A 57,671-nucleotide genomic window follows, 5' to 3' on the forward strand; every position below is an offset into this window, starting at 1 on the left:
TTCACTAGTCTGATGGACATCGTAAAGCCTTCTAAAACTGTTAATGTTTAATGAACCGCCGTATGCCGAACGGCACGTACGGTGGTGTGAGAGGACAGTAAGGGAAATAATCTCTTACTTCCTACTCTATAAAATGCAGGCTTGTTAGTTATAGTTCGCTTGCCTGTATTAATAACGGTAATGCTCGGGTTTGAAAGGCCCGGCTTTGGGTATACCCAGGTAAGAAGCCTGTTCATCAGTGAGCTCATCCAGTTCAACACCTATTTTTTTCAGGTGCAGGCGGGCTACTTTTTCATCGAGGTGTTTAGGCAGAACGTATACTTTGTTCTCGTAGCTTTTACTGTTTGTCCACAGTTCTAATTGGGCCAGTGTTTGGTTGGTAAATGAATTACTCATTACAAAACTGGGGTGGCCTGTAGCGCATCCGAGGTTCACCAGGCGGCCTTCCGCCAGCAGGATGATCTCTTTACCGTCGATATTATACAGGTCTACCTGAGGTTTAATGGTGTCTTTGGTATTTCCGTAGTTGTTGTTCAACCAGGCTACATCAATTTCTATATCAAAGTGCCCGATGTTACAAACAATAGCTTTATCCTTCATGGCACGGAAGTGCTTTTCAGTGATGAGGTCGCGGCAGCCCGAAGCGGTAACAATGATATCGGCTTCCTTCACGGCGTCGATCATCTTTTTAACTTCAAAGCCGTCCATAGCAGCCTGTAAAGCGCAGATGGGGTCAACTTCGGTAACAATTACGCGGCAGCCTGAACCAGCCAGGGAAGCTGCAGAACCTTTACCTACGTCGCCATAACCGCCAACCACGGCTACTTTACCAGCCAGCATTACGTCGGTAGCGCGGCGGATAGCATCAACCAGGCTTTCTTTACAACCGTATTTATTGTCGAATTTTGATTTGGTAACCGAGTCGTTTACGTTGATGGCAGGAATGGGTAAGGTACCCTTGGCCATTCTTTCGTACAGGCGGTGAACACCCGTAGTGGTCTCTTCGCTCAACCCGCGGATATGTTGCACCAGCTCAGGGTATTTATCCAGTACGATGTTGGTAAGGTCGCCACCATCATCGAGGATCATGTTCAGCGGGCGGTCGGCGCCACCAAAGAACAAGGTTTGTTCAATGCACCAGTCGGCTTCTTCCAGCGTCTGGCCTTTCCAGGCGTAAACGCCAATACCGGCAGCAGCGATTGCAGCGGCAGCCTGATCCTGGGTAGAAAAGATATTGCAGGAGCTCCATTTAACCTCGGCGCCTAAAGCCACCAGGGTTTCAATAAGCACCGCTGTTTGAATGGTCATATGCAGGCAACCGGCAATGCGGGCGCCTTTTAATGGCTGTGACGGACCATATTCAGCACGTAACGCCATCAAACCGGGCATTTCAGCTTCTGCAAGGCGTATCTCCTTACGACCCCATTCAGCAAGGCTGATATCTTTAACCTTATAGGGAAGTGAAAAATCAATGTTTTTGGTGATAGTAGACATATCGTTTTAAATGTTTATTTCGGTCGCAAAGCTACAATTTAAGTGCGAAACTCGCTGAATTAAAGATAGGGGGCGTTTAAGAAAAAAGCTTCCCGGCGGGGAAGCTTTTGGCTTTGTATCTTATTGAATCAGATCATTTTCTTGGTGAGATCGGCCACGGTCTTCTTTTCCAGGATCCGCAGGTTGGCGTCCCGTACCAGTACCATCATGTCGTGCAGGCCGCACTGCTTTTCATCGCAGTTCTTGCAGCGTTCATAAAAGTACAGGCTTACGCAGGGCAACATGGCAATAGGGCCGTCTATCAAACGCACGATCTTGGCCAGGGGAATGTCCTTGGGCGATGTTTTGAAGAAATAGCCTCCGCCTTTGCCCTTTTTACTGTCAAGGATGCCGGCTTTTTTCAGTTCCAGCAATATGTTTTCCAGAAATTTCAGGGGGATCCGCTTCTTCTTGGATATTTCAGCAATAAGGATGGGTTCATTTTCTTTCTTATCAGCCATATACATCAAGGCCTTAAAGGCATACTGAGCTTTCTTGGATAGCATGTATTTTCAGTTTAAAACACGAAAAGTACCCCGCCTTGGATCGCAGGGCTATAAGGCCGTAAGATAAAATAATTTATTTATCATCCGCTATCTTAAATGGATCGATAGCATGCAGCACGTGGAAGGCGGCACGCAGAACACCAAAAGGCGGAAGGCCGACAGCCAGATGCGGAACGCCCGGCAACTGATAACAGGGAATTTGGCGTTAAGCATCAAGCGTTCAGCCCGGGCGTTAGGCGTTGGGCCTTTAGCGTTTAGCATTTTACCGGATAGCCACCAGCTTGTTTACATAGGCATACTTTATAAGCCCGATAACGCTGTTGGTCTTTGTCTTGCGGAATATGTTCTTACGGTGCGTTTCAACCGTACGTTCGCTGATAAACAGCCTTTCAGCGATCTGTTTATTACTGAATTCCTGCTCGATAAGGCGGATGACCTCAAGCTCCCGGCCGGTAAGATGGATGGTTTCGGCAGGTACTTTTCTGAGGCGGACAGTAGGATTAGGCATTTCCTGTAGAGTTTTATCGTTAGTGTAAATTTGCTCAATCATGTTTTCCAATGCTTTGGTTATTGTATGTTTATCTGTGCTTTTTAATACATAGCCGGCAATAGTGCCTTCTTCGATCATTGCATTAACAACATTGTTTTGCCCCTTTTCGAACAGGGCAACCATTTTTACCCGGGGAAACAATTCTTTTACCCGGTTGGCCAGCTCATGGCCATTCCTGTAAAGCATAATAATGTCTGCAAACAAAATATCAACCGGCGTGCAAGCCATCTGCCGAAGCAGTTCCTGGGGATTCGTAGTAATGATAACGGCTTTGAAATATTCATGTTTGTGTAACAGCGACAGCAATCCATCGATTACCGTCTGGTGATCTTCTGCAATAGCCATGCGGATCTTTTTTCGTTTCATGTTTGGCAGGTTAAACAATCAGCCGATAAATAGTTTGACTTCTATGGCTTGAACCAACGCGCAAACTTTACTACCCCAGGCCAGTATTATATCTATCAAATCTTCTGCCACTGCTTGTTACAGATGACCCGGAACAGGAAATCGTTCCGGCTGCCGGAAGGGGTTTTCCGGCATTAATGCCATAAAACGCAGAAAAAGGAGTAAAAGAGGCTCGAACAGATGGGATACAGGGTGGGCCAGATGACGATCTTCCAAATCCGATTTGTAAGGATGAAGGAAAGGAATAAGTGTAACAAGGATGATCCGGTTTGAAACAGTTCATGTAGCAGTAGTTTGGTAAATCTTACTAAAATTTACTGAATTAACCGACAGTAACCTAAGGTTGCCATAAAAATTGAGTAATATCAAATCATTGATAAGTAAGGGCGGCTCGTACGCTAACTGATGCAGGAAACAATTCCACCAGGTTTTTATTTGTTTTTTGCATCGAAGACCGCCTGTTCACGATTTTTCTTAGGCTGATCAATGGCTTTCGCAGCCTAAAAAGAATTAACCCCGCCAGGGCGGGGTTATGCGGGTTATATTTTCTTTTTATTTATTTGTTACAGTCCGAGTACATCGCTCATACTGTAAATACCTTTCTTACCGGGCAGGAATTCGGCAGCCAGTACAGCTCCGGTAGCAAAACCTTTGCGGTTATGGGCGGTATGTTTTATTTCAATGTCATCGATCTCCGAAGAATAAGTGATGATATGGGTACCGGGCGCCGGATCAATACGCTCACTGATGATCTGCAGTTCTTCCCGGTTCCTGCTTACCTCGTTCACCCATTTTTTCTTCTGCTTTATGGAATGCAAAATGCCTTCTGCCAGCGTGATGGCCGTACCACTCGGCGCGTCTTTCTTCTGGGTGTGATGGATCTCTGTAACCGACACATCGTATTCGGTATGAGGGGCCATCAGTTCGGCCAGCTTTTTATTGATCGCAAAGAAAATGTTCACGCCTACACTGAAATTGCTCGCATACAAAAGCGCGCCATTCTTTTTGTTGCAATAAACGGTTGCTTCTTCAAAACGCTGCAGCCAGCCGGTAGAACCGCTCACCACAGGAACGCCTGCATCGAGGCATTTGATCACATTGTCGAACGCTACTTCCGGACCCGTAAATTCAATGGCTACATCGGCCTTTTGAATATTCTCTATGGTATTCTCTTCGATATTCTCAATGCCTACCTTCAAAACTATTTCGTGGCCACGCTCCAGGGCAATTTCTTCAATGGCATGACCCATTTTTCCGTATCCGATTAAAGCAATTTTCATCTTTTTAAGTTATTAAGTTCATTAGTTATTGAGTTATTGGTTCATAAGTTCCTGTATGCCGTTACTTAATAACTCAATAACTGAATAACTAAAAAGAGCTAAGGTATTATTTTGAGGGCTTATCGTCAAATGTAAACACCAAACTGAGGCCAATGGCCCGGTTCCCTAATACAGCGGGTTTTACCTGCATGCTGAGGTTTTCATTTACATTGAATCCTTTCAGGTGGGCGTCTACCGTGGCGTCCACTACATTCAGGCCCCAGAAGAGCAGGGTGAACAGAATGGAGTAGTCCATATTCTTACGGAAGTCATTGCGGTAATTCAACAGGGAGTTTATCTGCTTTTGCCTTACCAATGTACTCAGGGAGGAATGTACACTTGCCAGGCTGTCGGGATAACCAGTGCTGGCAGGATCCATTTCCGCTACTGCAAGCGCATAACGGGTTCGGTTATACCAGGTGCGGTTATCAAAAAAAGTATAAATGGGAATGCCTATAGCGGCATATACGATGGGTACTTTCCAGTATTTTCTATTGTAGATCTGGCCAAGTCCGGGGAAAACAGCAGAATAGATAGCAGCCTTGCGGGGTATGTAGGTTCGGTTACCCGCGGAATCGCGCCACAGCCCTTTTTTTACCTTCGAGCTGGCAACCACTTTGCCACTGGTATCAGTTACAATGAGGCTGTCTTTTTGCTGCGACCATGCCAGCGCGGGTACTGTAAGGATAATTGCAATAACAAATACAAATTGTTTCATGCAGGCGAACTTAAGCCGAGACACCGATCTGATCTAAAATCTTATTCAGCTCCTGAATTGAGTAATACTCGATCGAAATACTTCCGTGCCCGTTTTTGTTATGATTTAACTTGACCTTGGTGCTAAAATGCGTTGCTAAGTTATCTTCAATTTTCTTATAGGCCGGGGGCAGGGTGGGTTTTACCGATTCTTTAACACCGGCTTCACCACCGCTTTTATACATTTTGCGAACCAGGTCTTCTGTTTGCCGAACCGAAAGGCTGCGGCTTCTGATCTCATTATAAATGAATAATTGCTTATCTACAGTATCTACATTGATCAATGCGCGGGCATGGCCCATGCTGATCTCATTCTTCCGCACGGCTACCTGAATATCAGGGGGCAGTTTCAGCAACCTGATGTAGTTGGCCACCGTACTTCTTTCTTTACCCATCCGTTCGGCCACCTGCTCCTGTGTATAGTTCAGCTCTTCCATCATGCGTTTATAGCTGAGCGCAATTTCAACGGCGTTCAGGTCTTCGCGTTGCAGGTTTTCGAGCAGGGCCAGCTCCAGCAGTTCCTGGTCATTGGCCTGGCGGATATAAGCAGGTACGTCTTTCAGGCCGGCTATTTTGGAAGCTCGCCAGCGGCGTTCACCCGAAATAAGCCGGTACTTACCGGCGGTTAGTGTAGAAACCGTGATCGGCTGCACAATGTCGTGCAGCTTTATAGAATCGGCCAGTTCCTGCAAAGCCTGTTCGTCAAAATCATGACGGGGCTGGCGGGGATTGGGCTCAATTTGATCGATGGGAATACGTGAAATGGAAACAACTGTTTCGGCAACGTCTTTTTTAAGGTTGCCGGCTGCATTTTTCAGGTCAGAATCTATATTCTGCAACAGGGAACGGATTCCCTTACCCAGCGCGTCTTTATTTTGTTTGGGGTTGGTCATTGATTGTATATGGTTTATTGTTTTGGATCTTGTCAAGCCCGCCCTGGCGGGACCTACACCACCGCATTATTCTAATATCCGCTCTTCCTGCTTGATTTTTGTCATATCGTTCTTTTGCAGGATCTCTTTGGCCAGGTTCAGATAGTTGACAGCCCCTTTACTTTGACCATCATACAAAATCACCGGTTTACCAGCGCTGGGCGCCTCGCTGATGCGGGCATTGCGGTGGATAATTGTATCAAACACCATTTCGTCAAAATGTTTGCGCACCTCATTTACCACCTGGTTACACAGGCGCAAACGGCCGTCGTACATAGTCATCAGGATGCCTTCGATGACCAGGTCTGGATTTAAACGGCTTTGCACAATCTTAATTGTGTTCAATAATTTGCCAAGACCTTCCAATGCAAAAAACTCTGCCTGTACCGGCACCATTACCGAATCGGCTGCCGTAAGGGCATTCACCGTTATCAAACCCAGTGATGGTGAACAGTCGATGATAATAAAATCGTACTGCTCTTTCACTGGTTCCAGTATGCTTTTTAATACACTTTCCCGGTTGGGATAGTTGATCATTTCAATTTCAGCACCTACGAGGTCAATGTGCGATGGAATGATGTCGAGGTTGGGGATCTCTGATTTCAGGATCACATCCCGCCCCGGCGTACTGTTTACCATGCAGTCATACAGGCTTGTTTGAATATTGTGCAGATCAAAACCCACCCCGCTGGTACTATTCGCCTGCGGATCGGCATCTACCAATAATGTTCTGAATTCCAGAACGGCCAGACTGGCCGCCAGGTTGATGGCGGAAGTTGTTTTTCCGACTCCCCCTTTTTGATTGGCTACTCCAATTACTCGGCTCATAGTGATTAGTTACATTCCTGCCTGCTTTGCCTTCGCGTTGCACGATCAGCCTGGCAGGTCGTTGGATCTTTTTTAATTGTTCACTTATATCGGCTCCTATGCCTTCCTAAAAACACGAAACATCAACATATGGAATTCGTCTTTTCCGGCAGTTAAACCGTAGAAAGGGCAAATTTCGGTGACAATATACTTATTTACCGCATTTATTACCCTTCATAAACCCGATAGTGAATAAAATTGTATTAACTCAACAATAAAAAGCATCCCCCAAAAAAAGGAGGATGCCCCAATTGGACCGCAAAATTATTACATTAGGCTTATTATCAGCATTTAATGTTTTAATATTTTAAAACCCGCTGTTTCGGCCCTTTTTTACCCGAAAGATCCCCGGAAATTTGCGGCCGGTTAATTAGTTAATATCCTAATGTATTGCCCTTATTTCATAGTAACCGTTTCGCCAATTTTCGGCAAATGCAACACACAGCTGGTATCGGCAAAAGCCTTCCTGGCTTTATCATGATCGATCTTAATAAAGCCAAAGGTGTCGTAATGCACACCGATGATCTGCTGGCATTTGATCATGGCGGCGCAGCGCACCGCATCTTCCACATCCATGGTGAAATTGGAACCGATAGGCAATACCGCGAAATTCAGTTCAGCCCAGGTAGGTATCAGCTGCATATCGAGCGTGAGCGCTGTATCACCACTGTAATAGAAATTGCCTTCTTCAGAGCTTATAATAAAACCCAATGGATTTCCGCCATAGGAGCCATCAGGTAAACCCGATGAATGATGGGCCACCACAACCTTGAGGGTAAAAGCGTCAAAATTCCATTTACCGCCGGTGTTCATGGGATGTACATGGGTAATACCCTGTTTGCCCAACCATTCGTAAATTTCCCAGCTGCAGATCACTTTGGCGCCTGTACGTTTGGCAATGGATACCAGGTCGGCCGTATGATCGGCATGGCCATGCGATACCAGTATATAATCGGCTTCTACCGTATCGGCATTCACTACTTTATTGGCCAGTTCGTTGGGCGTAATAAATGGATCGAATAACAGTTTTGTACCTTTGATCTCAACCGAAAAGCAGGAATGACCATAATAAGTGAAATTCATGTAGTATTTTTTTAAGTTCCAGGTATTAAGTTTAAAGTTCACAGTTCCAATACCGTACAAACTTACAAACTAACAGAAAACCAAAAATTATGAACCTGTAAACTTTGAACTATAAACTTTGAACTGAGAACTTTGAATTGTGAAACGTAGGTGTGAACTGTGAACTGTTTTCAACGTTATTATTCTTACAATGAGTGAAATTTATACCATCGTTTCCGGCACTAACAGGCCGGGAAGCAATACTGAAAAAGTAGCGAGGCATTACCAGGAAGTTTTAAAATCGAAGCAGATTACGCCGCATTTTGTTACGCTGGAAGGGTGGAAGTATGTTGACAGAACCCCTGAGTATACCCAATTGGAGCAGGACATCCTCATTCCCACCAGTAAATTCATCTTTGTTTCCCCTGAATATAATGGCAGCATACCCGGGGTATTGAAACTGATGTTCGATATCTCCGACTATAAAAAAGTATGGTGGGGTAAGAAGGCCCTGCTTACCGGCGTGGCCACCGGCCGGGGCGGCAATTTGCGCGGCCTGGAGCATTTAACAAGTATTTTACATTACCTCCGCGTGGTGGTACATCCCAATAAACTGCCTATCTCCCTGGTCGATAAGATGATGCATGGCTCCGGCGACATTCACGACACCGGTACCTTACGCGCTATTGAAATGCAGGTTTCGGAGTTTATACAATTTTAATGAATGTGGTTCGTCTACCTGATTTAAATGCAATCTATGATTTTGCGATTTTGGGATTTGAGATTTCACTTCAGTTCAGTCTGCTAACAAATCTCAAAATCTCGAAATCCGTAAATCAGCAATAACCAATAAGAACGGATAAGCTTCCGGTAACGGTAGTGCCTCCTAAAGAAACGAACACATTCAATTTACAGACAAACATGCGTAACTCAGGTTTTTTCTTTTTTATCCTTGGATTAATGGCCCTGCTCGATTTTTACATTTTCCAGGCCCTGCAGGTGGTGCTGCCTGCTTCTTCCAAAGCCCGGCTGGCCATTATTATCGGGTATTGGGTGATCTCCATTTCGGCACTGGTGACCTTCTTTTTAATACCGTATATAAATTTTGACAGCTGGCCGCGCTGGCTGGTAACCTATGGCCGCGCAGTCATTATTGGCCTCTTTATTTCGAAAGTGGTGGCAGCCCTGTTTTTTGGGGTAGACGATCTGCGCCGGGGAGCTACCTGGGTCGTCAGCAAAATAGTAAAACAACCTTCCGGCAATCCTGCCCGGGGCGGGGAGGGAATTTCCCGTTCCGTTTTCCTTAGCTGGCTTGGACTGGCCGTTGGCGGTACTGTCTTCGGTACCCTGGTATATGGGTTTGGCAATAAATACCGCTACCAGGTGAACCGCCTGAAAATGAGCTTTAAGAACCTGCCGGAAGCGTTCCGGGGAATGCGCATTGTGCACATTTCCGATATCCATTCGGGCAGCTTTATGGATAAAGAAGCTGTTGAAAAAGGGGTTAAAAAGATCCTCAAAGAAAAGCCCGACATAATCCTGTTTACCGGCGACCTGGTGAACGACCGGGCCAGCGAAATGGCAGAGTACCTGGAGGTGTTCAGTAAGCTCAATGCGCCACTGGGCGTGTATTCAACACTGGGTAACCACGACTATGGCGATTATGTAAAATGGGAAAGCCATGCAGCGAAAACGCAGAACCTGGAACAATTGAAGCAGGTGCATAAACAAATGGGCTGGCGCCTGCTGATGAACGAGCATGTGGTGCTGGAAAAAGGGGCCGACCGCATTGCCCTGCTGGGTATCGAGAACTGGAGCGCCAAAGGCAATTTTGGCCGCTATGGTAAAATGGAAGAGGCTTATCCAGGTTCGGAGCAATATCCCTTCAAGATCCTCCTCAGCCACGATCCCAGTCATTGGGATGCAGAGGTGCGTACCAAATATTCCGATATCGACCTAACCCTCTCGGGCCATACCCATGGTATGCAGTTCGGCGTGGAACTGCCCGGCTTCCGCTGGAGCCCCGTGCAGTATATGTATAAACAGTGGGCTGGCTTGTACGAATCGGGCGATCAGAAATTATATGTGAACCGCGGCTACGGTTTTATTGGTTACCCGGGCAGGGTTGGCATACTGCCTGAGATCACGGTAATAGAGCTTAGTTAGGTTTTTATCTGGCTGAAAACCGGTGCACATTCTGTACAACTATGAATGATTATGAATGATTTGCACCTCCATTTATTGAACAACCAGGATCAGATTGCACGCAAACAATACCAGTTTGTTTCAAAACGGGAGCAGTTTGTTGAACAACAGGAACAGTTTGTTGAACGATCGGGCCAGATCATTGAAAAGTAGGCACAATTCGTTAAACAACTTGTAAAGATCATTGAAAAAAAAGAAGACTTTGTTGCATAAACTGATATTGATTGCCTGCAAACCGATACTGTTTGCGCGCAAACTGATATTGTTTGTTTAACAAACAGAAGCATTTTTTGAACGAATTGAACAGACTTTTGAACAAACAACCAGGATTTTTTAAAGATCGAACCGCATATTTCAATTCTAGGCGCTGATTGTTGCATTCCCGGAACAGATCCTTCAACGATCAGTGCTGTTTTTTCAACACAAAAATTCCACAATCAAGGTGTACAATCAGGGCCTTTGGCGGATCTGCATAAAAAAAGGAGCATCTCAAACAGAGACGCTCCTTTTACGTAAAAGCAGGTTTCGAAGGGCTTCAGAAGTAATACGAACAGTTGATAGCTTGAATCAGGCCTTACACCAGGTTAACGGGTACAAGTACGGATGTATGCACAGGTTACGGATCAGAATTAGTTACTGGTCAGGTAAGGGTGTAAGTCCAAGGGGTGCACCATTCAGGGCTTTTGGGTTCAGCGTTTAGTTTCGGTTTTGGTAAAAAGAAGACCGGCTAAAATCTATTTGCTACTAAGTTTTGGGTCGTTATACATGAAAAGTCATTTACGTGCAATGGGCCAGCGTAAACCATTTTAGCCAGTCTCCCTGTTCAGCATTACAAATCAGGCCTTAACCAGGAACTCATTAGGGTTATTTACTATGCCAGTGGCATTTCTACGGTAAAGGGACAAGGACGCTCTACGGTGTTAGGGATTAGGGGAAAAACTATATAAAATAAAATGATCGCTACTTATTTTACAGTTGGTCTCAGGGGTTTTCCTCGTATTGACCACACAAAAATACGTTGTGAAAACCCCCTTGGCCGGGCAGTTTCGGTGAATCGGGTAAATGTGTAGCCGAATGCCTGAAATCGTCCGGTAAGCGTTTTTTAAAACACCCGGGCGTTCAGCAGCTGGTTTACTTCCTGTATCAGCAGCTGTTTATAATCATTCAGTTTGTCGAATTCGGTGGAGAGCACTGTGGGGGAACTGTTCTTTTTGGCCAGCTTTTCCAGCTTTTCGAGCTGCTGAAAAAAGGGCGTGTTCTTGCCGAGGATGGAAACAGTGGATTGAATATGATGGGAGAGGGTGGCCACCTGCCGCGCATCTCTCTGATCGATAGCGTTTTTAAGGGCCTCCATTTCGCCGGGGAATTGTTTCAGGAACTGTTTGATGATGGTCTTTAAAAAGTCGGTGTTACCCATCACCATATCCTGTAAAAAGTTCAGATCGATATAATGCAGTTCGTTCTTCAACATTTCAATATTTGTATTGCGGTCATCAGCCAGGTATTTGGTCAGCAGCGAGTACAATTCTTTTTCATGGATTGGTTTTGAAATGTAATCGTTCATGCCATAACTCAAACATTTTTCGCGTTCACCTGCCAGCGCATGGGCCGTCATGGCAATAATGGGAATGTCGCTTTTCAGGTCTTTACGTATAGCCTGGGCAGTGGCATAACCATCCATCAGGGGCATTTGTATATCCAGCAACACCAGGTGAAAGGTGGCGCGCTGTAACCATTCTATAGCCTTGGTGCCATTATCGGCCAGCTCGTAATTCACTTTCCAGCTTTGAAAAGTGAACTTTATCAGCAGCTGGTTCATGGCATTGTCTTCCACCACCAGTACCCGGGCATCGGGGAAAGCGCCGGCGCTGATCTCTGTTCTTTCTGCTACTGTGGCCGGAATGGCTTCTCCCATCGTCACCAGGGAATATCCGATGTCAAATATAAATTCTGTGCCTTTGCCGGGTTCACTCAGAACCCTGATCTGCCCGCCCTGGATCTGTACCAGGTTTTTAACGATAGAAAGGCCCAGCCCGGTTCCGCCATATTTGCGGGTAGTGTCCGTTTCACCTTGTTGAAAGCGCTCAAAAATGGTCTCCACTTTACTCGCAGGAATACCAATGCCACTGTCCTTAACCGAAAAGCGCAACTGCACCTGATCGTCGTTTTGGGCGAGGCTGGTGATATTGATGGAAATGCCGCCTTTTTGCGTGAACTTGATCGCATTGCTGATGAGATTTACCATTATCTGGGTAAGCCGTACGGCATCGCCATTGAGGGTATCCGGGATATTCTCCTGGATGTATATTGAGAACGACAGGTTCTTTTCACGGGCTTTGTGATAGAACATGGTTTCTATGGAACTGCAAAGGCCGCGGAGGCTGAACGGATTTTTTTCGATCCGCAGCATACCGGCTTCTATTTTGGAAATGTCCAGGATGTCGTTGATGATGGCCAGCAGATTTTCGCTGGCAGATTGTATGAGGTTAACGAATTGCTGTTGTTCTTCCGTTAACCGGCTTTTCTGTAAGAGGTTGGTGAAGCCAATGACCGAGTTGATAGGGGTTCGTATTTCATGGCTCATGTTGGCCAGGAACTGTTCCTTAACATTGGCCGATTCAATGGCCTGCTGCCTGGCCTCTGTTTCGTTGTCATGCGCCTGTTTCAGTTTTTTGATCAGCTGATGCTGGCGCATGATATGCCTGATGATGAGCAAACTTAAGATCACTATGCCCGATAAGCCGAGTATGGTGAGCAGCCGGCTAATGGCCAGTACGATAACGGTACGTTTTCTGTTCTGTACGATACCGGCCTGCAGTTGTTCGTACAATTCTTTTTCCAGCTGCATCGACAGATCGGTAATGCTGTCGCGCAGGATAATGCCTGCTTTGCTCGAGATCCTTTTTTCTGCTTCTGACTTGCCGAAACGCGTATAAACATCGATGATCTCATTATTGATCTGGATCCTTTTTTCGATGAGGGAGGCCAGGCGGGTAAAGGAAGCCTGGTTGTACTGGTTCATGGAGGCTTGCTGTAAACCGGCCAGTTCCTGTTTTAAGAGATAAAGCGTGTCTTCAACGCCTGCAATAAAATTGCTGTCGCCGGTAATTACAAAGCCCCTTACCAGACTTTCGGTAAGAATAACATTCTTAACAATGTTCTGGAGCTTGTTATGTAAATGAAATGATTCGATGGCTTCGCGGCTGGCTGAGCGGGATTTACTAATGATCCGCTCGGTGTTGAATTGAAGAATAATGCCTGCTGCAATAAAAGCCACCGAAAACGCAATGCTATAAAATATCAGCCTGTTAGGTTTGATTTGTCGCTTCATGGTAACTGATGCTACCTCACATTACCTAACCTTAACCTGGGAACGGATAATCAATTGGCAATCGACAATTTGCATGGGCAGGCTTGCTGAAAGCCGGGTTTTTCGCATGATAAAACCTGTGCTTTTGCCGCTTGCTTATTGTCTGCTGCCTGTTGTTTACAGAGCTCTGCAATTTAATTATATTCTTACAATAACTTGATTTTCTGAATAAGTTTACTGCGATAACTTTCGGCTACGGGTATGGGGGTATTGGTAATGTTAACGGCGCCATCTTCAATGGAGTCGATCTTATCAAGGGAAATGATATAACTGCGATGAACACGCATCAACCGGCCTGAATTGATCTTTTCTTCCACGGCTTTAAGCGTAGAATGTACGATATGCCATTGGGTTTTGGTACGGATCTTAACATAATCACCCATGGCTTCTATCCATAATATTTCTTCGAGCTTTAATTTTTTAAGAATATTATTATCCCTGATGAACAGATAATCGTCGGCCGCCGAGGTTACCTCAGAATCGCTACGCATCATGATGTCCCTTACTTTATCAAGGGCCTGCATCAGGCGGGGCAGGTTAACAGGTTTTATCAGGTAATCCACCACATTCAGGTCGAATGCTTCAGCCGCATACTGCTTTTTGGAGGTGGTGAGGATGGCCAGGGTATGTTTGGGCAATATTTTCAACAATTCAAGGCCCGTCATTCCGGGCATTTCTATATCTAAAAATACTAAATCAGGTGGATTGGCCGTAATATTGCGGTGTGCCTCTATAGCGTCTTTGCACTCGCCGCTGACCTGTAACCTCCCGGTTTGCAGTGCCAGCTGGTGTAAGGTAAGCCTCGACAAGTCGTTATCGTCCACGATCAAACAGGTTATCATAGTGTAATGGTCGTAATAGTTAAGGTAATATAAGTTAGCAAAAAATTAGTAATGATTAAACCGGCAGGCATTTTTTTTATCTCATCAGTATTCCGTGCACTATGCACCGGTTATGCCGTTTCCCGGTTAATTAGCAAACGTATGAAGAAATTGCTCGTTCTGATTATTTTCACGGTTGCTATGCAGCCTACTTTTTCCCAGAACGGGGGAAAAATCGATTCTTTATTTGCTGCAGGCGATACCACCGCCATACTGGATTCCTTATTAAAAGACTTTGATACTTACCTCGATAGCCTGGCGGGCCGTAAAAGCTTTTTTATGGTGAACACGGCTGTAGGAACCGGTTTTTTCAGCTTTAACGACAAGAATACGGTTACCGTAAATACCGAAAAGAAACTGATCTTTTCACCATCGGTCGGTTATTTTCACCGGTCGGGCCTGGGTATCGCTGCCTCCGGTTATGCCCTGCTGAATAAGGGAATGCAGTTTTACCAGTATTCTGTAAGCCCGTCCTTTGATTATATCAAAAAACGCTTTTCGGCGGGCATCGCATATACCCGCTACTTTACCAAGGATTCGCTCGACTTTTATACCACTCCCATACAGAACGAACTGTTTGCTTATTTTTCTTATAAGAAATGGTGGCTGCGGCCAACAATCAGTGTAAGCTATGGCTGGGGCAGTAAGGAAGAATACGACAAACGGGAGGCCTCCCGCCTGGCCCGTTTGCTGCAGCGCAGGAACCGTTATTATGTGATCGTAAAAAGCGTGGAATCAGTGAGCGATCTTTCGGCTACTTTTTCACTGCGCAAGGATATCGACTGGTACAACATATTAGGCAAATCTGACAATATAACGTTAACGCCTATTGCCATGTTGAATGCGGGTACACAAACCTATGGGTTCAACACTTCTTATTCCTATAACTTTTCACCGGTGCGCACCAACTCCCTGCCCAGCAATAACGATATTTCGGATAATACGCAATTTGCGTTTCAATCTGCCTGTCTTGCGCTCAGGGGCAGTTATCTCAATGGCCGGTTCCTGCTGCAATCGCAGGTATTGTTCGATTATTATTTACAAGATCTCGATGCGGGTTCAAAGCTCAATACTGTTTATAGCATAACTGCGGGATTAAGTTTCTGATCATTGATTTTTAGGCATTTCTTCACGCAGCTGTTAAGGGAAATTAACAGCCATGGTTGAACCTTGGCATATAAGTTGAAATTCTATAGGTGAACCATAAAAAACAAAATATGAAACTCAAATCCCTGGCGTTATTAACAATTGCTTCTACGCTCACTTCACTTTCATTTGCTCAAGGATTTCATATAGGCGCCAAAGCCGGTGCTAATATTTTTAAAATTGACGGTACTTCAATGAAAGATGAATTCAAATTCGGTTACAACCTGGGGGCTTTTGCCGAGTTGAATTTTTCTGAAAAATGGGGTATCCAACCTGAACTTATGTGGAATCAAACCAACTTCAGAACGGCTAATAACTTTAATGATATTTATCCTGGTGGCAAAAGTGATATAGAGGGTAAACTGAATTATTTAAGCATTCCGGTGCTTTTAAGTTTTAGCCCTGCCAAACTCATTTCTTTTCAGGCAGGTCCTCAGTTCGGAATTCTTTTGAATAAAGATGAAAGTGTGTTTGAGAATGGAAGAGAGGCCTTTAAAAGAGGTGATTTCTCGATGCTGGGCGGCGTACAGTTAAATCTCGGTGCTTTGAAATTGGGCGGCCGTTACGTAGTTGGCCTTGCAAACATCAATGATATTGATGACCGGGAAAAATGGAAGAACCAGGGCTTCCAGGTCTATCTCGGTACAAGAATTTTATAGACATCACTTTCCTATATAAAAAAGCTCTGTGGTTACCTACAGAGCTTTTTTATGTTGAAACCGTATACTTACTAAAATTATGCATCCGTCTTCATCTTCTTCCAGGCATTGATCAGCCCATTGGTAGAAGAGTCGTGATTATTTACAGGTTGGTCATTCTGCAGTTCGGGCAGAATATTATTCGCAAGCTGTTTACCCAGCTCTACGCCCCACTGGTCAAAACTGAAGATATTCCAGATAACGCCCTGTACAAAGATCTTGTGCTCATATAAAGCAATGAGCTGTCCCAGGGTATAGGGCGTGATCTTTTTCACCAGGAAAGAATTGGTGGGGCGGTTGCCGGTAAATACTTTAAAAGGCAGCAGCGCTTTTATCTCTTCAGGCGTTTTACCTGCTTTTATGAGCTCAGCTTCTGCTTCTACTTCCGTTTTGCCATTCATCAGCGCTTCTGTTTGCGCAAAGAAGTTCGATAACAGTTTGGCATGATGATCTCCAATAGGATTATGGCTGATAGCCGGCGCAATGAAATCGCAGGGGATCAGTAAGGTGCCCTGGTGGATCAACTGATAAAATGCATGCTGGCCATTGGTGCCGGGTTCGCCCCAGATGACCGGGCCGGTGTTATAACGTACTTCTTTACCTCTGCGATCAACACTCTTACCATTGCTTTCCATATTGCCCTGTTGAAAATAGGCGGCAAAACGATGCAGGTATTGATCGTATGGCAAAATGGCTTCTGTTTGGCTGTCGAAAAAATTGGTGTACCAAATGCCGATCAGCGCCATGACCACCGGGATATTCCTTTCGAAAGGGGCAGTGCGGAAATGATGGTCGGTAGCGTGCGCGCCTTTCAACAGCGATTCGAAATTGTCGAAACCTACCGTCAATGCAATGGATAAACCAATGGCGCTCCATAATGAGTAGCGGCCACCCACCCAATCCCAGAACTCGAACATATTGGCTTTATCGATGCCAAATTTCACCACCTCTTTTTCGTTCGTGCTTAATGCCACGAAATGTTTGGCTATATAGCTGTCATCGCCAGCTGCATCGAGAAACCATTGTCTGGCCGTATGGGCATTGGTCATGGTTTCCTGGGTGGTGAAAGTTTTTGATGCAATGAGAAAAAGAGTTTCCTGTGGATTGACCTTACGCAGGGTCTCAACAATATGGGTAGCATCGATATTCGATACAAAGAAAACCTGGATGTCTCTTTTCCAGTACGGTTTCAATGCTTCGGTGACCATATATGGTCCAAGATCGCTGCCACCAATGCCGATATTCACAATGTATTTGATCTTATGTCCGGTGTAGCCGGTCCACTCACCACTGTGAATGCGTTCGCAGAAATGTTTCATCTGCTGCAATACCTGCTGCACCTGGGGTACTACGTCCCTGCCTTGTGCATATATTGGTTCATTGCTCATATGGCGCAGGGCAGTATGCAGTACCGATCTGCCTTCTGTTTCATTGATGGCCTGGCCGCTGAACATGGCTTCAATGGCCTCGGATAATTTACATTCATTGGCCAGGTCGGTCAGTAATGAAAGCGTTTTGGCGGTGATGCGGTTTTTGGAATAGTCGAATAATATATCTTCAAATTGAATGGAAAAATTCCTGAACCTCTCAGGATCATCGGCAAATAATTCGCGCAAATGTGTTTCGGAGATCTTCTTATAATGGCGTTCGAGTTTTTCCCATGCTTCGGTTTGATGAGGCTTGATCTTTGGTAGCATACTTCTTGAATTAGATTCAAAATTAAAGGATTCTTAGTACTAAGTTTTAAGTTCCTGGCCGGGAGGGGCGGGTTGCCAGGTGCCGGTTACCGGTTGCCAGTTGCCGGTTGCTAGTTACTGGTTACCAGTTGCCGGTTGCCGGTTACCAGTTGCCCGTTGCCGGTTGCCGGTTACCAGTTACTGGTTCACAAGCGTAGCTTAACCGACGCTGTATTTCATTGTCACATTATCACATTATCAAATTATCAAATTATCACATTGCGCATTGCGCATTGTCTAACGAGACCACACTTATTTCTTATCACTTTACTAGTATAACGTTAGCCACCTTCCGCTGCCCTTCATGGTCCCATTTCTTGTTGTCAGAGGGATAGTTCACCACGCCGTTCCCGGGCTGTTGGCTGATCCACAGGGTAGTGGAGCCGCCGCCATCGAGGTTAACGCCATCTTTTGCTGCTAACCATTTTATGATATTGGTCAATTCGGGAAGCGACATGCCAGCTGATTGTTCATGGCGGCCATCGACCGTAATGAACAATACCCTTTTTTTGCTCATACAGGCAATGGCTGAACGGGGGTGCCGGCGGTGGTTGAATTCGCCGGTGTCAAGCGCCTGGCGCTCGCCCTGCCATAATAATAAGGGGCCTGTGAGCATCACATCGGCCGCTTTTATTTTTGATTCCCAATCGGCCGAGCTATCCCATTTGGCAATGTGCAGTTTTCCCTTTTTAATGACCAGGGCCGAATGCTGATGCCTTGCGCGGGTATTGTTTGCCCATAATCTGTTTTGGCTGATCACCGAGTCATGTACTCTTACATAATCAACCGAGCCGCCGTTCTTGATATCGAAAAAATTACCATTGATAGCGGCAAGAGCGCCCGCTGCCTGGCCAAATTCACTCACCGGTTTAAGCGCCTTTGCTTCACAGGCAATGGCGATGGCCCTTTTCTTTTTCAGGTTGATATCAATGATATTGATGTTTTGATTGGCATTGAAGAGGTCCTTGTTGTTGAAATGATAATGTTTCCAGGTAATGCCGGGAGCGATCTTTTGGGTTTCCCATTTTGCAGAGACAAATACAAGAGAGTCATTCTGAGAAAATACAACTAAGGAGTTTATTAAGAGAAAAGCCGCTATCAGGGATTGTTTCATAGTTTGAAGTGCATTGTTGTAGTTCTAAGTTCCAAGTTCACACTTTATGGTTCACAGTTCAAAGTCATCAGATCTGTAAATTGAGGATCGTATCGATCACATAATCCACCATGCCGGCTGTAATGTCAAGATGCAGCACCATTCTTACATGCGTGGGTGAGATGGGGATCACCAGGATATTTTTTTCTTTGAATGCGGCAGCCACCTGTGCTGCATGATAGGGCGGCTGGATCTCGAATATGATGATATTCGTTTCAACCGGTAAGATGCCGGCAGTAAATGTTGTTTTGATTAGATTCGAAGCAATTTCCCGCGCATTCTCATGGTCCTGTTCCAACCTGATGATATTATTCTTCAGCGCATATACGCCACAGGCGGCCATAAAACCAGCCTGGCGCATGCCGCCGCCAAAAACTTTACGAACCCGCCGCGCCCTTTTAATAAAGGCCTGGCTGCCGAGGAGGATGCTTCCGATAGGGCAACCCAATCCTTTATTTAAACAAACCGAAATACTATGAAATAATTCACCGTATTGTTTGGGGGTTTCGTTACGCGCTACGATGGCATTGAACAGGCGGGCGCCATCGAGGTGCAGTGATAAATGATTGTTATCGCATACCGTGCGGATGTTTTGTATTTCCTGCAGGTCATAACAGCTGCCGCCACCCCTGTTCGAGGTGTTTTCCAGGCAAACCAGCGATGTATGGGCTTTGTGCACATCATCGGGATTAATCGCCGCTGCTACCTGTTCGGCAGTAATACGTCCCCGGTTGCCGGGTAAGAGCCGCGATTGCACACCCGAATTAAAGGCCATACCACCGCCTTCATATTGATACACATGCGCGCTTTGATCACAGATCACTTCATCGCCGGGTTGGGTATGTACCTTAATTGCGATCTGGTTGCTCATGGTTCCGGTGGGGCAATACAAAGCAGCTTCCATTCCGAATAATTCTGCTGCCATGCTCTCCAGCAAATTTACGGTCGGGTCTTCCCCAAATACATCATCACCTGTATGAGCCCTTAACATGGCATCCAGCATTTCTGATGTGGGCTGGGTTACTGTATCGGATCTAAGATCAACTCTCATGGAAATTCAATATTGAGTTATAAATGTAAATAGCAAAAATCAATTGGCAATGAAGAATCAAAAAAGTCGAAGGGATCAAGGATTTAAATGAGTCAAATGAGTCAAAGCAGTTGATCTTAATTTTTTTAACATGACATTAAACCTGCGCTACCGGCAGCCTTCAAAAAACCGCACTTTACAATAATCAATCAATTTTTTACACTTAAAAGTATCATCATGAAATGTAAGATTTCAGCTGCTATTGCTATGCTCTTCCTGATCACTTTATCCGTTGTTTCCTGTAAAAAGGATAACAGCTCACAAGTACCCGTGAGCGATGAAGAAGCAAAAACCATGAGTATGGAAGACGCTGCTGCCGAAAGTGAATATGATGATATCACTGAATTCGGACTGGCAGCCGGCGCCGACCTCGAAGCAGGCGCCGTTGATAATGGCCGCCTGGCAACAGATGGCAGCAATGCCCGTATCCGCATCGATCTGTTCGTTAACCTGCAATTGAAACTCGGCTCCTGTGTTTCTATTACTGCTACACCTAATGACACCACATTCCCTAAAACAGTTACAATAGACTATGGCGATGGATGCCTTTGCCGCGACGGCAAGATCAGAAAAGGAAAAGTAGTTTTGTCATTTTCTGCCCCATTGCGCAAAGCCGGCGCTGTAATTACCATCAGCCTGCAGGATTACTTTGTAAACAAGGCGCATATTGAAGGGGTGAAGACCATTACCAATCTCAGTGCCAATGGCGCTGTTAAGTATTCGGTTAAAATTGAAGGCGGTAAAATAAGCTGGCCAAACGGACGCGGCTTTACGTATAATGGCACTAAAACCGTTTCATTGGCAGCAGGTGCGGCCACCCCGGCCTGTTTCGATGATGTATATTCGATCGAAGCCAATACCCGGATCAAATATGCCAATGGTATTACCGTAACCAAGAATACAGAATCGCCGCTCATTAAACCAGTAGCCTGTTTTTGGATCACCCAGGGTGTTTTAAAGATTACCATCAACGATCGCGTGCTGCATGTTGATTTCGGCACAGGCGGCTCCTGTGATAACAAAGCGTTATTGACCTGGGCCAGCGGTGAGGTGGAGATCAAATTATAAGGCAAACGCAAAACACAAAGACCAATAAACCGGTAACCGGTAACTGGCAACCGGTAACCGGCAACCGGCAACTGGTAACCGGTAACCGGTAACTGGCAACCGGTAACCGGTAACTGGTAACCGGTAACCGGTAACTGGTAACCGGTAACCGGCAACCGGTAGCAGAAGCCACAAAAAACAAAAAGTCCCGCTTCATAACGGGACTTTTTTATAATCAGGTAAAGATCTATTACGCAGGTTTGGGAGCATCGAAATCAAAATGCGGTTGCTGCGCAGCCTGGAAAGCAGCCTGATCACCATAGGGTCCGAGGTACTTGGCATCACCAAAGGCGAGCATGGGGAAGAACACAATACCCAGGAGGATAAGACCCACAGTATATCCTTCAGATTTTCCAAAGCTCTTGGATAACATATTGTAAGTCCAGATGATGAAAACGTAGTTCACGAAGGGGATCAGGAACAAAAGGATCCACCATACGGGTTTGCCCACGATCTTTAATAAAACTACCATGTTGTAAATAGGAATGATCGCGGCCCAGCCTGGTTGACCAGCCTTTGTAAAGATGGTCCACATACTGGCAATAATGAGAACCGCCACAGCGAGAATAAAGAGCACGAGAACTGTCATAGCTTAGTTGGTTTTTAATTAGGAATATTAAGGGATAAAAATGTAAATAATTTTTAGTATTTGCAAGTCTTACACCGTAATTCCTTGCGTTGCTGTAAACGTAAATATGCGGCCGGCATTGTGTAGGATCATAATGAAGCTGTATGATTTTTACTATTATAACAGCTCTTGCAGCTTCCAAAATTGTCAGGCCGACAATTCGTTAGGGCGTTAACCGGTGTGATTAGCACGGGGTTGTGTATTTGGGGAATCTGTATAATTACCAGACCCCGCGGGGCCTGTGATAGTTCCGGAAAAAGATTTCCACCGCCCGGGTTTCCTGGAATTTTACCCAAACACAGGGTCGCAGAATGTCTTCAATGTTCAGCATTAGCGTTTATACCTGCCTGCCGTTGGCTGATTGAGCGTTCTATAGAAGCTTATACGACTTCCATCCAGGTATGATCGGCCAGCAGCTTAACCATGGCCACAAATCTCTTATAAGGGCCGGCGCCGCCGCCCCATTCCTTCGGGCTCACCATCGACAGCAAATGACTGCCATCCCCTTTTTCATATACATAATAGGTATGGCCGATAACAGGGGTAAAATTCAGTTTAGCGCCATAAATAAGCAGGGAAAGGTCTTTGCGTTTTTGTATCTCCTGCGCCTGTAATGCCAGCAACTCGATCTGCTTGCGGATCTGTTCCAGCTGCATATTGGTTTGTTCCTCCATGGCCGTAAGCGCCTTGTGCCTGATCACACCTTCTTCTGTTGGCTTTATAACAGCTCCCGCTACCGAAGCGGAGTAGGGCAGTACGCTGAGTTGTTTATGATAGAATTCAACATTCGTATAGGATTGTAACTGCGGGGTGATGCCTTTTTGGGTGATCTTCAAATAGCCATTCGGCATTATTTCATGCAGGATATGCAGTACCTCTTCATGGTTGCGGTAAAACACCGTTTCAAAACTGATCCCGTCGATAAATGTCGCTTTTAGCGTTTCTGCCACCTCGGGGTTGTCGAACATGTGCTCCCGGCCGTCAGGCACAATGGTATACCGGCTTTCGAAAGCCTGGTTCTCGAGGGTTACCCAGTTCATGGAAATGCAAAGCAGCCGGTCATTGTCAAGGGCCTCTATTTTATAAATGCCCGACTTCGGCCGGTCGCCAAATTCATAAGTACCTTTTTCGGGAAACAACTGCCAGCTTGCTAAAAAATTATATGCCTGTACCATAATAGATCTAAACGGTTATCATCGGCTAAGCCGGCCACAAAATTCCGTCTTTTTGTTCTTTTTACTCATGATAATATTCCACTGGCCGGCTAATAAAAAAGCCCCGACAATAACGTCAGGGCCTTTCAATACATTTTATTCTGGATTAGATGGCATCAAAAACCACCAGTAATGCAAATATTACACCAGGGATCCAGAAGAGCAGTGTAAGGATAATGCTGATCCAGAACCGCGAAGTGATCTCTTCTTCTTTCAGGTATACAGCCAGTGGCGGTAACAGGATCGCCAGGATAGCCAGTAATACCTGATCGGCCTCAGCAGCACGACCAGCCCGTTTGTCTGCCTTGTACTCTTTCATTAATTTCTTAGCGTCTTTAACTCTTGTTTTGCGTTCATGTCTCGACAGGTTCTTAAATTCTTCAACAGCTGAATTAACTGCCGCCGGAGCTGGTTCGGTTTTAGCAGTATTGTCGGCAGTAGGCAAAGAAGCAGCCAGTACAGGTGATGTGCAAACAGATACCATTACCAGTAAGGTCAGAATTCGGGTAGTGATCTTTTTCATATTATCTAATTTGGTAAACAAATATACTGAGGAAATTTTCAGATTCATGCATTACATGCAATTAAAGGACCAGATAAAAAGATCCATTATTGTAGGAGCGCTTCGGCTATAGGCCGGTAGCGTGAATGTAACCCTGGTATTTTCCTTATTGGCTGGATGGGTTGAAAAAGAGGAACGGCCCGGAAGAAATACGCATCCCTATTGTGTTCAAAGGAAGGCAAGCCGGCTGCTGATTGCAGTTGTCTGTCACAGTTAGGGCAAAATGGCGAACACGGCTAAGAAATGATTATATTGTATTCAATATTGTAGAAATTATTTACCATGACTGGCATAAGCAAATATTATAGAAAGGAAGGAGAAGTTGAGCAGGCGGCCCGAAGGTTCTGGCAATGGTTTGTTGAGAATGAACACCGGTTCCGGGAGCTTGAAAAGAATGATTCTGATCAGGCTTTGTCGTTTTTGGAGGAACTGATCCAGCAAATGCAGCCATTTAATCCATATCTTAAAGCATTAGCCGGTCCTGATAATAATGGTAACTATGAACTGATCATTACTTCAGATGGCGATATTGCCTTGTTCAGCAAGGTGGAAGAGCTGGTAAAAGCAGCACCCGAAGTACCCAACTGGGTGTTCACGGCCCATAAGCCTGCCCTTGGTTTTGAAGGCATCAGCATCGACCTGTATGGGCTTCAGTTCACCACGGCCACCACCAGCTTTTATCCGATCGTTCAGGAAGATTATCCTGATGAAGTAACTATCGTGATCACGCATACCGGGTATAATAAAGAGTTGGATGATCAGTTCCAGGCCGGCGGCATGATCTATCTCGAAAACGGTCTGGGCGAAGTGAATACAGCTACCAAGATCGATAATTATGAAACAGGGCCGGTGCCTCCTGCCAGCGAGGGTATTGAGGTAATTCCTATTTCGAAGCTGAATGACTACCTCAACTGGCGCGAAAAGGAGTTTGTGGAGAAATACGAATCTGTGCCGGCCGAACGGCCCGATACTTATCATTTGCTCGAAGCCGAAGACAAGGATGGGAAAAAGATGTTGCTAACCGTCAATATGGAATGCCGGTACTGGGATAAGAAACCGGCCTATTCCTGGCTATTACAGGTTAATATCAATTATACCGGTGATGAAAACGGTTTCCCATTTAAAGAACAATTGATAGAACTGCAAACCCTCGAAGAGGAGCTTTTCTCCCTGCTCCCGGGCGATCGCACGATACTGGCCGGAAACAAGACCTACGACAATTGCCGGAACATCTATTTTTATGTAAGCGACTACAGGACGACCGCTGCTTTATTGAACCGGTATGTTGAAACAAAGGAAACCGTTTATGAGATCATTTTCTTTATCAGGCGGGATAAATACTGGCGTACCATGGAGCAGTATTTTAATTTACCAATTGAGGATTGAACGGATATTCAGCCGCAATTATGTTAATAAAAATGGTTTGTAAGGCTAAACAGGTTAATTTTGAGCTGTGCTGCTGACCGGGGGATGTCCGTTAGTAAGCTTCGACGGTACTGTTGGGCTTAATAAGCTGATAACATTGGGCTTATGCGCTGAATAAGGGGCGGTTCCCGGGTGCTCGGAAATAAATCACGCTTTTTTGCGTTCTCATATATTCAATTTCCTTAGAAACAACACGATACACCTGTATGCACGCCTTGCGCCTGGATTTAATGCGTTATTGGGTATTCATAAAATCCATTGGGATTACCCCCGATATGGAAGAGTATGAGAAAAGGAAAATGAGCATTTTTAACCAGCTTAATTTCCTGGGGATCATTACAGGCATCATTGTCCCAATCATTGGCATCTTCTTTAACGACCACCTGCCGCCCCTGGCCTGGTTCGTTGCAGGCTCTCCACTGGCTATCAGCGTTATTGTACTGTGGTTGAATTCTGAAAAATATTACGAACATGCGCGGTTGGTATACTTTAGTTTATACCCTATTGCTACCTGCCTGGTATACCTGGGGAAAGTAGATGTGGGCGTTGAGCTCTTCTTCGTATTATATGGGGTGTTGTCGGTCTTCTTTTTGCAGCAGATCACCCATATCCTCTTTGCTTTCAGCCTGTCGGTTGCCTGCTATTTCGTTGCCTGCATTATGCCGCATGATTTTTATTTCAGGCTGGTAACCGTTAACTACTATTTCTACGTATTCAATCACCTCACTGCCATATCTTTTATATTCTACGCCATTTATTTTATTAAACAGGAGAATACCGGTTATCATTTCAGTTTGCTGAGCAAGTCGGATGAATTGCACCGCCGCAATATTGAGATAGAACTGCAGCGGCAGGAAATAGCGCAGAAAGCCAGCTTACTGGAAGAACAAACGGCGAAGCTAACGGAGCTGAACCAGTTAAAGAATAAATTGTTCTCGGTAATAGCGCATGACCTGAAAACGCCTATGTATGCATTGCGCAACCTGTTCAATAATATGCATCTCAATGAAATGCCGGTGAAGGAACTAAAGGCCCTGCTGCCCGGTATTGTGAATGAAATGAACTATACCACCAACCTCATGGAAAACCTCCTGCAGTGGGCCAAGTCGCAAATGGAGAATGCCGTGCTGCAGCCGGAAGTACTGGATATAGAGAATATGATCAGCCGGGTGTTGCTGTTATTACACTGGCAGGCCAGTAACAAACGTATTCACCTTGAATCGCAGATCGAAGAACCACTGTACTGTTATGCAGATAAAGAAATGGTGAACCTGGTATTACGCAACCTGCTGTCAAACGCCATTAAGTTTACAAGGGAGAACGGACATGTACGGGTAGGGGCCAGGGAAAGCGCTTCCAGTGTAGAGATTTATGTGCAGGATGACGGGGTAGGCATCAGCGCTGAGCGTCAGCAGCAATTGTTTGGCGATATGTTCTATAGTACTAAAGGTACCAATGAAGAAACCGGTACCGGGTTAGGATTGAAGCTCTGCAAGGAATTCCTGGAAAAAAATGGTGGCCGTATTGCGGTGAAAAGCCAGCCGGGTAAAGGCAGCACCTTCACCGTTACGCTGCCACGCTTTGGCGGTGAGGCCGGGCCAAGAATAATTAGCTGATTTGCTGATTAGCTAATGTGCTGATTACCCCAGGTCCGGCAGGGCCTCACATCCCGTTGCGCACGCATATGCAAGAACCGTAGCTGACTTTCATTAGCACATCAGCACATTAGCAAATCAGCACATTGCCTACTAATATTTGAGAACATCTTATTTGAAGATACTATCAAAGAACGCTTTCATGTCCTTCCAACTCGCGCTGTCTGCCGCGGCATTATAGGCAATAGGGATATTCCATTTCTTCCCCACCTCAGTAGCGCGCGGGTTCGTGAATGCATGTACAGCTCCGGGATAGGCTTTGAAGGTATAATCGGCTTTTATTGAATCCATTTGTTTTTTGAACTGGTCAACTTCTTTTTGCGGTACAAAAGGATCATCGGCGCCATGACAAACCAATACTTTTGCTTTGAGCAGGTCTTTATTGGCAGGTGTGCCAACCAGTGTGCCATGAAAACTTACTACCCCTTTAAAATCCTCACCCAGCCTGGCCGTATTTAATGCCATGGCGCCACCAAAACAGTAACCGATAGCAGCTATCTTACCAGTATCCGTTTGCATAAAACTTTTCAGCGCTACCAGGGCCGCATCTACGCGTGCTTTTGCCTTTTCAGGATGGGCATAAAAAGGCGTTGCCAGTTTGAGGGCAGTGGAAGGTGAGTCGGTAGTAAGCCCATTGCCGTACATATCCATGGCCATGGCGATATATCCCAGTTTGGCCAGCTCGCGGGCGCGCATTTTAGGATAATCGTTCAGTCCCCACCATTCAGGAATGACCAGGATGGCCGGGCGTTTGGTATCGATGCTGGTATCATAGGCAACAAACCCGTTCATGGTAATGCTGTCACCGGCATAGCTGATATTTAATTCTTTTACCGCTGGTTCTTTGGTTTCAGTTCTTTCCCCGGTTTTTTTAGATGCCTCGTCGCTGCACGAAACAATAGCAGCTGCTGCCATGAACAGGAAGGCAAAACCAAATCTGTGTTTCATGATATTTGATTTATTCATCAATTGGGTTAATAAGTTTGCAATTTAGTTACTTGAACATTCAAAGGGGTTGAAAAGTTAACAGGTTGACTGGTTGACAAAGATGCCTGTTCCCGCAACTTACGACGATCTGTAAGTCCCCTGTATTCGTTTACCTACTTTTTCAATTTTTAAACTTTTTCATAGATCCCGCTTTCCAAAACGATAGTTCTTTCGATAAGGCTGTTGCTGAGATTATCTAATTTCTCCATGGCCGATGGTCCCATCAGTAAATGCAATCCCAATGCCGGTAGTCCTTTTTGGGTAATCCGGGTCAGCAGGGAATCGAAAAAGGCGATCGCGCTGGCGGTTTCATCCCTTACCTGTAAACGTTGCAGGCCGGCTTCCAGCAGAAACGTATGCAGTTGCTGCGGTGTAACCAGGAAGCTCAGGTTGGTATGATCGGCCCAGGGAAGGGGAAAGCGTAGCGGCAAATGATCGCGGCTCAGGATCTCGTAATAGATAAAGCGGCCCCCCGGCCTTAATACCCTTGTTACTTCTGTATAGAATGCCTTTTTGTCGGCGATATTCATTTGTACGTGTTGTGTCCATACGGCGTCAAAGCTATTGTTGTCGAAAGGAAGCGACAGTACACTGCCGTGTATGAAACGGGTTCGCTCTTGCAGGTCCGTCAATACCGATAATTGTTGGGCAGTATGTATATAATCGGCGCTTATATCGATGCCTCTAACAATACAGCCGTAGTCAGCGGCCAGCAGACGGCAGGCGCCGCCCAAACCGCAGCCTGCATCTAAAACCCGCATGCCGGGCTGCAGGCCGGCTGCCATAGCCAGTTCATGCGATACTTCGCGGCCCCGCACATGGAATTCATCAACAGGCGACAGGTCTTTGTGCGTCACCTGCTGAGCCTGAACACCTGCGCTGCCCAATGCTGCTATAATGGTTTCGTACAGATCATCGCGGGCGTAGTGCTTTGCTATTTCGGCTTCAATGTTCATTTAGTTTCAAAGTTAATAAGTTGACAGGGTTGGTAAAGGTGATAAAGTAAACCGTAGGGTATACAGATTGTCGTGAGGTCTTAGACCAGGGATCTGTATCAACTAATCAACTTTTGAACTTTTCAACTATCTTTACGGCATGACACAGGAAAAAATAAACGATATGAGGTCCCGCCTTGGTGGACTGAGGAGGTTTCTTTGACGTTGACAACCGTCAGTATAAAGTAAATGAAGAGAAACAACTTTCCCTTTCGCCCGGCTTCTGGGACGATAACAAACGGGCCACAGAGATACTCAAAAGCATTAAGCTAAACGAATTCTGGATCAAACTGTACGACCAGTCAAAAGCGGCCGTAGAGGATTTTGTTGTATTATTTGATTTCTGGAAAGCAGGCGAAGCCAGCGAAGATGAAACCAAGGAAGCTTATGAAAAGGCCCTGCAGCAACTGGATGAAGCCGAATTCAAAAGCACCCTTAACCAGCCGGAGGATGAACTGCCGGGCGTATTGCAGATAAACAGCGGCGCCGGTGGCACCGAGAGCCAGGACTGGGCCGAAATGCTGGCGCGGATGTACCGGATGTATGGTGAAAAACAAGGCTGGCAGGTTACCGAGCTCGACTGGCAGGAAGGGGATGGCGCCGGTATTAAAAGCGCTACCCTGCAGTTCGATGGTCCTTTCGCCTATGGTTTTTTAAAGGCCGAGAGCGGCGTTCACCGCCTCGTGCGCATTTCACCGTTCGACAGCAATGCCCGCCGCCACACCTCTTTTGCATCGGTTTTCGTGTACCCGCTGGTGGATGACAGTATTGAAGTGGACGTAAACCCTGCCGACCTGGAATGGGAATTCTACCGCAGTGGTGGTAAGGGCGGACAAAACGTAAACAAAGTAGAAACCGCGGTGCGTTTAAAGCACCATCCCAGCGGTATTGTGGTGGAATGTCAAAAAGCCCGTACGCAGGGAGAAAACCGCGAAATGGCGCTCCAGATGCTTAAGAGCCGCCTGTACGAAGAAGAGTTGCGCAGAAGGGAGGCCCTGAAGAATGCCACCAATGCGTCGAAGAAAAAGATAGAGTGGGGCAGCCAGATCCGCAGTTATGTTTTCCATCCTTATAAAATGATCAAAGACCACCGTACCGATTTTGAAGTAGGCAATGTGCAGCCTGTGATGGACGGCGAGCTCGATGGTTTTATCAAAGCGTATTTAATGATGGAGAAGGAGGCGGAGAGTAGTTGATAGCGTAGATAATGTTGATAGGTTTGATAAATGAACGAAGCCACACTTTTTAGTGTGGCTTCGTTTTTCAAGATGTTTAGTGTAGGCCTTATAAAGTTGTTTAAGGTATCAACATTCGAACTTTAAAAAAAAATGCGCCATGCGGCACATTTTTTTTTGAGTGTACTTCAGCGCTGAGAACCCAGAAACTCATTCACTGAGCACTCAGTCAAGTATTTTTGCCTGCAGTTTCATAGCGGTAGCTATGTCTGCAGGCAAAATAATGAATACACCAATTAATATTGCCAGAGTAATTGAAACCAATCCGGCATTACTCGTGTTTATACTTCTATTATATTACCTCATTGCAGTGTCGTTGCTGAGGCCTTGTGCATATAAAGAACCGGGTAATACGTTCCAAATCAAAGACACCATACGGCGACGTTTGTCATCAGCCTTATAGTCTTTCACTCTGTCAGGGTAAGGTAACTCTTCCCCTTTACCCATCCACTTGATGTCGTAGTTGATGAGTTTCGGATTGGGAATAAGCGCCTCATTTATTTTGATAAGGTCAACCAGAAGGTTGGCAATAGATTTTGCTCTAAGTTCTGATAATTTCACGTTCAACTCCTGGCGGGTAGGGTTGTTTGTTTTCATCTTGGCGAGCAGCGGAGAGTACAAAGGAGATTCCTTTGCGATCGGCGTTTCGTCAGAGAAACCATAACATACAATTACCGCCACGAACCTTTGTCTTGGGTGATCACCAAAGAACTTGATGATACGTTGTACGATAGGCTCGATTGATTTTTTGGCCTCATCCTGTTTTTCAGGAGGAATACCATAACCACCAGCGGGGAAGAAAGTGGCTGTTTCAAATGAAGAGAAAGTTGAAATGTCATAAAGATCGTTCAACGATTTCAGGTCGGTCAACGCACTTTGGATGATCACGTTAGTACGTTCAGCAAACTGAAGGATCTCTTCTTTGGTACCGGTTTTTTCCAGTTGAACTGCAACGGCGAGCTGGGTATCGATCTTTCTCTCGGCGTCTTTCAGGTTCCGGATGATCTCCTTACCAATGTCAGGATCCACCTCATAATTTTTAACTTTTTCGACTGTCAACGCGATGGCGCGCTGAGCTTCTTTCTTGACTAACTCAAGTGTTTCTTGTGTGGTTTTCGTCAGGCTTTGGACTTGTTTACTGGGGCCGCAAGATGCAAATCCCATTGCCAGTCCTGTAACAACCATGATTAATAGGCTACGAAGCATAAGAGTAAAGGTTTTTTAATAAGCAGGACCAAAAGTGACCTGCTCTTTTGGTTTACTAATTGGCTTTTTCGGATTGGTTCTTAAATGGATACTTTTTGAAGTATCTATCTGACTTTTAACGGCAGATTCGCGAATATATTCTCTTTTATTAACATTTTCTTTCTCTTTTTTTGTTGCTGCCGGCTCAGAATATGCGTAAGAACTGTACGATGTGTAAGATTTACTATTTTCCTTTTTCTCTGTTATTTCTTTAGCCATTTCAGTAACGGGTGCAGGATCAGCAACTTGTATTTCCTGTTTGGATTTGCTTTTCGCTGCCTTCGTAATTTCCGGATCAACATCGGTTACAGGTGTCCATGAAACCGACGTAATATTCGCAGACGACGGTAATTTTACCTTTAGTAATTTTTCTATCGACTCATTTATTTCATTGATGTTGTCATCTTTAATAAAGGCATAGGACTTTATACCCATTTCGTTGAACCATTTGCTCCAGATCGTAGTGAGCAGATTGTATTCGCCGGTCCAGTCATCTTTTGGGTTTAACTCCAGCACCACTACTTTCAGATTGGGAAATCTTTTATTAACCGGCAGCAAACCATAATCGCCTTCCTTGAACCGGCTGTTCCAGTCGGGTGCTTTTTTCAGGTTATTGATGATCTGTGCGCAGGAGGTATAACGGTTATTGCGCGAAGCGCGGCCTTGCAGGCTTTCAAAATCCATATAGCCATCGGTGATGATGAAAAGGGTATTTTGTGCATCCTTCTCCAGGTCGTCCTGCAGGTCTTCATTGAAGTATTTCCAGATGTCGGCGCCTGCATACGCAGTGCTGTTATTGCTGATGACCGCTTTTTTATAGATCTGTGGCAGGTAGGTATTGAAATTCTTTTCTGTTTCCTCCAGCAATTTAGCCTTTTCTTCCGGCTGTGCTGAAGCCAGCGTAAGCCGAAGGTTACCGGCCATGTCATATACTTCGCTTGCGGTAGTCCGTTGGGGCGCTACCATCAGCTTCAATTTATCATTTACGGTAAAGTATAACCTGGTGGGATCTTTTGCATTCAGTTTAGATTTGAACGCGGCGTAGATCGATTGAATGACCTGTATATCTTTCGGAACCTGCTGCTGGTTGTTATACAGTATCCGGTCGCTCAGATCGAGCAATACAATGTAGTTGTCTTTAGGCGGTGCGGATCCATCTTTTTTTGCATCCTTAACAGCCTCTTCGATTTCATTGCAGCCTGCCAGTATCCAGGCGCACATAATTGCGGTGATGAGGTAACGTGCCATAACTCAAGGATAAAGAAACCTATTAAAAAATTACTTGAAATAAGATTCCTGAAATTCTTTCAGCTCCTTTATATAGGCATCTGTTTTTTCGTTGATGAGCTTGATCTGCTCTTCTCCTTTCTCGCGCCCGTATAAAGTTGCCAGGTAACCGTTCCAGCCGTCTCTGAAATAATTGATGTTCTTTTCAATTGCATCAACCGGCAGAACCAGTCTGTCTTTTTCCTTGCTCAGGTCGTCCGCTCTTTGGGTGATCTGCTGCAACTCAGTTTCGTAAAGCATTCGCTTTTCTTCCAGCTGAAGTATTTCATCCTGTAAACGATGAATACGTTTATAGCGCAATTTCAACTGGTTGCGTTTGCCCCATTCCATCTGCATTAAATAATATACAGAGCTCCAGATGGCAAACACGCCAAAACCAAGGAACAGTACCAGGTAAAAACGCGAATCGGCGAATACCGGTACTATCAGCGTTTTAAATTCATCCCGGTTAAGCTTGATCAGGATCTCATTCACTGCGGTATGAACCTGAAGAGCAAGCAAAATGTCGCCAATAAAAACCAGGCTTAGCAATCCCCAAACAACTTTCTTGTATTTCATGCCTCTTTCCGAGAACAGATGAATGGATGTTCCCAGGGCAAAGAAAATAGTGGGGAATACGATCAGGGGGGGGTAATTGATGATAAGAAAGACCAGTCTTCGAAGGCTGGGTAACAACTGTATGTTTAGCCTTCCTTCCTGGAAAAGGGTCATTGGATCTACACCGTTCAACGCAAAATCCGCTACACTCATGTAAAAGTATAACAAGTAAAACGAAAGTGCAACTAAAAGAAACAATAAAAATAAAAAAGTACCCCAGCTGAAGCTGTTATACTGAACCTCTTGCCCATGCGAACGGTGGGTGTTTATCTCATCTAATTGATTTTTAAGCAGATTAATCTCAGACTGTTTTACGGGCACCAATCCTTTCGTAATATCGCGACTGTTATGAATTTCATCGGCCTTGCCCTTGAGCTCATAATATTTTTCCAGTAATGTGTCTATCTGCTTCTGAATACGAATACGGCTCTCTTCCGATTTGGGCAGTAATTTCATGGCGTCCTGCTCACTGAGAATGGAACCACTGCGTACTTTGTTTAACAGTCCTTTATAGGCTTCAATACCACCTTTATAAGTACCGGCCTGCTCAACGCCGTATTCGCGCATGTCTTTTACGACAATATTAGATAGATCAGGCATATGATACCTGTTACTATCAGCTAGTTTTGATTTTCCGGAAATGATCACTGATTAACGGTTAGTTTTTGAGGGTAAATGTTTCCAAATTTAACTGAATGGCGGATGCAAAAACCGGTATGTGCACACCCTGTGGATAAAAGCCAGGCCTGATTTTCAGCCGGATTTATAATATTTTGTCAGTCAGTGTTTTGACCGCCGGTGACGGTTTTGTTTAATATAAACCAGCTAAGTAACTTCGCAGGCTCAAAAACACATGTATTATGGAATTCGGCTATTTTCATTATCCACTGCCGGCCAATGAACCTGTTTTGTCTTACGCGCCCGGGTCGCCCGAAAGGAAGCGCCTGAAGGAAGTACTCGCAGAGTTGAAACAGGAAAAGGCTGATGTACCTATGTATATCGGCGGGCTGGAAGTGCGCACCAACAAAAAAGAAAAAATGCATCCCCCACATGAAATAAAACATGTGCTGGGACATTACCATACCGGGGAAGAAAAACATGTAAAACAGGCTATTGAAGCCGCCCTTGCCGCCCGCGAAAGCTGGGGCGCCATGAGCTGGGAAAGCCGCGCCCATATTTTTCTGAAAGCGGCTGACCTCATTGCTACCAAGTACCGGCCATATATGAATGGTACTACCATGCTGGGGCAAAGCAAGAACGCTTACCAGGCCGAGATCGACAGCGCCTGTGAACTCATTGATTTTCTACGCTTCAATGTACACTTCCTGAGTGAGATCTACCGCCAGCAACCGGTGAGCGCCAGCGGTGTACATAACCGCATGGAGTATCGTCCGCTGGAAGGATTTGTGCTGGCAGTTACTCCTTTTAACTTTACCGCTATCGGTGGTAACCTGCCAACCTCGGCAGCTATGTGCGGCAACGTAGTGGTTTGGAAACCGGCGCATACGCAGGTATACTCGGCGCAGATGTTCATGCGCATTCTGAAAGAGGCGGGTTTACCGGATGGTGTTATCAATCTTATTTACGTTGACGGTCCCACGTTAGGCAATGTATGTTTTAATCATCCCGATTTTGCCGGGGTGCATTTTACCGGTTCTACCGGCGTATTCAACACCATGTGGGAAACGATTGGTAAGAATATGCATACCTACAGATCATATCCGCGCATTGTGGGCGAAACCGGTGGTAAGGATTTTGTACTGGCGCATAAAAGTGCTGATGTTGATCTGCTTGTAACTGCCTTGTTACGCGGGGCGTTCGAATACCAGGGACAAAAATGTTCTGCTGCCTCCCGTGCTTATATCCCCAGCAACCTGGCAGAAGATGTAAAAAAGAAGCTGATCGCCGGTATTGAAAGTTTTTCTATGGGCACCGTAGAGAACTTCAGCAACTTTATCAATGCCGTGATCGATGAAAAGAGCTTCAATAAAATTGAATCGTATATCGAGAAAGCAAAGAACGATCCGAAAGCCGTTATCTGGGCTGGTGGTAAATGCGATAAAACGAACGGTTATTTTGTGCAGCCTACAGTGATCGAGGCTAAAGACCCTATGTATGTTACTATGTGCGAAGAGATCTTCGGACCCGTATTAACCGTGTATGTGTACAATGCCGATAAGTTTGAAGATACACTGGAGCTGGTGAATAAAACCTCTCCCTATGCATTGACCGGCTCTATTATTGCGCAGGACCGAGCGGCTGTTCAACAGGCAACCGTTAAACTGCGTCATGCCGCTGGTAATTTTTATATTAATGATAAACCTACCGGCGCTATTGTGGGGCAACAACCTTTCGGGGGCGCCCGTGCCAGCGGTACGAATGATAAAGCAGGTTCTATCTTAAACCTCTATCGCTGGCTCAGTGCCAGAACGATCAAGGAAACCTTCAATGCACCGGTTGACTATCGTTATCCGTTTATGGCGGAAGAATAAACACAATATCCAATAGACAATTGGCAGTATGGAATGAGTGCCACATGTCCTGCAAAGCAGGGAGCAAAATGTGTATGATTCTTTGATTTGGTTCTTGTGATTACATAATAAAAAAGAGGCTGTTGGAAGACAGCCTCTTTTTTTGCGTATTGTCAATTGCGTATTGTCAATTGTCCAACTGCTTATTTCTTTCCGCCACCGAGGTGGATTTGGAAGCCAATGCTCAAACCGAAATTGTTTTCTCTGTCACCATCCAGGTTTTCATACAGATCACCGCCATAAGATTTGTAATACAGCGCAAATTCGAGGGCTGTGTTAGGAGTCAGGAATACGGCAGGACCAGCCATGATTGAGAAATTGTTGCCGCTTGCTTTGTCATCAGTACCTGCTTTGTCGAAGCCATAAGAAGCGTCAGCAAATACATTTACTTTTTGAGCAGCATCTAAAAAGTAATAACGCAGAAAGGGAGCAACGCCGAAAGATGTATAAGCGTCATCAGCGCCTTTTGCTTTGTCGCTGTTGAAATTAACGCGTAAACCACCAGCCAGTTTGTCGATGAAGAAATAACCAGCATTCGGGCTTATCCAAACCGAAGTAGATTTAGAATCTCCCTGTTTGAATGAATTAAACCCAGCTGTTCCACCAACCAGCCATTGGCCTTTGTTTACTTGGGCAAAAATGGCGTTGGAACTAACAAGTAAGAATGCAGCGAATAAAACCTTTTTCATTGTTTTAGTTTTTACCAGGTGTTATAGTGATTTTTAACGGGCCCAAAAGTAATGTCAAAAATTTAAAAAAAAAGTAATGCGCAATAATTTATTATTGTAGTGTGCATGATTTTTTTTTGTTCCATTACTTTAAATGCCATGTTAAGCTAAGCGTTTCATGTACATAATAACCTGTCTGTTATAAATGCAACTTATATCCTGATGCGTATACAGCACGTAATATTCTAGATGCGATTTGCTCTCTTAAGAATTTATAATTGTACTTTGTTATAAGTCAAAAAATACAGCATTACATGAAAAGAATATTGGAATATTACTTTAAACATATGGTTCCGGTTCGCAGCAACCGTTAAAAATTTTTTTGTATATCAAACGTACTAAATACATATGTATGGGCGTTTATTACAGATTCAGGAAGGCATGACATCAGACAATATTGCATTCATTGATTGAAGATAATTTTTACTGAACCCTAAACCAGGATCTATGGTCATGCACTTTGCATTGCATACACTTACTTGTATTCAAAGGTCATTCATCTCATCGGGCCTTTACAGCCTCTACAATAATCGTTGCCATAAATAATTATTCTGTATAAACAGAATGCATGTTTCTTTTTTCTTTAACCCAAACAACCCTTACATGAAAAAACTTGTACTTGCCATGTCATTCCTTGCAGCATTAGGCAGTGCCAAAGCGCAGGAAGGAAAAAATGCTGTTAAGATCAATCCCCTGTCTTTATTTCTTGCTACCGGTAACGTTTCGTACGAAAGACAAACGACCAACAACCAGTCTTTTCAACTAGGCCTCTTTTATTCAGGTGTTAAATTGTCGAGTCTTAAATATTCCGGATTTGGTATTACACCGGAATATCGCTTTTATATTGCCGGACGTAAAGAAGCAATGAACGGCGTATACCTGGCGCCATTTGCCCGTTATCAGAATTTCAAGATCGAAGACACCGATACTAAAGACAAAGTTACCTTTACCTCTGTGGGTGGTGGTGCTCTTTTTGGTTGGGAAAAAAGCTGGGAAAGCGGATTTATGCTTGACCTTTTTCTTGGGCCCGCTTACAACTCGGGAACCATTAAAGCCGAAGGCACTGCCGACGAAGATGAGTTTGATATCTCAGGCGGCATCGATGGATTTGGTCTCCGTACCGGTATTACCATCGGTTTCAGATTCTGATCTGTTTCCACTTATTAACATTAAGCAGTCTGTTCATATTTTGAACAGACTGTTTTATTTAGTTCCTGCCACTGTCAGGAAAGCAGCTTAATTTTCTAATTTGGCTATTTGCGTTTATTTTTATCAAAATATTTTCCTTGAAGACGATTTTAAATGAACAGCAACTGGCCATAATAATCCGGCGGCTCAGTCACCAGGTACTGGAGAATAATATTAATCTGGAGAATACAGTTTTTATTGGCATTCAGCCAAGGGGCATCTTTGTATCTGATCAAATGATCCAGGTGATGCGGCAGTTGGTGTCATCTGAAAAAGTACAGTACGGCAAGTTGGATATTACTTTTTATCGCGATGATGTGCGCAACCAGATCCACATGCCCAATCAAACCGATATACCATTCAGTATCGAAAATAAGAATGTAGTGTTGATCGACGACGTATTATATACAGGCCGTACCATCAGGGCTGCCCTGGATGCCCTGCTCGATTTCGGCCGTCCGGCCAAAGTGGAGCTCTGCGTGCTCATCGACCGCCGTTTCAGCCGCGAACTACCCATACAACCTGATTATACCGGCCGTTCCATCGATTCCATCGTTTCGCAAAAAGTAAAGGTATTCTGGAAGGAACGCGATGGAAAAGAAGAAGTTGTACTAATGTGAGGACTGATTTTAAAGCGAGGAACAGAAACAAGCAACTAATTCATTTTTCCCTTAATTTCGCTGCTTGAAATGCAACTTTCAGTTAAACATCTGCTCGGTATACGGGATCTCACCCGTCAGGACATTCAGATTATTTTAGATACTGCTACTCAATTCAAGGAAGTTTTACAACGGCCTATTAAAAAAGTTCCTTCATTGCGGGATGTAACCATCGTGAATCTGTTTTTCGAGAATTCAACCCGTACCAGGATCTCTTTTGAACTGGCTGAAAAACGCCTGAGTGCAGACACGATCAATTTTACGGCCAGCGCTTCCTCCGTTTCAAAGGGTGAAACCCTGCTCGACACCGTGAATAATATTTTATCGATGAAAGTAGATATGGTGGTTATGCGGCATAGCGCCAGCGGAGCCCCCCATTTTCTGGCAAAACATATTCCGGCAGCCATTGTAAATGCTGGTGATGGCATCAATGAGCACCCTACGCAGGGTTTACTCGATGCCTTTTCGATGCGTGAAAAGCTGGGCCGGCTGGAAGGTTTGAAAGTGGCTATCATTGGCGATATCATGCACTCACGTGTAGCCATGAGTAATATTTACCTTTTAAAGAAAATGGGGGCAGAAGTAACTGTTGCCGGTCCGCCAACCCTTATACCTAAATACATTAAGGAAGCATTTGACATAAGGGTAGAATATAACCTGCAAAAAGCGCTCGAATGGTGCGATGTGGCGAATGTCTTGCGCATTCAGCTCGAACGCCAGAACCAGGTGCTTTTCTCCTCGCTGCGGGAATACAGCCTGGCCTATGGTATCAATAAACGCCTGCTCGACAGCCTGAACAAGAAGATCGTGATCATGCACCCTGGACCTATTAACAGAGGCGTGGAGTTGGATAGCGATGCGGCCGACAGCAACCAGAGTATTATCCTGCAACAGGTAGAGAATGGGGTAGCGGTGCGTATGGCCGTATTGTACCTGTTGAGTGGTGGCAGGGAAATGAATTAGTTACCGGTTCCCAGTAACCGGTTACCAGCGCCTTGAAGGTCGAACCACTACCTGTCATTGGGCTTTCAAAAGTGTTTTGCCCGGAGACCGGAGACTGGTAACTGGCACCGTAACTTGTAACCTGTAACTGTATCTCAGCTGAACATTTATTTTGTACTCAATTCATGCATATGCAACGTATCGCCCTCTTTCCCGGGACTTTTGATCCTATCACCATTGGCCACCTGGATATCATTCACCGTGCGCTCCCTTTATTCGATAAACTCGTTATCGGTATCGGGCGGAATGTAAATAAAACGGCTATGTTCTCCGAAGAGCAGCGGATGAAATGGATCAAGGAGATCTTTGGCGATAATCCAAATGTGAGTGTAGTAGTATATGAGGGACTGACGGTGGAATGCTGCCGGAAAGTAGGGGCCAATTTCATTCTGCGGGGCATCCGGTACGTGAATGATTTTGAGTATGAAAAGGCCATTGCCGATATGAACCGTAGCCTCGATAAAGATATTGAAACGGTTTTTCTCACCTGTTTGCCCCAGTTTACCTCGGTGGCTTCTACCCTGGTTAGGGATGTGATCCGCAATGGCGGCGATGCACGGCAGTTCTTACCCGATGCAGTGTCAAAAAGCCTTTAATACCAATTAGCTAATTGGCTATATTGCTGATGTGATAATGATTTACCGTGCGGTTGCCATAAAAAAAGGTGCTGCATAACTTTTAGATGTTTTCAATCAGCACAGTAGCACAACTCGTCCCGCTTTGCGGGATTATCACATTAGCAAATTATCACATTGACCATATGATCTGGTTCAAAAAAGACCTGCAAATACATGAAATCGCCCAACTGGGCAAGGGAACGATGTCTGAGCATATCGGCCTGGCCTTTACCGAGCTGGGAGCCGACTATATAAAAGCTCAAATGCCGGTAGATGCCCGTACCCGCCAGCCATATGGCTTATTACATGGTGGCGCCTCCTGTGTACTGGCCGAAACCCTGGGCAGTGTGGCTTCTGCCATGGTCATTGATCCGGAAAGGTTCATATGCGTGGGCCTCGAGATCAATGCCAATCATGTCAGAGGTGTGCGCGAAGGCCTGGTCATTGGTATTGCCCGGCCACTGCATATTGGCAGTTCAACCCATGTTTGGGACATTAAAATTCATGATGAACGGGAAAAATTGGTATGTATCAGCCGGTTGACCGTTGCTATCCTGAAGAAGGCATAAAGGCAGGAAGGCAAGTAGAAACTTAGCCCTTGCCCAAAGCCATTGATCTCAAAACCGGGTCCGGGTATAAAAGCACCACAACCGACAAACCACAAACTACAAACTCGCAACCGGCGGATATCCGGCCGCTACCAACACATCTACAATGGCAGGAAAAGTATTGGCCAGGTATTTTCCAAGATGATCAGGACTTGCCCATTCTATTTCGGTGATCTGTTCAATGGTTTGCGGCGTTAATGGCTGTGCTTTTGATGCCGCCAGTAAATACCAGGCTGTTTCTTTCAGAATATGATGACCACTTTCGTCATAGGTATGCCAGGTGTTCAGCAGGTGTTTCTTCAATTCAATTTCCTGTAAACCGGTTTCTTCCTGCGTTTCCCGTACGGCACATTCGGCCAGGGTTTCCCTGTCATCTAATTTGCCTTTCGGCAGATCCCATTTACCGCGGCGAAATATGAACAATAGCTCATCGGCTTCGTTTTTAACAAGGCCACCGGCTGCCTGCACCAGCATGAATTTTTTCCAAAAGGCTTTTTTGAGTTCTTCCAGGTTGCTGTGCAGGTAAATGCCGGCATGGATCTTATCCTGCCGCATTTCATGGATCATGGAATTAATACCTCCATGCGAGAATTCATCGATCAAAACGGCATCGTCGTGATGAGCATAGGGCTCGATCTCAGGCGTAATGGAATCGGTAAGGAACAGTGGTTTGTCGTTAAAGTATATCTTTATGTGCATAACTTATTTTCAGTTTTCAGGTAGCAAAGACCAATTTCGCCGCAAATAACTTAATCAATTATATGTCTTCGAACGAAAAGGCGGTAGCCGAAAAGTTATTACAAAGTAATGCTATTAAATTAAATGCCACGCAACCCTTTACCTGGGCATCGGGTTGGAAAAGCCCCATTTATTGCGATAACCGGCGGGTATTGTCATTTCCTTTTATCCGCGATTTCATAAAATCAGAGATGTGCAATGTGGTATTCCAGGACTTTCCTGATGCTGAATTGCTGGCCGGTGTGGCTACTGCAGGTATTGCCTGGGGAGCTATGGCCGCCGACCAGTTGAAACTGCCTTATATATATGTGCGGCCCAAACCCAAAGAGCATGGCCTGGGCAACCAGATCGAGGGATATTATACCGCCGGCCAGAAAGTGGTGGTCATCGAGGACCTGATCTCAACCGGTAAAAGCAGTTTGCAGGTGGTGGATGTATTGAAAGCGGCCGGACTGGAAGTGATGGGAATGGTATCCATCTTTACCTATGGTTTCCCCGTGGCTGCTGAAAATTTTGAAAAGGCAGGGGTACCGTATATTTCCCTGACCAATTATTCTTCCCTCATTGAACTGGCTGTTGAAAAAGGAATCGTGTCGGGCGACCAGCAGGAGATCTTAATGGACTGGCGCAAAGACCCGGCTAACTGGTCGGGTAAATAGTTTGTTTTTAGACCAGTTAACTGGTTACTCATAAAGTGAAAAGGTGGGCCCTCCATGAAGAGCGGCCCACCTTTTTTATGCATTTTTGGGAAAGATCTGGAATTACATACCCCCGCCGTCCTCAGGCTTTTTACAGCACTTGGGCAGTTTTTTGTATGCTTCTTCTTCCGCTTTTACATCATCCGCATCGTACCCCGCATTGGCGATCGCCGCTTTAATATTTTCTACATTGGTACGCTCAGTCACATATGTAACTTTTGTGACATGTTTCTTAAAGTCAACATTTGCCTTCTGAACACCCTCTTCGCGTTTCAGGTAATCTTCAATGCGTTTTTTGCAACTTTCGCATTGTACGGTCGGGGTTTGAATGGTTACGGTTTCAACCCCTTTTTTAGATTGTGCCGAGGCAAAGGTGGTGATTCCCATAATGGCAATTACCAGGAAAACGATTTTCTTCATACCACTTGTTTTCTCAAATGTAATTATTTCGGGTCATCCTTTCGTTAATTTTTATACCGCTGACCACGTCCCGGAACAGCTGTTCCGAACCCATGTACTGATGCCAGGCTAAAAAAAACAGGAGGAGGCGAACCATTTTAATGGTAATAAAACGGGCCAGAACCGGTGTCGTTCACGGCTTACCTTAACTGCTAAACATGCTCGAACTTCAAGCCAAACTGGCAGGTATGGCTCAATCGGTGCTGATCGTTTTTGAGCAGGTAATCACATGAAAACTGGGCGTCCCGGTTCATGAATGATAGCGGAGCGTTCAAAATTTTGAGCGCGATTCTCCGGTTCAACCTAAAAACGCCTCAGGGAGTGCAAACGGTCAATCCAAAAAATGGGCTTGCAGATTTCCTGACAGGCTGCAGCCGGTTAATTTATACAATTCGAACAGCCGAAATTTCAAAAAACCAGCCCGGCCGGCAGCCTGTCTTTTTTGATAACCGGTTGCACTTTTTTAAAATAAGGTCAAGAAAAGGGCAGGGCAGGCATCGCTTTTTGTGTGCGCGATCTTCATTTTTTAGTGATCGCCCGTCGCAATAATTCCGTGCTGCGTATTTTCCTTCTCTGCCGGAAAAATCACCCGGCTGCTAAAATTTTTTTCCAGCGACCTTTTGCCGTCGCATGGCACTCCCATTGGCGGAATGCCTTTGTTAGAACCGGCAATAAAAAACCGGATTTCCAAAAAATGGAAATCCGGTTTAGTTGTGATGCAGGTTATAAACGGCCTTTAAAATTTGATCTTTTGCATGCCTTCGTACCGGATCGGGTAATTTATAAAGATACCGCCCCGGCCGATTTTTGCACTTCCGTTCAGTTTGATGAAGACGCTATCGGTTCCGGTGGCCAGGGATTGAATGACACCCATAGCGGTATTGTTCATATCCACTTTTAGAATCACCGGCAACAAAAAAGTATCCTTTTTCGGAATTTGAATGGTGGAATCGAGGGTCGTCTTTCCAAAAAAATTGTTGTTGACATATACATCAACGGCCGCTCCTTTCATGGTCACGGGGTACTTATTCGGATTATAATATTCCACATCAGCTCCCACTGTCGACTCCTTCAATCCAAACTTTAGCACCTTAAAATTTTTCACCCCCAGGTAATCGAAGCCGGTTGGTTTTGCACAGCCGAATGCCATCAGGGGTAGGAGCAACCATCCTATCGTTTTTCGCATGTCATTGATTTTTGGGCCACAATGTAGCAGATAAATTTTTCCGGCCAAAAAAGGATTGTATTTTTAGCATTTTTGCTTGCTAATAACTTTAGATTCCAGGAAATTTAGACTTGTCTAAAAGCTGCTCTTGGGCCTACCAGTATTTTTAGCAGTCATTTTTGTAATAAAATGTTAACTATAAGCGATATAAAAACGATTTGTTGAATTTTAAATGCAAGGTTTGAAGGGGTAAAAGTGGATGTTTTAACCGGTTTTAAATACGATCTTAAACAGAAATTGAGAAAGTTAGTTTTTTATGAAGTTAATTATTGAAAGTCAATATTTTCCACCTGTTACTTTACTAAAAAAGTCAATTGAACTGAAAAATATAAATTTTGACTTATATGAACCGTGGCGAAAAATGAGTTTCAGGAACAGGTGCGTGGTGGTTGGTTCAAACGGCCCTATCAATTTGAGTGTTCCGGTGCTCGAAGGCCGGGAACAGAAAAAGCCGATGAAGGAGGTGATCGTCGATAACCGGAAGCCATGGCAATCGCAACATTGGAAAACCATTACTTCCTGCTATAACCGGTCGCCCTGGTTTAGCTTTTTTGAACCGGAGCTTAGCCGCTTGTACCGGCAGCCGGTTGAACTGTTAAGCGAGTGGAACAAGACTTGTTTTGAATGGGTGATCCGGAAGCTGGGAGTGGATTTAGATGTTAATTATTTTGAATACATTCCGGGTGAAGAACCGGCTCCTGATTTGGTGGATTGGCGGAATAAACTCACACCAAAATCGCTTAAAACGGAGTTCCCGGAACCGCTGAAATACCACCAGGTTTTTGAAGAGCGCATTGGGTTTATTCCTCATGTGAGCATTTTGGATCTCTTGTTTTGCGAGGGTAAAAATGCCCGACGGATTTTAACAGACGCTGCTAGATGAGCCTTTTTTGATCGTCTTTCCCATTTATGGAAATGGGAAAAACAGCTTTCCAGGTAAATAATTTCCGGCAGTATTGCCGACAAAGCATTTACTGTTTTACAATTTGTTTTAGTCTTTTAGAATTTTGTTGCAGCAACTTTAGATGTTTCGATGTCTAGCAGAATATCACTTAGTACTATATATGCTGGCCGGCAATGGCTAAAATGAAAAGGAGGAAAGCAGTTGTACTTTGTAAATAGTTTTTACAGGACCGGCGGATGGACAAGCCCATGAATTAACACAGTTCCGTTTCGAAATAAAAATGAAGCCGAACCTCTTACAAAATTAGAATGAGAGGTACCCGATAAAAGATTTTGATGGACAAGACACTTCATCTCTTTTGGTAATGTCTGCGTAACCAATACCAACTGCGAACAACAAATCCCGCCAATGGCGGGATTTTGTTTTTGAGTTCATGCCGGCATTGATCGCCTCGCAATGACCTTTACCCATTCAGCCGCGAACGTTTTCCGCTGCCAGTTAGTCATAAAATGTCCTCCACCCATCTTATTGATTTGCCGGCTAAAGCCAGTGCTTACATGCGATTTATTTCAAATGTTTGGTGTCCAAATTTCTGAAGAATATGAATAAGTATTTGCGTTGATAGCTTGCATAGTGGTTTTCCGTTCGTAGCTTTAGCTCGTGATTTTGTTGTCATTAATCCGATCCGATTGGAAACTGGAAGGTGATTTTCAAGCCAGTCGCCTTTCAATCAACTTTATCCATGCACATGATTTTTCCTGAATATCCTGCCTTGTAAAGGCCGGTCATGATCTCAAATTATCGGTCGGCCTTGCAGGATGTCTTTCCGGATAACAGCCATTTATTCGCAAAATTTGCAAGTAGTGACCCAAAGCAATCCTCCCTCCAAGACCATTTTACCCGGTTTCTTGCAATTTATGGAAGAGAAATTTCAACAGATATTTTCTGATTATTTTCCGCTTTTGGATTCAAAAAGAGATTTTTCAGCCCGTTTAATTGATATTTATAATAAAACATATGTGAGGCATTTTTAAAAATATTGGGCAGTCAAGGCAAAAAAATCCCCGGTCTGCTGACCGGGGATGCTCGGAGAATATGTTTTAGATCTGCACGATCTTCTTTTTCTTACAAGGTTTGGTACATTTCTTTTTCTTTTCCTGTTCCAGTTTCTTTTCCTTTTCCAGTTTTCTTAGCTGTTCATGTTGCATTAACCGGTCGAGCAGGATCTGTTGCTGGGCTTGTTTTATTTTTTCCTGCTGCAATGCTCTTTCACGTTGATAGTTCCCTAACCGCACGATGTAGGCATCCCGCATATTTTGGATCTGGGTATTGGCCTCGGCCATGGCATTTTCGGTGGCCGCATTCAACTGTTTCCAGTCGATCTGCTGCAGGGCGTTTTGTATTTCCTGCTGCACCTGGCTAATATCGATGGTCATGCCCTGCGCTTTCAGCACCTCTTCGAGCTTTTCCCAGTTAACCTGCTGCAAAGCCTGCATCGACTTTTCCATGGCTTCTTTTGCTTTCAGGTCGGCAACGGTTTTAATGTATTTCTTGGGCACTGAGCTGTCTTCTACCGCCTGGAAATAAAAACTGTTTCCAGGCACGTAAGGGAATACCTGCTGCGGCATCGGTGACGGGGGAGCGGGTGCACTTTCTGGTAAAGAATAAGCTACCGCTTCAGCATTGTTCACAAACGCAGCCACCTCATCTAACTGCTCAGGCAGTTCTTCCAGTTCTTTTGAAAGGGCGGCCAGTTTAGCGTCAGCGGTCAGCTCGATGAGCTGCTCCAGTTTTTTATAATCATCCTTCGGTTCTGTACATGGATCTTTTTGGCAATATTGGGTCTCTGCAGCGGCCGCTTCATTATCGGTAGCAGCCGGCTCTTTGGCTGTTTGCACCGGGCGCCCCTGCATAGGCGGGGTCGTGAACACCTGCACCGCTTCAAAAGCCATGGGCTGGGCAGGCGCCGGTTTCAGCTTTTTTACGATCACATAACCCGGATTATACCAGCCAATAAAGGCAATAAGCAGGGTAGAAAGCAGGTAGGCTACCAGTCTGTGGCTGAATGGATTGCTTACTGGTTCATTACCCAGGATGCGTTTAACCCGGTTCAATAAAAAAAACTTGTCTTTGCCGGTTGCTGCCAGGGCCAGTGCGCTGGTTCCTGCCCGGTTTTGTTCGAGGCTGAGCAGCGCCCGGGCATAGGTTTGTGGTTCATAACGGAACTGCAGCACGAGGTCATCGCAACAGTTTTCCCGCTCCTTGCGAATAATGGCCGTCAGCAGGCGGGCAAAAGGGTTGAAGAACAGGATCACATCCACACAGGCTATGAGCAGGTTCACCAAATAGTCGTTACGGCGGATATGGTTCAGTTCATGTAATATGATGGCTTCGGCTTGTTTGAGTGATAAGTGATTGACGGCAGCCACCGGCAGCAAAATAACAGGTTTAAATATGCCGAGCGTTACCGGTGTATCTACCAGGTTCGAGAGCCAGATCTGCACTTTCTTTTTGATACCCAGGTGTTGTACCGCTTGTTGCAGAAAGATCCGCCATTCCGCATCAGCTTTTTGCAAACCCTTGGTAAACAATTGCTGGGTGTGGCGATATTGCAAATAAAATCGAACGAAAAGAAAGGCGGCTGCCAGCAGATAGGCCAGTGATAAAAAGGGCAGGGCCGGTTCAAACCACTGGGAAATAAAACCACCCGGCCAGGTATGTGGTGCGGTGTTGTCGTTCTCTACATACAAGGTGATCACCTGTGGACCGTTCGCAGCTTCGTAAAGGTTCAGCACCAGGGTGACCAGGAACCATAAAGAACCGCCGGCCAGGGTTAACAGGGCGAGTGTGTGTCGTTGGCGGGATAGCAGTTTTTGTCCATTCCTCGTAAGAGCCACGTACACCAGCCACAACAAAGCCATTTGCCATAAGCTGTTCAGTAATGACCATCCCAATGCTTTAAGGAAAGCCGATTGGTACAACAGATTCATCGTAAATATTTTATCATGTTTGGCAAGATGCCCGCCCGAAGCCGGACGGGGAGATGTCCTGTAAGGACCGCCCTGGTATAAATAACCAGTTGGTTTGCCGCGGTCCTGGGGCCATCGGTTACTATTTATATAGACCTGTGAAGTTCAGGTACGCCTGAAGCAAACGCAAGTTCAAATAATGCACTTCACAGGTCATCCTTTACTTGTAAACTGATCCGCCAGTTTGCGGATACAATTAATCCTGAAACAAACACAAGCTCAAATGGCGCACCTTACAGGTCAGCCCAGCGAATATTATTGTTTTTTCAGATTGTCAAGAACTTTCTGGATCTCCTCCAGTTCTTCGGCCGATGCTTTATGATTGCCCAGGGCTTGCATAACCAGTTCTCCGGGCGATCCGCCAAACAGGGTGTCGATCATCTTGTTCAGTAGATGCTTTTGGGTCTTTTCTTTGCTCACTGCGGCCTGGTAAATATGGGTTTTGATGGAATCATCGCGTTTTACCAGTCCTTTTTCATGCATGATCTGCATCAATTTCAGGGTGGTGGTATAGCCAGCTTCCTTGGTTTGCAGCAATTCTTCATGCACTTCACGTACACTGGCATTTCCCTTCTTCCATAAGATCTGCAGGATCTCCAACTCGCTTTCTGTGGGTTTTATAGTTTTTGTAGTAGCCATATTTAGAACAACATTTGACTAAAAATACGACAAATTTCGTAAGGTTTTGTTAATACAATTTAAATAAACGAAAATTTTCGTGGACGTTAATTCCGATGGATGGTTACCAGGAAGGATGAATAATCGGCTCGGTGTAATTTCCTGTGGCTGGCAAAGGAAGGCGGTAAAAAACAGGCATTTAGAGGTGGCCATTGAGGCCGGTTACAGGAAAAGGGCGGCCGCCGAAAGAAAGCGTCTGATCGGTAAGCCGGGTTGCCAGATACCCCTATGATATCGCCGAGGCGGCCCCTAACTGGCAGCTAGCTATTAACCGCAATTCTTTTCAAGTTCGTCTTTCATTTCCCGGGCCGTTTTGCTGCTCCCGTTATGGCTCCAGCCGGGTGGGCGCAGCAGGTAATTGACCCCATTTCGGAAGGATCCCGACCGCCAGGCCTGGCCGAACATATCGCGCCATTCCCTGAAGGCTATTTGCACGGGGTTGAACGTGTCGAGGTTCTTCGTTAACCCATACACCGGTCGCTCCTCTTCCTTTTGAAAAGTGCCAAACAGCCGGTCCCAGATGATCAGTACCCCGCCATGGTTCTTATCGAGGTATTTGAGGTTACTGCCATGATGCACCCGGTGGTGTGAGGGCGTATTAAAAATAAATTCGATGGGCCCCGGCAGCAGGCGGATCGTTTCTGTATGGATCCAGAACTGATAGATGAGACTCACCTGTTGCATCAACAACACTACAAAAGGATGGAAACCTACCAAAGGCATCCACATCCAGAAAACAAAACTGCCCGTAAGGTTGCCCGTCCAGGTTTGCCGCAGGGCGGTTGACAAATTGTATCGCTGGGATGAATGATGCACTACATGCGATGCCCAGAACCAGCGCATGTTATGAGAAGTATAATGAAACCAGTAATAAGAGAAGTCGTCGGCAAAAAAGGCGAGCGCCCACATCCACCAGGTGAAAGGCAGGGTAAAGAGCCGGATCTTATACACGAGCATAAATGCGCCTAAAACAAGCAGCTTTGCCAGTAAACCGGAAATAACATTGCCGATGCCCATGGCCAAACTGCTGAATGTATCTTTCACCTCATACAATTCCTTATGTTCCCGCCAGGAATACCAAACTTCGAGCAGCAGCAATACGATAAAGCCGGGTATTGCAAAATAGAGGATCTCCGGGGCCATAGGCAAGCAGTTTAATGGAGCTATTCAGCACAAAAGTAGATTTTTTTCTACATCAATGAGAATCGCCGGAGGCTGTACTTTGGTACATTGCGTGGTATAAATGATGTAATTGAACAGTAGACACACCTAAAGTGTTAATTGTCACCCCAGTCCCCTGATCAACCGTATGAATTATGCATGTAGCGATCCGATATATTATTTGCTATTGCTGGTGCTTCACCGGTTTTTTATCGGCGATGTATGCACAGGATAGCACCAAACGCAAAAGAACGGTTGGTTCCCTGGCCAAAGAAGTTTACCGCAATTTCCTGGTCACCGACAATAGGAGCCAGGACTCCACTTTCTTTCAAAAAAGTGAAGAAAGCTTTCGACCTTTTACCGGTAAGGTGATCCGGCGCATCGTTATCCGCAATCTCTCATTCGGCGAAAACGTAAATGATACGGCCCACACCATCATCAGTGCGTTGACAAGAACCGCCGACCGTCTGCAAACCAATACCCAGGATTGGGTGATCAGGGAATTATTGTTCATTAAAAAAGGACAGCTGGTAGATCCTTACCTGCTGGCGGATAATGAACGTTTTTTGCGTGACCAGAATTTTATCAAGGATGCGCGGATCGTTATCCGCCGAACCAGTCATGAAGATTCGGTGGATGTACTCGTTCGTTTGCGCGATGTGTTTAGTTGGGGCGCTGAAGTAAAAGCATCGGGTATAAAAGATTTTCAGCTGTCTGTATACGATGCCAATTTCCTGGGCATGGCGCAAAGGCTGGAATTAACGGCCTTGTACGACCGCACACGCAATCCGGTGATCGGGCCGCAGATCAGGTACCGCAAAACAAGTCTTTTCGGTTCTTTTATTAATGTAGATGCCGCATACACGACGATCGATAAAGGCGCTTCATTAGGGTTTGAAAATGAAAGGGCCTATTACCTGAAGCTCGACCGCCCATTATATACACCCAATGCGCGCTTTGCCGGTGGCCTGGAATTAAGCTGGAATCAAAGCACCAATGTATACCAGAAACCGCCCGTGCAGTTCAGCGATTACAAATACCAGTTAGGTGATGCATGGCTTGGTTATAATATCGGGGTGTATAAGCAAAGAAAAAACAGCGAGGATAGCCGCCGCCGCCGTTTTGTATCGGTGCGCTATTTCGATCAGCGATTTATACAACCGCCGAAGCTCGATTCCTTCGATGCCCGTTATGTTGATAAGCGGTATGTGTTGGGACAGTTCACCTGGTATAAAATAAATTTCTATCGTACCAATTACATATACGGGTTTGGAAGAACGGAAGATATACCGGTTGGGATGATGCGAAAGATAACCATTGGCCCGGCAAAAGTTGACAGCCTGCACCGCTTGTATGTAGGGTGGGAGTTTGATCACTGGCTGGTTGATAAGCGTAATAATTACTGGAATTACACGCTGGCCCTTGGTACCAATTTATATAAAAAGGAATGGCAGGATAACAGCGCCTTCCTGAACTTTTCCTGGTTCAGCCGTTTATTCGATTTCCCTAAATTCAAGATGAGGCAATTTGCCAATATAAGTTATTCTGCCATCTATAATCACAGGGTGTATGAACCCTTGTATATAAACAATGAATTTGGTCTCGACCGTTTCAGTACCGACAGCGTGCGGGCCACGCAGCGCATTTCGGCGGGTACAGAAACCAGTTTGTATACGCGCTGGCGTTTACTTGGTTTCAGGATCGGATTTTTTACGTTTGGCCGGGCCACCTTAATGACACCTGCACAAACTGGTGTATTCAGGGGCGGCTTTTTCCCGGCTGTTGGCGGCGGCATTCGCACGCGCAATGAGAACCTCATCTTTGGTACTGTTGAAGCCCGCTTTACCTGGTTTCCCCGCACTTTATATGATGTAAACAATATAACGCTCACGGTGCACAGTAACCTGCGTGTTCGCTTTACCGGTTCGTTTGTGCAAGCGCCCTGGTTTGCGCTGGTACGGTGAACAGCCAATGTGCTGATTTGCTGATTTGCTGATGTGCTGATTGAATACAGAAATTCGGAAGAAGTTAATTAGTTAATTCAGAGATAAGTGTAAACATATAGAAGAGGTGTGTTTTCATTAGCACATTAGCTAATTAGCACATTAGCATATTAAAAAAAAGGGTCCCCGATGTAGAAACATGGGGACGTTGGTATTTGGTATGATATAGTGCCTTAAGTTGTTACTCCAAAGATAATGGCGTTGTTTGAATATTTTGAGAATTTTTTTTGGAATTCTCAGTTAATCTTTTTTTCTATTGTATAAGTATTTGTTATATCACGGTTATGCTCAGGTATTACGGTTTTCTTTGCTGTATGTACAGTATGCGTATCACCGTTACTATAGATCTGAGCCAGGCTGGGCGCGATAACCAGCGAAACGATCGACATCAATTTGATGAGGATGTTCATAGATGGACCCGATGTATCTTTAAAAGGATCACCTACTGTGTCACCGGTAACGGATGCTTTATGCGGCTCACTCTTTTTGTAATAGATCTGGCCATTGATGTCAACACCTTTCTCAAATGATTTCTTGGCGTTGTCCCAGGCGCCACCGGCATTATTCTGGAACATGCCCATCAGTACACCACTAACGGTAGCACCTGCCAGGAATCCACCCAATGCTTCAGGGCCCAGTAAGAAACCAATGATGAGTGGTGAAACGATCGCTATAGCACCCGGCAACATCATTTTTTTGATAGAAGCGTCTGTAGAAATGGCAACGCATTTATCATACTCCGGTTTGCCTTTTCCTTCCATGATACCTGGAATGGTTTTGAACTGGCGCCGTACTTCTTCTACCATCGCCATGGCTGCTTGTCCAACCGCACGAATAGCCAACGCAGAGAAAATGAAGGGGATCATTCCGCCCACAAAGAGGGCGGCCAGCACATCGGCTTTATAGATATTGATGCCGGGAATTCTGGCAACACCAACAAAGGCTGCGAACAGGGCCAGGGCGGTCAAAGCAGCGGAAGCGATCGCAAAGCCTTTACCGGTAGCCGCTGTTGTGTTACCAACCGCATCCAGTACGTCGGTCTTTTCGCGTACCTCACCAGGTAGTTCGCTCATTTCTGCAATACCACCGGCATTATCCGCAATAGGACCAAAGGCATCGATCGCAAGCTGCATGGCGGTGGTAGCCATCATACCGGCGGCCGCGATACCCACGCCATATAAACCGGCGCATTGATAAGAGCCCCAGATACCACCGGCCAGTACGAGGATCGGTAACAGGGTTGATTCCATACCTACTGCCAAACCACCAATTACGTTGGTAGCATGACCGGTACCGGATTGACGCACGATGCTTAACACCGGGCGTTTACCCATGGCTGTATAATATTCGGTGATGATGCTCATTAATGTTCCTACTACCAGGCCAACTACAATAGCGCCAAGAATGCCCTCGCGGGTGAATGTTTTGGCGCCTTCTACCAGTGAACCGTTAACCGTATCGCGTACCAGGTGAAAGTCACCGGCAGGCAGGATCCAGAACACCAGGGCGATAGAGGCAATGGCCGTAAGAATGATAGAGCCCCAGTTACCCATGTTCAGCGCTTTTTGCACGGTATTCGTATTAACACCGGCAGACTCACTGATGCGTACAAAGAGGGTCCCTACAATGGAAAATAAGATCCCTACACCGGCGATCAGCATCGGCAGTAATATCAGCGAGTAACCACCGAACTGGTCCTGCACAACGGCTTCCTGGCCCAGTACCATGGTGGCCAATACGGTGGCTACATAAGAACCGAACAGGTCGGCGCCCATTCCGGCCACATCCCCTACGTTATCGCCTACGTTATCGGCAATGGTAGCGGGGTTGCGTGGATCATCTTCAGGAATCCCTGCTTCCACTTTACCTACCAGGTCTGCACCCACGTCGGCAGCTTTGGTATAAATACCGCCACCCACCCGGGCAAAGAGGGCGATTGATTCAGCGCCCAGGGAAAAGCCGGTAAGCACTTCGATGGTCCTGATCATTTCCTCGGAGTTCACGGATGCTTCGGGTGCAAAAAGTACTTTGAGGATGATGAACAATCCGCTTAAACCCAATACGGCCAAACCGGCAACACCCAGGCCCATTACAGAGCCACCGGTGAAGGATACCGCGAGGGCTTTGCTTAAGCTGGTGCGGGCTGCATGGGCGGTGCGAACATTGGCTTTGGTGGCAACGCGCATCCCGATGTATCCGGCTGTAGCACTGAATACCGCACCAATGATGAAAGCGATCGCTATTGCCCAGTGCGAGTTGGGGTTAGCGCTGGCCATTACGCCGAGCAAGAGGGCTACGATAACAACGAAGTAGCCGAGAATTTTCCATTCTGCCCGTAAAAAGGCCATTGCACCTTGTGCTATGTATGTGCTGATCTCTTTCATGCGGTCAGAGCCCGCTTCTTGTTTAGAAACCCAATTGAATTTGATGAAAGTATACAGCAAGCCGACGATACCCATAACGGGCACTAGATAGAACAGTTTGTCCATAGTTTTGATTTCGTAATCGCTAGATTTTTTAGAAGTGAACAAAAATAGGGGAAAACGGCCTAAAAACGAAAACAGTTCTGGGTTTCAGCGAATTCCGAATACTAATTTGCTAATGAGATAATTTGCTAATGTGCTAATAGAAAGCCCCCGCCGTGCTTCCCTCAATGGGGCGCTTAGGTGGGGGCCTGGTTATGTCTGTATTTTTATCAGCACATCAGCACATCAGCTAATTAGCTAATTTTTCCTCTTCAGGCCCTTCAGCAGGCCTTTCACCTTGTCTTCGGCGCTTTGCCTGATGTCTTTCTTCGTACTGTCTTTAGTGGCTGTCGTATCCTTCTGGCCAAGTACCTGTTTGGCGATATAATCCTTAGCCGCCTGTTTGGCCTCGTTCTTTACCGATTGCAAAGTGTCTTTGGCGGCGCTTTTGGCGGCGGCCATGGCGCTGTCTGCCGATGCTTTTTTAGCGGCTAACAGTTCCTGGGCCTGGTTTTTCATGTCATCGGCCAAACTGCTGCCTGCACCGGCCAGGTCGGTTTTTACGCTGGGGTTGGTAATGGAACCACCCAGGTTCACTTTGAAGCTGATCATATCGCTGACCTTGATGGGAATACCTTTGTTGCTGGCCTGGGTAGCCAGGTTATTGACCAGGGCATTGGCCTTGCTGCCCAGCTTTTCACGCGGCACTTTCATGTTGATCACATAATCGATCGACTGATCGAGCCCATGTTTGCCGCCTATTTCCATATTCATATCCTGCACTTTTACATTGAAAGGTTTTACAAACACTTTTCCGTCGGCTATGTCAAAATAGCTCTTCACGTCTTTCAGGGTAATAGCTTTCAGGCTGTTGATATCAAGTGTATTTGCCAGTTTTTCGAGCGGTGCAAATTTGTTCAGCACGCCTTCCAGTAAAAGGAGTGAGCCATTGCCCGTGAGGGTACCCAGATCGGGCATCATGGTTTCACCCAGTTTGCCATTCATGGTGAGCTTTGACGTTAGTTTGCCCGAGATGAACTGGCCGATGGGCATCAGTTTCTGGAAGGTGTTAAACGCGAAAAAAGATTTTTGAATATCCAGGTTCTGAATGTCATAGGTAAGCGAAATGTCGGGTTTCTTTTTGCTTAGTTTGGTAGAGTAGGTGCCACCAAGGGCAATGTTTCCATCCAGCGCCTGCATTTTCACATCTTTCAAACTAACGGTTTCGTCTTTGATCGCCACGGTACCGGCAATATTCCTGTAATCGACCTTATCGTATCTTACATTGCCTGCTTTGGCATTGAGTGTAAGGTTAACATTTTTGGGAACCGCAAATGGTTCGCTGGCAGCCGCTGTTGTGGTGGCAGCTGCGGTATCCTTTGCTGCAGGTGCAGGAGCAGGAGTGGTGCTACTGGTAGTGCCCATTAATTTGTTCAGGTCTACTTGATCGGCCGATACATTCAAGACACCCGTCAGGGGTTCATCTTTCAACGCATAACCGATCAGGTTGTCGAAGCTGCCGTTCGCGTTAAAATTGGTTCCCTGAAAACTACCGGTTGCATCGTTCACGGTTACGTTCTTCGGGTTAAAGGTGAGCAGGGTGTTCTTCAGGTTTACGCCATCGGGATAGTCCTTTGACCTGTAGCTTAGGTTCGAAACCTGTACGGTGCCGGCCGTTTGTATGGCATCGTACTGGCTTTTATCGATCATTGATTTTTTCCCTTTTACCGATACATTGGCCTGCAGGTTACCGGCCAGGGAAGTGCCCGGTTCAAAGGCATAGAACTGCGCTACGTTCGCGAGGTTGAAACTGCCTCTGGCTGTGCCATCGAAATAAGGATCAGAAGCCAGGGTCTTCAGTAACAAACTTAGATCGATCACGTCTTTTCCGATCTCTGCATGTGCTGCCGGAATCTGGATCACCGCATGGTCTGCCACTCCGTCCGGGCTTTCGAAATTTATTCTGGCGCTGGTATTCTGAATAGGTTGCGGAAAGTCCTTCGACGCATAATACAGCTTGTTAATGTTCACAAAACCTTTGGCAAAGAAATCGCCGGGCTGTTGTTTTTGTACAACGGCCAGACTGCCTTTTGCCTGTACATCGGCATCAACGGTGCCGGCGAGTTTTGTGCCGGGCAGTTTTACCAACTGTGTAATGCCGGCAAGGTCGAGATGGCCTTTAGCGGCTGCGTCGATGTACTGTATGGTCATAGGCTTTTGGAACAACACATGGAAATCGAAAGGATCGTTGCCAAATTCAATATGACCTTTCAGCAGGTTTATCACTGTATTATCGGGCTGACCATCGTTATTGAATGCATTCAGCTGCAGGTTAATGTTTTTAACAGGCTTGGGCAGGTCGGGGTACTGAAAGAATCCATTTTGAATATCGAGCGTGATATTGTAGGCAGGTAAGCGGCTGCCGCTGTAGATGCCTTTTACCGTACCATTGAAAAGGGCTTTACCGCTTGTTTTGATCTTTTCGAAGTCCGTCTGGTATACAGCCGGTATCAATGAGAGAATGCTCTTAAAGTCGGTGGAGGGCGCTTTAAAGGAAAGATCCATATTATAGGTGCTGTCGTTCACCAACTGGAAAAAACCTTCTGTTGCCAGTTTTAGATCGTTCAGCGCTATTTCATCTGTCTTCCAGGAGTATTTGCTGTTTTTTGTGTCTACCTGCAGATCCAGGTCAATGCCGGTTTTCGTATGGTTGAGGTAGGGTATACCGCCATAAACGAAGGTGATCTCATCGGCCTTTGTATTGGTTCGCAGGGTAAAGAGCTCGCTGGTAAAATCGCCGCTGCCCTCATGGGTAAGGTTAATGAGCTCGGTATGCATGCCCGAACTGGCATCGTCGTATTTGACATACGCATTATTGATCTCATAATGCTTCAGGTTCATCTGGAAGGCCGATGAACTGGTATCTGTGGAAGGGGTGCTTGCCGTATCGGGTTTGGCTATATCCCAGTTTGCTTTACCGTCTTTGGTAACAATGGCATGAATACGCGGTTCGTTTATATTAACCGAATAAATTTTCATATTCTTGCCGCCGATTACGCTGAAGAGGTTAACCGCTACATCAATTTCTTTGGCGCTGATGAGGGTGTCTTTGGCAAAAACATCGGTGCCTGTCACCCGCAGGTCTTCGAGCGCTACCGATACCCTGGGAAAATGACGGAAGAAGGAGAGGTCGAGGTCCTTGAAATCGACGTTGGCGTTGATGTTCTTATTGATCTGCTCTTTGGCAATAGCAATGATCTTGCCCTTGAAAATAAAGGGAGCCACGAACAGGATAAGAAGGAGAACGGCCAGGGAAATACCGGTGATCTTGGCGATTTTTTTGAGCATAGGTAATTGGTTTACTTGCAATTATCTGATGTGAAAATACTTGAAAAAGAGGCAAGTTACAATAAACAAGATACAATGTTTAGAACAAGATTCGCAATACTGGTTGACGGTTTGCCGGTTTCCGGTTACCAGCAGAGAAATTTTGAGCATGGCGCCAAAAATCAAAATGCCCTTAATTTGTGCCCGGTAACTGGTGCCCCAAGGTAACTGCCATGCAACCCTGGAAGCGGGGAAGCACCATGAAACCTGAAACATGTAACAAAATAGAATATGACTCCTGAAAGACGTGCCCGCCTGCTGGCAGTATTGAATAAGCGGCAAAGTGACTTAACCGTAGTGCTTGAGAATGTGTTTGACCCGCATAATATTTCAGCTGTAATGCGTACCTGTGATGCAGTAGGTGTGCAGGAAGTGTATGTACTGAACACAAAGATTCCTCGCCATAAAAAATGGGGCGCAAAAAGCAGCAGCAGCGCTGCCAAAT

Annotated in this window: 50 protein-coding genes (1 of these 50 running past the window's edge); 19 read left to right on the forward strand and 31 right to left on the reverse strand. The window is 45.6% G+C overall.

Annotation, left to right across the window (positions count from 1 at the left end):
- Positions 1–168: 168 nt before the first annotated feature.
- The 8 genes from ahcY to JT717_RS12820 form a co-directional block, all read right to left on the reverse strand.
- Positions 169–1,494, reverse strand: a complete 1,326-nt coding sequence (gene ahcY / locus JT717_RS12785) for an adenosylhomocysteinase (RefSeq protein WP_205510872.1) — start codon at positions 1,492–1,494, stop codon at positions 169–171.
- 128 nt (positions 1,495–1,622) lie between these two features.
- Positions 1,623–2,039, reverse strand: a complete 417-nt coding sequence (locus JT717_RS12790) for an RrF2 family transcriptional regulator (protein ID WP_205510873.1) — start codon at positions 2,037–2,039, stop codon at positions 1,623–1,625.
- A gap of 262 nt (positions 2,040–2,301) precedes the next feature.
- Positions 2,302–2,955, reverse strand: a complete 654-nt coding sequence (locus JT717_RS12795) for a response regulator transcription factor (RefSeq protein WP_205510874.1) — start codon at positions 2,953–2,955, stop codon at positions 2,302–2,304.
- 602 nt (positions 2,956–3,557) lie between these two features.
- Complete coding sequence (dapB, locus tag JT717_RS12800; RefSeq protein ID WP_205510875.1) at positions 3,558–4,274, reverse strand: 4-hydroxy-tetrahydrodipicolinate reductase; 717 nt, start codon at positions 4,272–4,274, stop codon at positions 3,558–3,560.
- A 106-nt stretch (positions 4,275–4,380) separates the two neighbouring features.
- Entirely contained in the window at positions 4,381–5,031 is a 651-nt protein-coding gene (locus tag JT717_RS12805; protein WP_205510876.1) for a DUF5683 domain-containing protein, read from the reverse strand.
- Positions 5,032–5,041: 10 nt separating this feature from the next.
- Positions 5,042–5,962, reverse strand: a complete 921-nt coding sequence (locus JT717_RS12810; protein WP_205510877.1) for a ParB/RepB/Spo0J family partition protein — start codon at positions 5,960–5,962, stop codon at positions 5,042–5,044.
- A 66-nt stretch (positions 5,963–6,028) separates the two neighbouring features.
- Entirely contained in the window at positions 6,029–6,829 is an 801-nt protein-coding gene (locus tag JT717_RS12815) for a ParA family protein (RefSeq protein ID WP_205510878.1), read from the reverse strand.
- 435 nt (positions 6,830–7,264) lie between these two features.
- On the reverse strand, positions 7,265–7,951 hold the full coding sequence (locus JT717_RS12820; RefSeq protein WP_205510879.1) for a metal-dependent hydrolase: 687 nt from the start codon (positions 7,949–7,951) through the stop codon (positions 7,265–7,267).
- A 190-nt stretch (positions 7,952–8,141) separates the two neighbouring features.
- On the opposite strand from JT717_RS12820, the gene JT717_RS12825 reads away from it, so the two are divergent.
- From JT717_RS12825 to JT717_RS12835, 3 genes are all read left to right on the forward strand, one after another.
- Complete coding sequence (locus JT717_RS12825; protein WP_205510880.1) at positions 8,142–8,651, forward strand: NADPH-dependent FMN reductase; 510 nt, start codon at positions 8,142–8,144, stop codon at positions 8,649–8,651.
- 200 nt (positions 8,652–8,851) lie between these two features.
- Positions 8,852–10,096 carry a metallophosphoesterase gene (locus tag JT717_RS12830; RefSeq protein WP_205510881.1) on the forward strand — a complete coding sequence of 415 codons (1,245 nt, stop codon included), beginning with the start codon at positions 8,852–8,854 and terminating at the stop codon, positions 10,094–10,096.
- 51 nt (positions 10,097–10,147) lie between these two features.
- Positions 10,148–10,288 carry a hypothetical protein gene (locus JT717_RS12835; protein WP_205510882.1) on the forward strand — a complete coding sequence of 47 codons (141 nt, stop codon included), beginning with the start codon at positions 10,148–10,150 and terminating at the stop codon, positions 10,286–10,288.
- Between the two features lie 949 nt (positions 10,289–11,237).
- On the opposite strand, the gene JT717_RS12840 is transcribed toward JT717_RS12835, so the two are convergent.
- Both JT717_RS12840 and JT717_RS12845 read right to left on the reverse strand, forming a co-directional pair.
- The gene (locus JT717_RS12840; RefSeq protein ID WP_205510883.1) at positions 11,238–13,466 is read right to left on the reverse strand and encodes an ATP-binding protein; all 2,229 of its coding nucleotides are present in this window, start codon (positions 13,464–13,466) and stop codon (positions 11,238–11,240) included.
- 185 nt (positions 13,467–13,651) lie between these two features.
- Positions 13,652–14,329, reverse strand: coding sequence for a LytR/AlgR family response regulator transcription factor (locus JT717_RS12845; protein ID WP_369411702.1), 678 nt, complete (start codon positions 14,327–14,329; stop codon positions 13,652–13,654).
- Positions 14,330–14,488: 159 nt separating this feature from the next.
- Here JT717_RS12845 and JT717_RS12850 point away from each other — a divergent pair, with 159 nt between their 5' ends.
- Together JT717_RS12850 and JT717_RS12855 are read left to right on the forward strand one after the other, a co-directional pair.
- Positions 14,489–15,493: a hypothetical protein gene (locus tag JT717_RS12850; RefSeq protein ID WP_205510884.1), complete on the forward strand. Its 1,005-nt coding sequence runs from the start codon at positions 14,489–14,491 to the stop codon at positions 15,491–15,493.
- A 110-nt stretch (positions 15,494–15,603) separates the two neighbouring features.
- Positions 15,604–16,191 carry a porin family protein gene (locus JT717_RS12855; RefSeq protein ID WP_205510885.1) on the forward strand — a complete coding sequence of 196 codons (588 nt, stop codon included), beginning with the start codon at positions 15,604–15,606 and terminating at the stop codon, positions 16,189–16,191.
- 77 nt (positions 16,192–16,268) lie between these two features.
- Here JT717_RS12855 and pgi read toward each other — a convergent pair whose 3' ends face one another.
- From pgi to JT717_RS12870, 3 genes are all read right to left on the reverse strand, one after another.
- A complete protein-coding gene (gene pgi / locus JT717_RS12860; RefSeq protein ID WP_205510886.1) occupies positions 16,269–17,927 on the reverse strand; it encodes a glucose-6-phosphate isomerase in 1,659 nt (552 codons plus the stop codon).
- Positions 17,928–18,228: 301 nt separating this feature from the next.
- Positions 18,229–19,080, reverse strand: a complete 852-nt coding sequence (locus tag JT717_RS12865; RefSeq protein ID WP_205510887.1) for a phosphodiester glycosidase family protein — start codon at positions 19,078–19,080, stop codon at positions 18,229–18,231.
- Positions 19,081–19,147: 67 nt separating this feature from the next.
- Positions 19,148–20,170: a threonine aldolase family protein gene (locus JT717_RS12870; protein WP_205510888.1), complete on the reverse strand. Its 1,023-nt coding sequence runs from the start codon at positions 20,168–20,170 to the stop codon at positions 19,148–19,150.
- 216 nt (positions 20,171–20,386) lie between these two features.
- Between JT717_RS12870 and JT717_RS12875 the strand changes: the two genes are divergently transcribed.
- Positions 20,387–21,277 carry a PDZ domain-containing protein gene (locus JT717_RS12875; protein WP_205510889.1) on the forward strand — a complete coding sequence of 297 codons (891 nt, stop codon included), beginning with the start codon at positions 20,387–20,389 and terminating at the stop codon, positions 21,275–21,277.
- On the opposite strand, the gene JT717_RS12880 is transcribed toward JT717_RS12875, so the two are convergent.
- The 4 genes from JT717_RS12880 to JT717_RS12895 form a co-directional block, all read right to left on the reverse strand.
- Positions 21,267–21,473: a hypothetical protein gene (locus tag JT717_RS12880; RefSeq protein ID WP_205510890.1), complete on the reverse strand. Its 207-nt coding sequence runs from the start codon at positions 21,471–21,473 to the stop codon at positions 21,267–21,269. The two genes, JT717_RS12875 and JT717_RS12880, sit on opposite strands and share 11 nt — an antisense overlap.
- Positions 21,474–21,506: 33 nt before the next feature.
- Positions 21,507–21,905, reverse strand: coding sequence for a DUF5684 domain-containing protein (locus JT717_RS12885; RefSeq protein WP_205510891.1), 399 nt, complete (start codon positions 21,903–21,905; stop codon positions 21,507–21,509).
- Positions 21,906–22,324: 419 nt separating this feature from the next.
- The gene (locus tag JT717_RS12890; protein WP_205510892.1) at positions 22,325–23,119 is read right to left on the reverse strand and encodes a DUF2452 domain-containing protein; all 795 of its coding nucleotides are present in this window, start codon (positions 23,117–23,119) and stop codon (positions 22,325–22,327) included.
- A 145-nt stretch (positions 23,120–23,264) separates the two neighbouring features.
- Positions 23,265–23,681, reverse strand: a complete 417-nt coding sequence (locus tag JT717_RS12895) for a YqaE/Pmp3 family membrane protein (protein WP_205510893.1) — start codon at positions 23,679–23,681, stop codon at positions 23,265–23,267.
- Between the two features lie 321 nt (positions 23,682–24,002).
- Between JT717_RS12895 and JT717_RS12900 the strand changes: the two genes are divergently transcribed.
- Positions 24,003–25,106 (forward strand): DUF695 domain-containing protein, encoded by a 1,104-nt coding sequence (locus tag JT717_RS12900; protein ID WP_205510894.1) that lies wholly within the window; start codon positions 24,003–24,005, stop codon positions 25,104–25,106.
- A gap of 245 nt (positions 25,107–25,351) precedes the next feature.
- Complete coding sequence (locus tag JT717_RS12905; RefSeq protein ID WP_205510895.1) at positions 25,352–26,761, forward strand: sensor histidine kinase; 1,410 nt, start codon at positions 25,352–25,354, stop codon at positions 26,759–26,761.
- A 150-nt stretch (positions 26,762–26,911) separates the two neighbouring features.
- On the opposite strand, the gene JT717_RS12910 is transcribed toward JT717_RS12905, so the two are convergent.
- On the reverse strand, positions 26,912–27,748 hold the full coding sequence (locus JT717_RS12910; protein ID WP_205510896.1) for a dienelactone hydrolase family protein: 837 nt from the start codon (positions 27,746–27,748) through the stop codon (positions 26,912–26,914).
- A gap of 167 nt (positions 27,749–27,915) precedes the next feature.
- Positions 27,916–28,743 carry a class I SAM-dependent methyltransferase gene (locus JT717_RS12915; RefSeq protein ID WP_205510897.1) on the reverse strand — a complete coding sequence of 276 codons (828 nt, stop codon included), beginning with the start codon at positions 28,741–28,743 and terminating at the stop codon, positions 27,916–27,918.
- Positions 28,744–28,882: 139 nt separating this feature from the next.
- On the opposite strand from JT717_RS12915, the gene prfB reads away from it, so the two are divergent.
- Positions 28,883–29,978, forward strand: a protein-coding gene (gene prfB / locus JT717_RS12920) for a peptide chain release factor 2 (protein ID WP_439650912.1) whose coding sequence is annotated in 2 segments (ribosomal slippage) — positions 28,883–28,942 and positions 28,944–29,978 — 1,095 coding nt in all. Because the reading frame shifts where the segments join, the coding sequence is not laid out codon by codon here.
- 336 nt (positions 29,979–30,314) lie between these two features.
- Here the strand turns inward: prfB and JT717_RS12925 are convergent.
- From JT717_RS12925 to JT717_RS12935, 3 genes are read right to left on the reverse strand one after another with little or no spacing between them, the layout of a single operon-like run.
- Complete coding sequence (locus JT717_RS12925; protein WP_205510899.1) at positions 30,315–31,223, reverse strand: OmpA family protein; 909 nt, start codon at positions 31,221–31,223, stop codon at positions 30,315–30,317.
- Between the two features lie 15 nt (positions 31,224–31,238).
- A complete protein-coding gene (locus JT717_RS12930; RefSeq protein WP_205510900.1) occupies positions 31,239–32,510 on the reverse strand; it encodes a hypothetical protein in 1,272 nt (423 codons plus the stop codon).
- Positions 32,511–32,540: 30 nt separating this feature from the next.
- Entirely contained in the window at positions 32,541–33,746 is a 1,206-nt protein-coding gene (locus JT717_RS12935; protein ID WP_205510901.1) for a hypothetical protein, read from the reverse strand.
- Between the two features lie 260 nt (positions 33,747–34,006).
- On the opposite strand from JT717_RS12935, the gene pruA reads away from it, so the two are divergent.
- Positions 34,007–35,638, forward strand: coding sequence for an L-glutamate gamma-semialdehyde dehydrogenase (gene pruA, locus JT717_RS12940; RefSeq protein ID WP_205510902.1), 1,632 nt, complete (start codon positions 34,007–34,009; stop codon positions 35,636–35,638).
- A 182-nt stretch (positions 35,639–35,820) separates the two neighbouring features.
- Here pruA and JT717_RS12945 read toward each other — a convergent pair whose 3' ends face one another.
- Positions 35,821–36,366, reverse strand: a complete 546-nt coding sequence (locus JT717_RS12945) for an outer membrane beta-barrel protein (RefSeq protein WP_205510903.1) — start codon at positions 36,364–36,366, stop codon at positions 35,821–35,823.
- 642 nt (positions 36,367–37,008) lie between these two features.
- Here JT717_RS12945 and JT717_RS12950 point away from each other — a divergent pair.
- The 5 genes from JT717_RS12950 (at position 37,009) to JT717_RS12970 (ending at position 40,440) form a co-directional block, all read left to right on the forward strand.
- Positions 37,009–37,554, forward strand: coding sequence for a DUF3575 domain-containing protein (locus JT717_RS12950; protein ID WP_205510904.1), 546 nt, complete (start codon positions 37,009–37,011; stop codon positions 37,552–37,554).
- A 137-nt stretch (positions 37,555–37,691) separates the two neighbouring features.
- Positions 37,692–38,213, forward strand: a complete 522-nt coding sequence (gene pyrR / locus JT717_RS12955; RefSeq protein WP_205510905.1) for a bifunctional pyr operon transcriptional regulator/uracil phosphoribosyltransferase PyrR — start codon at positions 37,692–37,694, stop codon at positions 38,211–38,213.
- 69 nt (positions 38,214–38,282) lie between these two features.
- Entirely contained in the window at positions 38,283–39,215 is a 933-nt protein-coding gene (locus JT717_RS12960; protein WP_205510906.1) for an aspartate carbamoyltransferase catalytic subunit, read from the forward strand.
- 170 nt (positions 39,216–39,385) lie between these two features.
- On the forward strand, positions 39,386–39,850 hold the full coding sequence (gene coaD / locus JT717_RS12965) for a pantetheine-phosphate adenylyltransferase (RefSeq protein WP_205510907.1): 465 nt from the start codon (positions 39,386–39,388) through the stop codon (positions 39,848–39,850).
- 164 nt (positions 39,851–40,014) lie between these two features.
- The gene (locus JT717_RS12970; RefSeq protein WP_205510908.1) at positions 40,015–40,440 is read left to right on the forward strand and encodes a hotdog fold thioesterase; all 426 of its coding nucleotides are present in this window, start codon (positions 40,015–40,017) and stop codon (positions 40,438–40,440) included.
- 96 nt (positions 40,441–40,536) lie between these two features.
- Here JT717_RS12970 and JT717_RS12975 read toward each other — a convergent pair whose 3' ends face one another.
- Entirely contained in the window at positions 40,537–41,178 is a 642-nt protein-coding gene (locus JT717_RS12975) for an NUDIX hydrolase (RefSeq protein WP_205510909.1), read from the reverse strand.
- 62 nt (positions 41,179–41,240) lie between these two features.
- Here JT717_RS12975 and pyrE point away from each other — a divergent pair, with 62 nt between their 5' ends.
- Positions 41,241–41,876, forward strand: a complete 636-nt coding sequence (gene pyrE / locus JT717_RS12980; RefSeq protein ID WP_205510910.1) for an orotate phosphoribosyltransferase — start codon at positions 41,241–41,243, stop codon at positions 41,874–41,876.
- A gap of 102 nt (positions 41,877–41,978) precedes the next feature.
- Here the strand turns inward: pyrE and JT717_RS12985 are convergent, their stop codons facing one another.
- Both JT717_RS12985 and JT717_RS12990 read right to left on the reverse strand, forming a co-directional pair.
- The gene (locus JT717_RS12985; RefSeq protein WP_205510911.1) at positions 41,979–42,335 is read right to left on the reverse strand and encodes a heavy-metal-associated domain-containing protein; all 357 of its coding nucleotides are present in this window, start codon (positions 42,333–42,335) and stop codon (positions 41,979–41,981) included.
- 775 nt (positions 42,336–43,110) lie between these two features.
- Positions 43,111–43,560: an LEA/WHy family protein gene (locus tag JT717_RS12990; RefSeq protein ID WP_205510912.1), complete on the reverse strand. Its 450-nt coding sequence runs from the start codon at positions 43,558–43,560 to the stop codon at positions 43,111–43,113.
- 295 nt (positions 43,561–43,855) lie between these two features.
- On the opposite strand from JT717_RS12990, the gene JT717_RS12995 reads away from it, so the two are divergent.
- Entirely contained in the window at positions 43,856–44,482 is a 627-nt protein-coding gene (locus tag JT717_RS12995; protein WP_205510913.1) for a WbqC family protein, read from the forward strand.
- Between the two features lie 1,121 nt (positions 44,483–45,603).
- On the opposite strand, the gene JT717_RS13000 is transcribed toward JT717_RS12995, so the two are convergent.
- The 3 genes from JT717_RS13000 to JT717_RS13010 form a co-directional block, all read right to left on the reverse strand.
- Positions 45,604–47,493: a M56 family metallopeptidase gene (locus JT717_RS13000; protein WP_205510914.1), complete on the reverse strand. Its 1,890-nt coding sequence runs from the start codon at positions 47,491–47,493 to the stop codon at positions 45,604–45,606.
- 294 nt (positions 47,494–47,787) lie between these two features.
- On the reverse strand, positions 47,788–48,171 hold the full coding sequence (locus JT717_RS13005) for a BlaI/MecI/CopY family transcriptional regulator (RefSeq protein ID WP_205510915.1): 384 nt from the start codon (positions 48,169–48,171) through the stop codon (positions 47,788–47,790).
- Positions 48,172–48,477: 306 nt separating this feature from the next.
- Entirely contained in the window at positions 48,478–49,353 is an 876-nt protein-coding gene (locus tag JT717_RS13010; RefSeq protein WP_205510916.1) for a sterol desaturase family protein, read from the reverse strand.
- 173 nt (positions 49,354–49,526) lie between these two features.
- Here JT717_RS13010 and JT717_RS13015 point away from each other — a divergent pair, with 173 nt between their 5' ends.
- Positions 49,527–51,335, forward strand: a complete 1,809-nt coding sequence (locus JT717_RS13015) for a BamA/TamA family outer membrane protein (protein ID WP_205510917.1) — start codon at positions 49,527–49,529, stop codon at positions 51,333–51,335.
- Between the two features lie 275 nt (positions 51,336–51,610).
- Here JT717_RS13015 and JT717_RS13020 read toward each other — a convergent pair whose 3' ends face one another.
- Both JT717_RS13020 and JT717_RS13025 read right to left on the reverse strand, forming a co-directional pair.
- Positions 51,611–53,863 (reverse strand): sodium-translocating pyrophosphatase, encoded by a 2,253-nt coding sequence (locus JT717_RS13020; protein ID WP_205510918.1) that lies wholly within the window; start codon positions 53,861–53,863, stop codon positions 51,611–51,613.
- Between the two features lie 234 nt (positions 53,864–54,097).
- The gene (locus tag JT717_RS13025; protein WP_205510919.1) at positions 54,098–57,187 is read right to left on the reverse strand and encodes an AsmA-like C-terminal region-containing protein; all 3,090 of its coding nucleotides are present in this window, start codon (positions 57,185–57,187) and stop codon (positions 54,098–54,100) included.
- A 270-nt stretch (positions 57,188–57,457) separates the two neighbouring features.
- Between JT717_RS13025 and JT717_RS13030 the strand changes: the two genes are divergently transcribed.
- Positions 57,458–57,671, forward strand: partial view of a TrmH family RNA methyltransferase gene (locus JT717_RS13030; RefSeq protein WP_205510920.1) — the 5' portion only. 389 nt of this gene lie beyond the right edge of the window; 214 of the gene's 603 nt are visible here — the first part of the coding sequence; its start codon is at positions 57,458–57,460; its stop codon lies off the right edge, out of view.

It is taken from the genome of Longitalea arenae, from assembly GCF_016924755.1.
GTDB lineage: Bacteria > Bacteroidota > Bacteroidia > Chitinophagales > Chitinophagaceae > Niastella > Niastella arenae.

Coding starts and splice junctions, on each gene's coding strand:
- JT717_RS12885 (WP_205510891.1), bottom strand. CDS start 21,905: ATGACAGTTCTCGTGCTCTTTATTCTCGCTGTGGCGGTTCTCATTATT.
- JT717_RS12950 (WP_205510904.1), top strand. CDS start 37,009: ATGAAAAAACTTGTACTTGCCATGTCATTCCTTGCAGCATTAGGCAGT.
- JT717_RS13005 (WP_205510915.1), bottom strand. CDS start 48,171: ATGGCTACTACAAAAACTATAAAACCCACAGAAAGCGAGTTGGAGATC.
- JT717_RS12855 (WP_205510885.1), top strand. CDS start 15,604: ATGAAACTCAAATCCCTGGCGTTATTAACAATTGCTTCTACGCTCACT.
- JT717_RS12850 (WP_205510884.1), top strand. CDS start 14,489: ATGAAGAAATTGCTCGTTCTGATTATTTTCACGGTTGCTATGCAGCCT.
- JT717_RS12990 (WP_205510912.1), bottom strand. CDS start 43,560: ATGCGAAAAACGATAGGATGGTTGCTCCTACCCCTGATGGCATTCGGC.
- JT717_RS12805 (WP_205510876.1), bottom strand. CDS start 5,031: ATGAAACAATTTGTATTTGTTATTGCAATTATCCTTACAGTACCCGCG.
- JT717_RS13020 (WP_205510918.1), bottom strand. CDS start 53,863: ATGGACAAACTGTTCTATCTAGTGCCCGTTATGGGTATCGTCGGCTTG.
- JT717_RS12935 (WP_205510901.1), bottom strand. CDS start 33,746: ATGCCTGATCTATCTAATATTGTCGTAAAAGACATGCGCGAATACGGC.
- pyrE (WP_205510910.1), top strand. CDS start 41,241: ATGTCTTCGAACGAAAAGGCGGTAGCCGAAAAGTTATTACAAAGTAAT.
- JT717_RS12975 (WP_205510909.1), bottom strand. CDS start 41,178: ATGCACATAAAGATATACTTTAACGACAAACCACTGTTCCTTACCGAT.
- JT717_RS12895 (WP_205510893.1), bottom strand. CDS start 23,681: ATGAAAAAGATCACTACCCGAATTCTGACCTTACTGGTAATGGTATCT.
- coaD (WP_205510907.1), top strand. CDS start 39,386: ATGCAACGTATCGCCCTCTTTCCCGGGACTTTTGATCCTATCACCATT.
- JT717_RS13015 (WP_205510917.1), top strand. CDS start 49,527: ATGCATGTAGCGATCCGATATATTATTTGCTATTGCTGGTGCTTCACC.
- JT717_RS12905 (WP_205510895.1), top strand. CDS start 25,352: ATGCACGCCTTGCGCCTGGATTTAATGCGTTATTGGGTATTCATAAAA.
- JT717_RS13000 (WP_205510914.1), bottom strand. CDS start 47,493: ATGAATCTGTTGTACCAATCGGCTTTCCTTAAAGCATTGGGATGGTCA.
- JT717_RS12875 (WP_205510889.1), top strand. CDS start 20,387: ATGAAATGTAAGATTTCAGCTGCTATTGCTATGCTCTTCCTGATCACT.
- JT717_RS12890 (WP_205510892.1), bottom strand. CDS start 23,119: ATGGTACAGGCATATAATTTTTTAGCAAGCTGGCAGTTGTTTCCCGAA.
- pgi (WP_205510886.1), bottom strand. CDS start 17,927: ATGCTACCAAAGATCAAGCCTCATCAAACCGAAGCATGGGAAAAACTC.
- JT717_RS12825 (WP_205510880.1), top strand. CDS start 8,142: ATGAGTGAAATTTATACCATCGTTTCCGGCACTAACAGGCCGGGAAGC.
- JT717_RS13010 (WP_205510916.1), bottom strand. CDS start 49,353: ATGGCCCCGGAGATCCTCTATTTTGCAATACCCGGCTTTATCGTATTG.
- dapB (WP_205510875.1), bottom strand. CDS start 4,274: ATGAAAATTGCTTTAATCGGATACGGAAAAATGGGTCATGCCATTGAA.
- JT717_RS12865 (WP_205510887.1), bottom strand. CDS start 19,080: ATGAAACAATCCCTGATAGCGGCTTTTCTCTTAATAAACTCCTTAGTT.
- JT717_RS12815 (WP_205510878.1), bottom strand. CDS start 6,829: ATGAGCCGAGTAATTGGAGTAGCCAATCAAAAAGGGGGAGTCGGAAAA.
- JT717_RS12790 (WP_205510873.1), bottom strand. CDS start 2,039: ATGCTATCCAAGAAAGCTCAGTATGCCTTTAAGGCCTTGATGTATATG.
- JT717_RS12930 (WP_205510900.1), bottom strand. CDS start 32,510: ATGGCACGTTACCTCATCACCGCAATTATGTGCGCCTGGATACTGGCA.
- JT717_RS12795 (WP_205510874.1), bottom strand. CDS start 2,955: ATGAAACGAAAAAAGATCCGCATGGCTATTGCAGAAGATCACCAGACG.
- JT717_RS12925 (WP_205510899.1), bottom strand. CDS start 31,223: ATGCTTCGTAGCCTATTAATCATGGTTGTTACAGGACTGGCAATGGGA.
- JT717_RS12810 (WP_205510877.1), bottom strand. CDS start 5,962: ATGACCAACCCCAAACAAAATAAAGACGCGCTGGGTAAGGGAATCCGT.
- JT717_RS12840 (WP_205510883.1), bottom strand. CDS start 13,466: ATGAAGCGACAAATCAAACCTAACAGGCTGATATTTTATAGCATTGCG.
- JT717_RS13025 (WP_205510919.1), bottom strand. CDS start 57,187: ATGCTCAAAAAAATCGCCAAGATCACCGGTATTTCCCTGGCCGTTCTC.
- JT717_RS12910 (WP_205510896.1), bottom strand. CDS start 27,748: ATGAAACACAGATTTGGTTTTGCCTTCCTGTTCATGGCAGCAGCTGCT.
- JT717_RS12870 (WP_205510888.1), bottom strand. CDS start 20,170: ATGAGAGTTGATCTTAGATCCGATACAGTAACCCAGCCCACATCAGAA.
- JT717_RS12880 (WP_205510890.1), bottom strand. CDS start 21,473: ATGAAGCGGGACTTTTTGTTTTTTGTGGCTTCTGCTACCGGTTGCCGG.
- pruA (WP_205510902.1), top strand. CDS start 34,007: ATGGAATTCGGCTATTTTCATTATCCACTGCCGGCCAATGAACCTGTT.
- ahcY (WP_205510872.1), bottom strand. CDS start 1,494: ATGTCTACTATCACCAAAAACATTGATTTTTCACTTCCCTATAAGGTT.
- JT717_RS12960 (WP_205510906.1), top strand. CDS start 38,283: ATGCAACTTTCAGTTAAACATCTGCTCGGTATACGGGATCTCACCCGT.
- JT717_RS12995 (WP_205510913.1), top strand. CDS start 43,856: ATGAAGTTAATTATTGAAAGTCAATATTTTCCACCTGTTACTTTACTA.
- JT717_RS12835 (WP_205510882.1), top strand. CDS start 10,148: ATGAATGATTTGCACCTCCATTTATTGAACAACCAGGATCAGATTGCA.
- JT717_RS12985 (WP_205510911.1), bottom strand. CDS start 42,335: ATGAAGAAAATCGTTTTCCTGGTAATTGCCATTATGGGAATCACCACC.
- JT717_RS12820 (WP_205510879.1), bottom strand. CDS start 7,951: ATGAATTTCACTTATTATGGTCATTCCTGCTTTTCGGTTGAGATCAAA.
- JT717_RS12915 (WP_205510897.1), bottom strand. CDS start 28,743: ATGAACATTGAAGCCGAAATAGCAAAGCACTACGCCCGCGATGATCTG.
- JT717_RS12900 (WP_205510894.1), top strand. CDS start 24,003: ATGACTGGCATAAGCAAATATTATAGAAAGGAAGGAGAAGTTGAGCAG.
- JT717_RS12970 (WP_205510908.1), top strand. CDS start 40,015: ATGATCTGGTTCAAAAAAGACCTGCAAATACATGAAATCGCCCAACTG.
- JT717_RS12945 (WP_205510903.1), bottom strand. CDS start 36,366: ATGAAAAAGGTTTTATTCGCTGCATTCTTACTTGTTAGTTCCAACGCC.
- JT717_RS12830 (WP_205510881.1), top strand. CDS start 8,852: ATGCGTAACTCAGGTTTTTTCTTTTTTATCCTTGGATTAATGGCCCTG.